42 protein-coding genes (1 of these 42 only partly in view) are annotated in these 52,094 nt (G+C 68.8%); 25 read left to right on the top strand and 17 right to left on the bottom strand.

Features of this window, described 5'->3' with window-relative positions; genetic code table 11:
* Positions 1 to 1,072: 1,072 nt before the first annotated feature.
* Entirely contained in the window at positions 1,073 to 1,261 is a 189-nt protein-coding gene (locus tag E8A74_RS33020) for a hypothetical protein (RefSeq protein WP_136933096.1), read from the bottom strand.
* Between the two features lie 373 nt (positions 1,262 to 1,634).
* Between E8A74_RS33020 and E8A74_RS33015 the strand changes: the two genes are divergently transcribed.
* From E8A74_RS33015 to E8A74_RS32990, 6 genes are all read left to right on the top strand, one after another.
* Positions 1,635 to 2,471: a hypothetical protein gene (locus E8A74_RS33015; protein ID WP_136933095.1), complete on the top strand. Its 837-nt coding sequence runs from the start codon at positions 1,635 to 1,637 to the stop codon at positions 2,469 to 2,471.
* Between the two features lie 66 nt (positions 2,472 to 2,537).
* Positions 2,538 to 3,419 carry a hypothetical protein gene (locus tag E8A74_RS33010; RefSeq protein WP_136933094.1) on the top strand — a complete coding sequence of 294 codons (882 nt, stop codon included), beginning with the start codon at positions 2,538 to 2,540 and terminating at the stop codon, positions 3,417 to 3,419.
* A gap of 249 nt (positions 3,420 to 3,668) precedes the next feature.
* Positions 3,669 to 6,167: a DUF2169 family type VI secretion system accessory protein gene (locus E8A74_RS33005; RefSeq protein WP_170229559.1), complete on the top strand. Its 2,499-nt coding sequence runs from the start codon at positions 3,669 to 3,671 to the stop codon at positions 6,165 to 6,167.
* 223 nt (positions 6,168 to 6,390) lie between these two features.
* Positions 6,391 to 7,323, top strand: coding sequence for a P-loop NTPase family protein (locus E8A74_RS33000; RefSeq protein ID WP_136933092.1), 933 nt, complete (start codon positions 6,391 to 6,393; stop codon positions 7,321 to 7,323).
* Positions 7,320 to 7,751 (top strand): DcrB-related protein, encoded by a 432-nt coding sequence (locus tag E8A74_RS32995; protein WP_136933091.1) that lies wholly within the window; start codon positions 7,320 to 7,322, stop codon positions 7,749 to 7,751. The genes E8A74_RS33000 and E8A74_RS32995 overlap by 4 nt, the downstream gene beginning before the upstream one ends.
* 11 nt (positions 7,752 to 7,762) lie before the next feature.
* Positions 7,763 to 8,422, top strand: a complete 660-nt coding sequence (locus E8A74_RS32990; protein ID WP_136933090.1) for a PAAR domain-containing protein — start codon at positions 7,763 to 7,765, stop codon at positions 8,420 to 8,422.
* Between the two features lie 38 nt (positions 8,423 to 8,460).
* Here the strand turns inward: E8A74_RS32990 and E8A74_RS32985 are convergent, their stop codons facing one another.
* Both E8A74_RS32985 and E8A74_RS32980 read right to left on the bottom strand, forming a co-directional pair.
* Positions 8,461 to 10,830, bottom strand: coding sequence for a type VI secretion system Vgr family protein (locus E8A74_RS32985; RefSeq protein ID WP_136933089.1), 2,370 nt, complete (start codon positions 10,828 to 10,830; stop codon positions 8,461 to 8,463).
* A gap of 13 nt (positions 10,831 to 10,843) precedes the next feature.
* Positions 10,844 to 11,530: a lysozyme family protein gene (locus E8A74_RS32980; protein ID WP_136933088.1), complete on the bottom strand. Its 687-nt coding sequence runs from the start codon at positions 11,528 to 11,530 to the stop codon at positions 10,844 to 10,846.
* Between the two features lie 77 nt (positions 11,531 to 11,607).
* Between E8A74_RS32980 and E8A74_RS32975 the strand changes: the two genes are divergently transcribed.
* The 10 genes from E8A74_RS32975 to E8A74_RS32930 all read left to right on the top strand — a co-directional run bounded on the left by E8A74_RS32975 (position 11,608) and on the right by E8A74_RS32930 (position 23,996).
* Positions 11,608 to 12,165, top strand: coding sequence for a M67 family metallopeptidase (locus tag E8A74_RS32975; RefSeq protein WP_136933087.1), 558 nt, complete (start codon positions 11,608 to 11,610; stop codon positions 12,163 to 12,165).
* Between the two features lie 214 nt (positions 12,166 to 12,379).
* Positions 12,380 to 14,374 carry a potassium transporter Kup gene (locus tag E8A74_RS32970; protein ID WP_136933103.1) on the top strand — a complete coding sequence of 665 codons (1,995 nt, stop codon included), beginning with the start codon at positions 12,380 to 12,382 and terminating at the stop codon, positions 14,372 to 14,374.
* A 34-nt stretch (positions 14,375 to 14,408) separates the two neighbouring features.
* Positions 14,409 to 15,155 carry a DUF5995 family protein gene (locus E8A74_RS32965; protein WP_136933086.1) on the top strand — a complete coding sequence of 249 codons (747 nt, stop codon included), beginning with the start codon at positions 14,409 to 14,411 and terminating at the stop codon, positions 15,153 to 15,155.
* On the top strand, positions 15,152 to 15,844 hold the full coding sequence (locus E8A74_RS32960; protein ID WP_136933085.1) for a hypothetical protein: 693 nt from the start codon (positions 15,152 to 15,154) through the stop codon (positions 15,842 to 15,844). Before E8A74_RS32965 ends, E8A74_RS32960 begins: the two co-directional genes overlap by 4 nt.
* Before the next feature lie 84 nt (positions 15,845 to 15,928).
* A complete protein-coding gene (locus E8A74_RS32955; RefSeq protein ID WP_136933084.1) occupies positions 15,929 to 16,342 on the top strand; it encodes a DUF302 domain-containing protein in 414 nt (137 codons plus the stop codon).
* Positions 16,343 to 16,392: 50 nt separating this feature from the next.
* Complete coding sequence (locus tag E8A74_RS32950) at positions 16,393 to 17,433, top strand: ferritin-like domain-containing protein (RefSeq protein WP_136933083.1); 1,041 nt, start codon at positions 16,393 to 16,395, stop codon at positions 17,431 to 17,433.
* Between the two features lie 119 nt (positions 17,434 to 17,552).
* Entirely contained in the window at positions 17,553 to 20,600 is a 3,048-nt protein-coding gene (locus E8A74_RS32945) for a peroxisomal multifunctional enzyme type 2 (protein ID WP_136933082.1), read from the top strand.
* Between the two features lie 29 nt (positions 20,601 to 20,629).
* Positions 20,630 to 21,808: a lipid-transfer protein gene (locus tag E8A74_RS32940; protein WP_136933081.1), complete on the top strand. Its 1,179-nt coding sequence runs from the start codon at positions 20,630 to 20,632 to the stop codon at positions 21,806 to 21,808.
* Positions 21,809 to 22,113: 305 nt separating this feature from the next.
* Entirely contained in the window at positions 22,114 to 22,836 is a 723-nt protein-coding gene (locus E8A74_RS32935) for a methyltransferase domain-containing protein (protein WP_170229558.1), read from the top strand.
* A 29-nt stretch (positions 22,837 to 22,865) separates the two neighbouring features.
* Positions 22,866 to 23,996, top strand: a complete 1,131-nt coding sequence (locus E8A74_RS32930) for a hypothetical protein (RefSeq protein ID WP_136933079.1) — start codon at positions 22,866 to 22,868, stop codon at positions 23,994 to 23,996.
* An 18-nt stretch (positions 23,997 to 24,014) separates the two neighbouring features.
* Here E8A74_RS32930 and E8A74_RS32925 read toward each other — a convergent pair whose 3' ends face one another.
* Positions 24,015 to 25,313 (bottom strand): glycosyltransferase family protein, encoded by a 1,299-nt coding sequence (locus E8A74_RS32925; RefSeq protein ID WP_136933078.1) that lies wholly within the window; start codon positions 25,311 to 25,313, stop codon positions 24,015 to 24,017.
* A 61-nt stretch (positions 25,314 to 25,374) separates the two neighbouring features.
* On the opposite strand from E8A74_RS32925, the gene E8A74_RS32920 reads away from it, so the two are divergent.
* Complete coding sequence (locus E8A74_RS32920) at positions 25,375 to 25,581, top strand: hypothetical protein (RefSeq protein ID WP_136933077.1); 207 nt, start codon at positions 25,375 to 25,377, stop codon at positions 25,579 to 25,581.
* A gap of 202 nt (positions 25,582 to 25,783) precedes the next feature.
* Positions 25,784 to 26,551 carry an AAA family ATPase gene (locus E8A74_RS32915; protein WP_136933076.1) on the top strand — a complete coding sequence of 256 codons (768 nt, stop codon included), beginning with the start codon at positions 25,784 to 25,786 and terminating at the stop codon, positions 26,549 to 26,551.
* A gap of 25 nt (positions 26,552 to 26,576) precedes the next feature.
* Here the strand turns inward: E8A74_RS32915 and E8A74_RS32910 are convergent, their stop codons facing one another.
* From E8A74_RS32910 to E8A74_RS32885, 6 genes are all read right to left on the bottom strand, one after another.
* Entirely contained in the window at positions 26,577 to 27,392 is an 816-nt protein-coding gene (locus E8A74_RS32910; RefSeq protein WP_136933075.1) for a tetratricopeptide repeat protein, read from the bottom strand.
* On the bottom strand, positions 27,392 to 28,030 hold the full coding sequence (locus tag E8A74_RS32905) for a hypothetical protein (protein ID WP_136933074.1): 639 nt from the start codon (positions 28,028 to 28,030) through the stop codon (positions 27,392 to 27,394). The genes E8A74_RS32910 and E8A74_RS32905 overlap by 1 nt, the downstream gene beginning before the upstream one ends.
* A gap of 182 nt (positions 28,031 to 28,212) precedes the next feature.
* Complete coding sequence (locus E8A74_RS32900; protein ID WP_136933073.1) at positions 28,213 to 29,922, bottom strand: DUF3943 domain-containing protein; 1,710 nt, start codon at positions 29,920 to 29,922, stop codon at positions 28,213 to 28,215.
* 129 nt (positions 29,923 to 30,051) lie between these two features.
* A complete protein-coding gene (locus E8A74_RS32895; protein WP_136933072.1) occupies positions 30,052 to 31,212 on the bottom strand; it encodes a glycosyltransferase family 4 protein in 1,161 nt (386 codons plus the stop codon).
* Positions 31,213 to 31,219: 7 nt separating this feature from the next.
* The gene (locus tag E8A74_RS32890; protein WP_170229557.1) at positions 31,220 to 31,915 is read right to left on the bottom strand and encodes a polysaccharide deacetylase family protein; all 696 of its coding nucleotides are present in this window, start codon (positions 31,913 to 31,915) and stop codon (positions 31,220 to 31,222) included.
* A 1-nt stretch (position 31,916) separates the two neighbouring features.
* Positions 31,917 to 32,864, bottom strand: coding sequence for a class I SAM-dependent methyltransferase (locus tag E8A74_RS32885; RefSeq protein WP_136933071.1), 948 nt, complete (start codon positions 32,862 to 32,864; stop codon positions 31,917 to 31,919).
* Positions 32,865 to 33,453: 589 nt separating this feature from the next.
* Between E8A74_RS32885 and E8A74_RS32880 the strand changes: the two genes are divergently transcribed.
* The 4 genes from E8A74_RS32880 to meaB are packed head-to-tail and all read left to right on the top strand — an operon-like array spanning position 33,454 to position 41,679.
* Positions 33,454 to 36,810 carry a methylmalonyl-CoA mutase family protein gene (locus E8A74_RS32880; RefSeq protein ID WP_232379861.1) on the top strand — a complete coding sequence of 1,119 codons (3,357 nt, stop codon included), beginning with the start codon at positions 33,454 to 33,456 and terminating at the stop codon, positions 36,808 to 36,810.
* 14 nt (positions 36,811 to 36,824) lie between these two features.
* Entirely contained in the window at positions 36,825 to 38,531 is a 1,707-nt protein-coding gene (locus E8A74_RS32875; protein WP_170229556.1) for a methylmalonyl-CoA mutase family protein, read from the top strand.
* Positions 38,528 to 40,675, top strand: coding sequence for a methylmalonyl-CoA mutase (gene scpA / locus E8A74_RS32870; RefSeq protein WP_136933068.1), 2,148 nt, complete (start codon positions 38,528 to 38,530; stop codon positions 40,673 to 40,675). The genes E8A74_RS32875 and scpA overlap by 4 nt, the downstream gene beginning before the upstream one ends.
* Positions 40,672 to 41,679, top strand: a complete 1,008-nt coding sequence (meaB, locus tag E8A74_RS32865; protein WP_136933067.1) for a methylmalonyl Co-A mutase-associated GTPase MeaB — start codon at positions 40,672 to 40,674, stop codon at positions 41,677 to 41,679. Before scpA ends, meaB begins: the two co-directional genes overlap by 4 nt.
* A gap of 396 nt (positions 41,680 to 42,075) precedes the next feature.
* Here the strand turns inward: meaB and E8A74_RS32860 are convergent, their stop codons facing one another.
* Positions 42,076 to 43,119 carry an alpha/beta hydrolase gene (locus E8A74_RS32860; RefSeq protein WP_170229555.1) on the bottom strand — a complete coding sequence of 348 codons (1,044 nt, stop codon included), beginning with the start codon at positions 43,117 to 43,119 and terminating at the stop codon, positions 42,076 to 42,078.
* A 170-nt stretch (positions 43,120 to 43,289) separates the two neighbouring features.
* On the opposite strand from E8A74_RS32860, the gene E8A74_RS32850 reads away from it, so the two are divergent.
* Together E8A74_RS32850 and E8A74_RS32845 are read left to right on the top strand one after the other, a co-directional pair.
* Positions 43,290 to 45,488 (top strand): FG-GAP-like repeat-containing protein, encoded by a 2,199-nt coding sequence (locus E8A74_RS32850; protein WP_170229554.1) that lies wholly within the window; start codon positions 43,290 to 43,292, stop codon positions 45,486 to 45,488.
* A 168-nt stretch (positions 45,489 to 45,656) separates the two neighbouring features.
* On the top strand, positions 45,657 to 46,769 hold the full coding sequence (locus tag E8A74_RS32845; protein WP_170229553.1) for a M20/M25/M40 family metallo-hydrolase: 1,113 nt from the start codon (positions 45,657 to 45,659) through the stop codon (positions 46,767 to 46,769).
* A gap of 32 nt (positions 46,770 to 46,801) precedes the next feature.
* Here the strand turns inward: E8A74_RS32845 and E8A74_RS32840 are convergent, their stop codons facing one another.
* From E8A74_RS32840 to E8A74_RS32830, 3 genes are all read right to left on the bottom strand, one after another.
* The gene (locus tag E8A74_RS32840; RefSeq protein ID WP_136933063.1) at positions 46,802 to 47,065 is read right to left on the bottom strand and encodes a hypothetical protein; all 264 of its coding nucleotides are present in this window, start codon (positions 47,063 to 47,065) and stop codon (positions 46,802 to 46,804) included.
* Between the two features lie 169 nt (positions 47,066 to 47,234).
* Positions 47,235 to 47,798, bottom strand: coding sequence for a DJ-1 family glyoxalase III (locus E8A74_RS32835; protein ID WP_136933062.1), 564 nt, complete (start codon positions 47,796 to 47,798; stop codon positions 47,235 to 47,237).
* A gap of 31 nt (positions 47,799 to 47,829) precedes the next feature.
* On the bottom strand, positions 47,830 to 48,135 hold the full coding sequence (locus E8A74_RS32830) for an EthD family reductase (protein WP_136933061.1): 306 nt from the start codon (positions 48,133 to 48,135) through the stop codon (positions 47,830 to 47,832).
* A 143-nt stretch (positions 48,136 to 48,278) separates the two neighbouring features.
* Between E8A74_RS32830 and E8A74_RS32825 the strand changes: the two genes are divergently transcribed.
* Positions 48,279 to 49,070 carry a hypothetical protein gene (locus E8A74_RS32825; protein WP_170229552.1) on the top strand — a complete coding sequence of 264 codons (792 nt, stop codon included), beginning with the start codon at positions 48,279 to 48,281 and terminating at the stop codon, positions 49,068 to 49,070.
* A 9-nt stretch (positions 49,071 to 49,079) separates the two neighbouring features.
* Here the strand turns inward: E8A74_RS32825 and E8A74_RS32820 are convergent, their stop codons facing one another.
* The 3 genes from E8A74_RS32820 to E8A74_RS32810 all read right to left on the bottom strand — a co-directional run.
* Complete coding sequence (locus tag E8A74_RS32820; RefSeq protein ID WP_211365496.1) at positions 49,080 to 51,287, bottom strand: gluzincin family metallopeptidase; 2,208 nt, start codon at positions 51,285 to 51,287, stop codon at positions 49,080 to 49,082.
* 64 nt (positions 51,288 to 51,351) lie between these two features.
* Complete coding sequence (locus E8A74_RS32815; protein WP_136933059.1) at positions 51,352 to 51,975, bottom strand: hypothetical protein; 624 nt, start codon at positions 51,973 to 51,975, stop codon at positions 51,352 to 51,354.
* A gap of 112 nt (positions 51,976 to 52,087) precedes the next feature.
* Positions 52,088 to 52,094: the final stretch of an alpha/beta fold hydrolase gene (locus E8A74_RS32810; protein WP_136933058.1), read on the bottom strand. It continues 953 nt past the right edge of the window; 7 of the gene's 960 nt are visible here — the last part of the coding sequence; its start codon lies beyond the right edge, outside the window; the stop codon is at positions 52,088 to 52,090.

The following is a 52,094-nucleotide window of genomic DNA, read 5'->3' as shown; positions in this document are numbered from 1 at the left end:
TCGTCGTGGTTTTTCTCCGACGCACACGGCGCCTCCACCGCGGAGGCGGGCGGGACGTCGGCCGCGACCACGTTTGCTCCGTGGGCAAACTTTTCGACACGGTGATCCATCACGCGCCGCGCTTTTTGCCGGGCGCGGTAGGCCCGTTGCCGGTCCCGATGATCGAGCCGCCCCTCGGGGCTCTCGCGGTGCCGCTGGTTTGCCCTGCGAAGACTTGCCCTGCGCGCGGTCGCGCGGCAGACGGGACCGCAGTACAGTCGGCCGCGATCACACGGTCGGCAGAGCCGGAAGGTGCGTCGACAAAAACCGCATCGGACATCGGAGAGTTCGACCACGCGCCCATCGAGCAGGCGCCGTTTTCTTGGCCCTGTCGCCCGAGATGCGTGACGGTCCCCCCGTCACGCGCCCGCGCGACACGGAAGGCCGGGAGGTAGCGCTCCCGGCCTTCGTCTTTCTACAAGGCGCCCGCAAGCCCCCGTCCTACGCGCGGTTTGTCGTCGTGACGAACTTCTCGCCCCAGGGCTCGACACGCGCCGTGACGCCCACCAGGCCGAACTCGTGGTCACGTTTTCCGCGGATTTGGGTGAGCGTCTACATCCGCTTTCGCTTCCGCTTCCGCTTCCGCTTCCGCTTCCCGGTCGGTTTGCTTTGGGGCCTCCCCAAACCCCCTGCGGGCCGCCGACCGTTCCCTTTGGGGCCTCCCCATGACGCATCCCGGCCGCCCGGACCTCGTGATGGGGCCTCCCCATGACGCATCCCGGCGACCGGAACCTCGTGATGGGGCCTCCCCATGACGCATCCCGGCCGCCTGGACCTGGCTTTGGGGCCTCCCCAAAGACCCTCCCGGCCGCCCGGACCTGGCTTTGGGGCCTCCCCAAAGACCTTCCCGGCCGACCGGACCTCGTGATGGGGCCTCCCCAGGACCGATCCCGGCCGACCGGACCTGTCTTTGGGGCCTCCCCAGGACCGATCCCGGCCGACCGGACCTGTCTTTGGGGCGTTCCCGCTCCATTTTGGAGCAGCCAGCGCTCCATTCTGGAGCACCTCGCCGCTCCGTATCAGCGCACCGGGCTCATTTGGGGGCGCGGAGGAGCTGGTTCTTGTCGTTGTCGAACCAGACGACGTCCTTCTCTCCGACGGCGATGGCTGCCGCGTTGGCGCCGGCGACGGCCGTGGCCGGCGTGCCTCCGGAGGTCGCGACCTTGACGATCCCCGCGCCGGTCTTGGCATAGACTTCAAGGCGTCGCGAAAGAAGGCGCATGGCAAAGCTCCGTGGTTGGTGTCGAGCAAAGAAGGGAAGGGATGGGGGGGGCCCGACGAGGGCCGGATGCTCGTCGGGCCGCGTGTTCAGCGTCAATGGACGAGCAAGAGCCAACGGGCCAGGCGCATCGTGAGCCTTCTCGCTCGTTTTCACTTGCCGCTCAGCCGATCAACGTGGGATTCGATACTCCATGCGAGCATCGAGGAGACGCCGCTGGGCCATGCTGGGCCTGCTGGTCTTGGGCTTCGCTGGGGCATGGATGACGGGTGCGTGCGGATCGAATGAGCCGGGGCCTCTCCCATCGTGCCCGACGCAACCCGACACCCCGACGGACACGAAGGCCCAATGCTCGACGTCCATGGGAGATGCGTGCATGCGTTATCGCATCCCGCTCCTCGGCAATCCGAGCATGGACCTCCCGCTGCGCGCCAAGTACATCGCCGCGTTCGGGAGCGCTTGTTACATGTCCGAGGGCCCCACCCCCACGTTCAATTGCTTCTACAAGGAGGAGGAGATGACGCCGAAGGGGAAGGCGTGCACGGATGCCCAGAGGATCGCCGAGGTCTTTGGAGCGGCGCCGTACGACAAGGGCTACGAGTGCGAGGCCGTCGGCAACGGTGACTACACGCTGCAGGTGGGCTCGGATCCCGCGAACAAGATAGAGATCAAGTACGAGCCTGCGCCGAGGCAGACGCCGCTCGTCGAGGTCGACGGTGTGCCGACGGAGGTGAGCGGTCCGTACCGCAACTTGCCCGAGCCGAAAGACCTCTGGCCAGGGAATGACTTCTACTGCAACAACGGCATGGTCGACGAGAACGGCGATGCCCTCAGGCAGAAGGACTGGATCCTCCAGGTCAACCGCGACGCGCACAAGGGCGACGCGGGCGTGGGCGAGATCCACTCCGATCTCGCGGGCTTCAAGTGGCCATGCAAGGCGATGAACGAGAACTGCGAGGAAGTGGCCACAGAGTGCGAGGAGCCGCTCGTCCTCCACGATCCGAAGGATAAGAAGGCGCCCTTCCACCCCGACTTGGTCGCGCAGGTGCACCACGTCGTGCCCATGAAGGACAAGCGCAACTGCCCGTGGGGCACGAACTCGAACAAGAACGCGGCGGTGATTTCGCGGGGGCTCAACAGACACTTCACGAACGACAACCCCCCAGCAGAGGAGGTGAAACGGCTCAACGCGGCTCTGGCGTACACGCCCTGACGCGGCAGGCGGACGCATGCGGCGAGCACGTTGACGCTGAGACCCACGTGGCCTAGGCGAGGCCTCATGGTCGTGCGTAACCATCCCCGCGGACGCCTCGTCTTCGACCGAGATGCCGTCGTGCGCGCCGCGCTGCGCGCCTACGTGGAAGCCGTCCTCGCAAGGCTCCCGAATGGCCCGTCGTACCCGGTCTGTGATCTCTCGAGCTGGACCGGCGACGTCCAGCGGGGCACCTTCTTCGACGACGACGGGTGCGGAGCCTACGCCGTTCTAGCGTGGACCGAGGCGGGCGTCGTTGGTCTCGCGTACGAGCTCGGGTTTGGTCCGATCGCTCACTTCGGCCTGACGCCTGACACGGTGACGGGTGGCCCAGATGATGTGCGCGGGGCTGTGCCAGGGCTTCCCGCTGAGCTGGAGCCAGCATTTCAGATGGCCGCCAGCATGCTCGACACGCGCAGCGATTTGTACAAGGGGAATTTACCCAATAGGAAAATGTATTCGGAAAGGTTGGCCGGGGTTGGCTTCTGGCTGCACGGCGATCGCGTCGCCGGCACGCTCTTCGATAACCCAACCTTCGAGGGCGTCCGCCGGCTGGTCCCATGGGGCATGCTCCAAAATGGTCAACTGCCGCTCTGGTGGAGTCCGGATTTCGCCGCGTACCGGGAGGAGCGCGTCCGAACGAGGGACGCACCCATCCACGCGATCATCGACGCGGTGGTCGATCGGCGGATGCGGGGCCCCACGGAATTCACGACCGACGATCTCGCGACGCTTCTCGCCAAGCCGCCCGACCCGGAGCTCTTGCTTTACGTTCAACGCAGGCTTCAAAGGGCGGGCATCACCTGGCCCGGCTCGCCCGAGCTTCCCCCCGAGCCGTCGCCGCCGGAGCCACGTATCAACCCCTTCACGGGCAAACCCATGCCGAGACCGACCCGTCCCGACAAGTGACGGCGCAAGCGTCCGCGGCTCGACAAGCCTCGACGCGCGGGAGCGGGATGGAGGGCGGGGGGCGCCGTGCCATGCGAAACAGCAGCCCCCCATCGCTCATTGCATCGAGGTACGGCTGCAACGGCCTGGGACTGCCGCGAGCGCGGCTTTCAGCCGCCGCCGGTTCATGATAAAGCCGCCTCTCATGCACGCCGCCCCCGTACCGACCCTCCCTCGGGCAGCCTACGACGCTCGCGCGGAGAGCCCGGCGTGAACACACAAGCCCGGCACCCCACGGTCCGCGTGCTCGCGCGGGGCCCCTTCGACGTGGGCTCGCGTCTTTGGCGCGACGAGCGAGGTTCGCTCGTCGTCACCGTCATCGCGAAGGCCACCTACACGTTCGCGCCGGGAGATGCCGCGCCGCTCGATGTCCCCCTGCCGCTCCAGGCAGAAGACGGGCATTGGGACGATGATCCCGCCCGGAGCGTCCACGCGCCGAGCGACTTCGCCCCGTTCAAGCCGAGGGCCGAGGTCCTCCTCGTCGGCTCCGCCTACGCCCCCGAGGGGCGGCCCGCGCGCTCGATCGCGGCGCGTATCGTGGTCGGCTCGGTCGACAAGACCGTCGAAGCCTGGGGCCCGCGCCGCTTTCGCGCCGACGGCAGCGTGGAGGATGCGCCCCTCCAGACCCGCTTCTCCCTCCGCTACGAATACGCCGCCGGCGGCCCCGGCACGGACAACCCCGCCGGGATCGACCTCTCGCGCAGCGCGCTCCTCGGCCCCGTCCCGGTGCCCCAGCTCTTGCCTCACCTCCACGAGATCACCTCGCTGCACGAATACATCCCGCGCGCCGGCTTCGGCCCCATCGCGGCCGTGTGGCCCGTGCGCGCGGGGCTCCTCGGCGAGCGCGAGCGCACCTGGCTCGGCCGCTCGGACGCCTTCGCGTTGCCCAAGACCTTGCCGAGGCAGTATTTCCTGGTGGCGCCGGAGGATCAGCGGCTCGACCGCCCCCTCGAGCCAAACGAGACGATCCTCGCGGAGAACCTGCACGCGAAGCACCCGCGCCTGCGCATGACCCTGTCCGGCCTCACGCCCTACGCGGTCGTCGCGGGCAGCCGCGGCGAGCCCATCCGGCTCCAGGGAGACCTGCTCTGCATCGACACCGATCGCGGCCTCTGCACGCTCACCTTCCGCGCGCAGATCCCGCTCCCCGCGGGGGGCGACGTCCAGGTGACCGTCGTCGGCGCGCCGATGGGCGCGCGGGTCTCGCCGGACGAGGCGCCCGTCGCCCCGCAGGCGCGGCCGGAGCCGCCCGAGGACAGGCGCATCGACGAGGAGGAGCACACGATGCCGTTCACGGTGCCCGCCCGGCGGCACGACGGGCTGCCCTTCCGGGGCACGACCCCGGCGCAGCCGCCACGCCCGAGCCACCGCGACGGCGTCATGCCCTTTCGCGAGGCCGATGCGCCCTCGGGCGCGCCGAGCTCCCGCGGCTCGTACCCTCCGCAATCGCCGAGCTTGCCCCAGCCGCCGCCTCCGTCCCGACCCGAGGGGATGCCGCAGGCCTTGCCCTTCACCCCCGTCGCCCCGCCCGCGTCCGTTCCGCCCTCGCGTATCGCCGCGGTCCCCGCGCCGCCGCCGCTGCCGGGAATGCCGGCGCCGCCGCTGCCGGGGATGCCGGCGCCGCCCGCGCCGCTGCCGCTCTCGCCCGCGCCGATGCCGCTGTCTCCCGCGCCGTCGCCGTCGCCCGGCCGCTCCCCCCCGAAAGCCCCGACGACCTTCGAGAGCGCCTTCAGCGGGGCGAAGCCTGACGCGCGGAGCCTCGAAGCCCCGGAGGCCCCGAAAGCCGACGCGGCCCAGGCCGAGAGCACGAGCGCCGCTTCCCTCGGGTTCGTGAGCGTGAAGGCCGCCTCCGACGCGGCCGCGCGGGAAGAGCGTCGCGGGGACGCATCGAGATCAGGGGCGCGCGTGATCCGCCCGGCGAGCGCCCAGGTGCAGAGGCTCGCCGTCGTCGACGTCCTCGACTTCGATCCGAAGGTCTTGCCCCGGCTCCGCCTGCAGAAGCGCTTCGCGCCGATCTTCGCGGGCCCGCGCCCCGTGCAGCCCGCCGATGTGTCGCACGGCAAGCTCTCGCAGGAAGAGCAGGAGCGCGCCGACGTGGCCCGGGTCCTCTCGTGCGCACGCTCGGCGGACGCAGCCGAGATCCGGCGCGCGCTCGCCGAGAGCCTCGAGGACCAGAGCAACTGGCACCCGCCGCTCCTCGCCGTCGCGGGCGACCTCAAGCCTGTCTTCGACGAGCTCGAGGCGCTGCGCGCGGCGGTCAGCGTCGCGCAGACGGTCGCGGGGGGAGACAAGCGCCTGCTCGCGGCGATCGCCGTCGCGCAGGAGGCGATCGCCGCGCCCGTCCCGCCGCGGCCCGACACCGTGCTCGCCCTCGGCCGGCAGATCGAGGCCGCGTCCACGTCGCTCTCGCTCCCGTCGCGCTACGTGGCCTCCGAGGTGGAGCGGATCCTGCTCGAAGGACGCAAATACAAGCGCCGCATGCTCCTCGGCGCGACGCGGATCCGCGCCGATCTCACGCTCGCGCGCGGCGGCGACGTGATGCTCGTGTATCTCTCCGACGCGGTCGCGACGTCCTTGCCGCTCCTGCCTTCGTATCCGGTGGTGGTGCTCGCCGAGGCGAGGCTCCGCGAGGACGTCGCGGAGACGCAACCCGAGGCCCTCGTCACCATGGCGCTCGGTCGCGTGCTGCACGGTCGCGTGGAGGGGTAGGGCAGGGGCTTCCTCCCCCGGGGCCCTGGGGCTCGCGGGCGGGCAGCACAGATCCCTCCGCGGGTCAACGGAGTTCGTGTACGACCGCGGCTCGAGCCGCGCCCGCGACGGAATGGGGAGGACACCCGGCGGGGCCGCACGCAAAGGCTTCCTCCATCGACCGCAGTTCTCTACTCTGGCCGCGACGGATGGGGCCAGAGCCGTCTGCGGAGGTAGGAGTGCGATGAGAATCGCCAGCGTGGCGTGGAAGGGTTTCGCGGGGCTTGCCGACGGCTCGCTGGATTTCGCGCGCGACGGCGGCGTTCCGGCCGATCTGATCGTCGTGACGGGGCCGCCGGGCAGCGGCAAGACGCGTCTGCTCGAGATGATCATCGCAGGCAAGGAGCGCGTGGCGGCGTACGGGCCACGGCCGCGGCTCGACGATGTGCTCGGGCCGGCGGGCACGGCCGCGAAGATCTCGATGCAGTGGTGGATGTCGGAGGACGAGCAGAAGTTCGTCGGCGTCACGAAGCCGCTCCTTTCGACCGAGTCCATCTACGCGCGCTCGGGCACGGTCGAGCTCGCGCCCGATCCGGCGATCGGCGTGCTGCTCGAGCGATACGACCACGATCGGCAGCACGGCAAGATGGACTATATCCCCGCGGATCGCGGGCTTCCGTCGTATGCGACGACGGTGGGCGATCCGGTGGGCGACCAGCGCCGCAAGCGGCTCACGCGGGGGCCGGACAAATACGCGGGGCTCATGAAGCTCGCCGAGGGCATGATCCTCAGGCGCGCGGACGCCGCGCGGACCGATACGCTCGGGGCGCTGTTCGCAGCGCTCTGCCCGCACCTCCGGCTTTCAGGGGTGGGAAGCGCGGGAGACCTCGAGGTGGTGAGCGCGGGGGGCGGCTCGCCGAGGCCGCTGTCGCGGCTGTCGATGTCGGAGAAACAGGCGTTCGCGATCGCGGCGTCGATGGCGCTCGTGGGCGTGCACCACTCGGTGGTGCTCTTCGATACGCCGGAGCTCTACCTCAGCGGGGCGGAGGCGCGTCGGCAGCTCGAGATCCTCCAGTCGTTCGCGCCGACGAACCAGTGGATCGTTTCGACGTGCGCCGAGGAGATCGTGGCCATGGCAGCACACCGGAACCTCGTGCGGCTCGGAGCTCCGCAATGAACACGACGACCTATTACATGGATGACGTCGAGGTGGCCGTGCCCGCGGGCTACATCGACAGGACGATCCACACGCTCGAATGGCAGACCGAGGACGGCAGCCGCGTCGGGCTCGTCGTGCAGCGCGATCTCAGCCCAGATCGCCCGACGGTCGACAAGCTCTTCGAGATCGCGATGTCCGAGTATCAGAAGCGCTTGCCCATGCTCCACGTGGACGAGCCGCCCGTGCTCGAGCTGCCCGTGCGCCATCACGTGGCGGCCATCCGCTGGAAGAAGGACCAGGAGGTGATCTTCCAGGTGCAGCTCTTCATCGAGCTCGCCGATCGCACCCTGGTCGCGACGTTCTCGGGGCGACCCTCGTTCCGCGAGCACATCGAGGCGTTCGCCGGCGAGTTCTGCCGATCGCTGATGGTCCGGCGTTCGTCGTAGGAGGGTTTGTCATGTCTGTCGAGCAAGCCGCGCGCGTCACGTCCTCCGTCGACCACAAGAGCTTCAACATCCAGATCGCTTACACGGCCGGAGGGATCGCCCTCGGGGCGCTCATCGTGTTCACGGGAGGCGCGTCGCTCGCCGTCTTCGCGGTGGCCGCGACCGTCGCGGGCACCACGCAGTCTGTCGGCAACTTGATCGACAAGTACGTCAACCCGAGGGACGCGTCCGAGAAGATCGTCAAAGGCGTCGAGCACGTCTTCCTCGAAGAGGCGAAGAACCGCGCCGCCAACGCAAGCCCCCAGACGCGCACCGATGAGCACGACGAGTCGCCGGTGACGGGCAGCAACTGCGTCTTCATCGAGAGCATGCCCGCGAGCCGCAGGACCGACTTCACGAAGTGCAACGGCCTCATCATCGACGGCGCGCCGCACATCTTCTACGGCGGCGAGCCCACCAATCAGAGCAAGCGCCCCGAGGAGAAAGCGCCCATCGCGCTTCAGGTCGTGCAGAAGACGGTCGACGCCGCGGGCCTGGTCGCAGGCGCGCCGACGAACCGGGTCGAGGCCCTCCTCTGGGGGATCGACGCGGCCGACTTCGTGGGCGCGATCCCCGAAGGCCACTTCCAGGACTGGCACTTCGTCAAAGACCTGCCAAGCCTCGCGCCGTAGCGCCGGGGGGGAACCCCCAGCGCCACGCGCCGCTTCTCTCAATCGAGCTTGTAATCGCCCGACTGGATGCCGTTGTAGATCCGGTCGCCGTTGCCATTCCCGAGGTAGCCGCCCTGCGACTGGTAGTGCGTCTGCCAGCGCCGCTTCATGTACTCGGCCGTTCGTTCTTCGCTCATGCGCTCGCGGTGGGACTCAGGCATTTTCTTGTAGTCGTTGTTCATCCTTTCCCACGCGGTGCGCGCCCGCTCTTTTTCGAGGGCGGCGTCCTTCGCTTTCTGCTCGCGCGCCGCTTTCTCCTCGGGTTTCTCCGGGCGCTCGCCGTTCGCGGCCTTCTGCGTCGCTTCCGCGCCGGGGTTGATGAACACGTCGTCCGCCTGGATCACGATGAAATTCGGCTGCATCACGATCGTCGAGCTGCCGACCTGGAGGATGATTTTTTCCTCGCTGATGAGGTGGTGGACTTTGGCGGCGGACGCGAAGGTGTTGGTGGTGTCGTAGACCCGATCCTTCTGCCCGCAGTCGATGATGTCGCCCGTGACGTCGTGGGTCTGGGTCCCCACCACGCTCATATAACGATCGCCGCCGACGCTCGTCGTCTGGTTGTTGCCGATGACATTGAGCTGCTTGTGATTCACCCCGAGCACGTCGTCGGTGCCGACCCGGGTGCTCCGCGCATTGCTGACCACGGCCGTCTGGGTGTTCTTGACGACGACGTTCATGTCGCGCTCGGCCTGGAGGTACATCTGCTGCTTGCCGGGCTGGTCGAAGAGGCTGACCTCGTTCCCGGCGAAGGAGTGCGTCTGCTGGTCGGGTGATTTCGCCTGGAAGAAGGGGTGGTTGAGGGTCTCGGCGATGCCCCCGCTGCCGAGCGTCGAAGCCTGCCCGCCGAGGAGACCTCCCATCGACGACAGGCCGGTGCTGCTGCCGTCGGCCGCGCCGGTGACCAGGCGCGGGCTCGACTCCGAGCGCAGGCCGCTCACCTTTTTGAAGTCGGGCAGCTTGTACGGCGGCGGCTGCGTCTCGGTGAAGACGCGGCCCACGACGACGGGGCGATCCGGATCGCCGCCCAAAAACTCCACGAGCACCTCCTGGCCAATCCGCGGGAGGTTCACGCCGCCGAACCCGGCGCCGGCCCAGGGCTGGCTCGTGGGGACCCAGCACGAGCTCGTCTCGTCGCGCTTGCCCTCGCGATCCCAGTGGAACTGCAGGCGGACGCGGCCGTACTCGTCCGTGTGGATCTCCTCGCCGGAGGGGCCCACGACGGACGCGCTCTCGAGGCCGGTGACCTTCGGCCGCGCGGTCTTGGTGTCCGGCTTGTAGGGGATGTCGGTCGGGACGACCTCGGCGTGCACGCGCCAATCGCCGTCGTGATCGCCCTCGATCAGGGCCTCGGTGACGAGGAGTGAACGGTCCGCGCCGAGCGTGCGGTGGGGGTGGTTGCTGACGCTGGCGATGACGCCGGGGACGAGGTCGAGGGCGTTCGATTCGAAGCTGATGCGCTTGGCCGAGCCCCGCTTGCCGTGCAGGCGATTCTGCGTCTTGACGTTGCCGAGCTGCTCGTCGGTGCGCGAGCTGCCGCGATCATCGGCCGTCGGCGTGCTGCCGCCGCCGCCGCTCTGCTTGAAGAGAAAGGCGCCCGGCTCGTAGTGGAACTGCTCGAGCGCCTGCTCCTGGGGGAGGCCGCCGGTGGCGGCGAGGCTGGGCTGGTTGGTGCTCGGCTTGCGATAGTCGAGGTCGCCGATGGTCACCTTGCCCGGCCGCACGCGCTGGCGGATGGCGACGCGCGTGACGAACGCCTCGTCGAGCGTGGTGTTGGGCTCGTCATGGAAGCGCAGCCCGGGCTTTTGGAGCTCGCGCGCGTGCGGGGCGTCATCGAGGATGAGGACGGTCTTGTCGTCTCTCTGCTCGAAGTAGTAGGAGGCGCCGGCGTCCTCGAGCATGCGGCTGAGGAAGGCGAAGTCGGTCTCGGCGTACTGGCAGCGGTACTTGCGCGGCTTGTAGTTGGCCGGGTCGAGGCGCTCCTCGAACTCGATGCCCCATTCGCCGAGCATCTTCTTCACGATGTCGAGCTCGGTCTCGAACTGGAAGATGCGGTAGTTCTTGCGCTGGGTCATGAGCCAGGCGCGCGGCTGGAGCGTGAGCGTGTAGGTGGCGAGCCCCTGGGCATCCGCGCGCACCTGCTCGATCTGCGAGCAGATGCTCTGCCAGGTGGGCGAGGCCTGGGAGGTGCGCAGGCGGAAGCTCGCGGGCTTGCCGATGACCTCGTCGAAGTCGATGTCGAGGCTCCTCGAGACGGCGCGGACGTCGATGTGGAAGAGCTGGTTGATGCCCTGCTTGATGGCGAAGGTGCGGACGTCGAGGAAGTCGCCGCTCGCGATCTCGATGGTGGCGTGATTGGTCGTGCTCATCGGTGTCTCCAGCTCAAGCTACGGACAGGTTGGGTTTTACAACCTCGCCCGCCTCGAGGATCCACGTCCTCATGACGAGCGCGGCCTCGGCGTCACGGCGCCGGTGGAGCCCGCGGGCGATTTCCGGCGTCGCCGCGGTGTGGAAAGCCTTCATCTCGCGAATGCCATCGGCGACGCCGCGGATGCTCCTTGCGGCGATGGCCGCGCGGATGGAGTCGTAGGCCTTTTTCTTGAGGGGTTTGTCTTTCGTCTTCGTGCCGCAGTTGTAGACGAGGGACGTGAGCGCGCCCCAGGCGTGGGGCCCCAGGGTATCGACGCCCGGGAAGGCGCTCTTGGCGAGGTCGATGTACGAGGGCAGGCGCCGGATGCGGAAAACGATCATGGCATCGTCCCAGGGGATCGAGATGTCGCGCGTGGCCCTCTCCGCGGCCCTGGACCCGCCCACGCCGAGATAGGCGCGGAGGCGATCGTACGCATCGGGCACCGGCAGGGCGGAGAGCCGCATCTTCCAGTCGCCTTCGAAGTTGTTCGTCTGGTGGCGGAGGTCGTAGCCGATGCCGATCGTGAGGCCCGAGGCTTCGTTTCCCGGCCAGTGCGGGTGCGTGTATCTGCGGTCGTACAGGGACCGCGCGAGCTCGCGCTCGCCTCCGGCCACTTCCCAGGCGATAATGAGGTCGATCGCCTCCTGGCTGATGTCCATGGGCGCAGCCTACATCAGCCGGGCGCCGCATTCAGCAGGGTCGGCGAGGTAGGTGACGGAGAGACGAGGTAAGAGCGATGGGGACGAGCTTCGATGCGCCGTGGATGCACGGCGGTCTGCGTTTGACGCGCGCGGTCATGCGGGCCCTCGAAGCGGACGCGCGCGCTCGATATGGCAAGGACGAGGAGGCCTGTGGATATCTGGTGGGGCCGGCGAGTGACGCGCTGCTTTGTGACGAAATCGTGGCCCTGCCGAATTTGGCAGCGAGGCTGCATCAGATCGACCCGGAGACGTTCTTCCGGACGGCGCGCACGTTTTTCGCCTTCGAGGAGAAGAAGCTCAACGATGCGGTGCATCGCGGGCGCGGGGCCGGGCGCCCGGTGAAGGTGATTTACCACTCGCACCTCGATGCCGGTGCGTACTTCAGCGCGACCGACGCCGCGGTCATGTCGGGGGGAGATCCGCCGGCGCGTGAAGGGGGACCGGCGCGGCTCGGTCCGGGGCCGCTGTGGCCGCTCGCGTTCCTGGTGACGAGCGTGCGCGCGGGCGCCGAGGGGCCCGTGGTCGACGAGCACAAGCTGTTCGTCTGGAGGGACCGGAGCTTCGTGGAGGCGCCGTTCGAGATCGTGGACTGACACGGACGTCACGGATCGGTCCGAGCGCCCCCGCCTCCGCCCCCGCTCCCGCTTCCGCCCCCGCCCGCTTGGGTGTAGCGTCGCCCCCGCGATGAACGACGACCCGACTGCGGCCCCGAAAGCAGCCTCGCCCGCCGCTTCCGAGCCGCCCCTTGCCATGGCCGACGAACCCAGCATCGTCGGCGCCTTCCAGGTCCACGCCGAGGCTGCTGCCATGGCCGCCGCCGACGCCGCCGCCGACGCCGCCGCCGCAACCGCGGCCCCCGGCGCAGCCGCCCCCGGCGCCCACCCCGACGGACACGCCCCCGGCGGCCACGGCCACGGCCATGCCCACGCCCCCGGCGCGCTCCCGGGCCTCGTCCTCGCGGCCCTTGGCGTCGTCTTTGGCGACATCGGCACGAGCCCCCTCTACGCCGTCAAGGAGTGCGTCACCGCGCCCCATGGGGTCCAGGCCAGCCCGGAGAACGTCCTCGGCCTCCTCTCCCTCATGTTCTGGTCCCTCTCCATGGTCGTCGCCGTGAAATACCTCACCTTCGTCCTCCGAGCGGACAACGAAGGCGAAGGCGGCACCATGGCGCTCCTCGCGCTCGTGCCCGAGAACCTCCGGCCGAAGAACAAGACGCGCATCGGCTGGATCGCCGCCCTCGTCCTCTTCGGCGCCTCGCTCCTCTACGGCGACGGCGTCATCACCCCGGCCATCAGCGTCCTCAGCGCCGTCGAGGGCCTCGCCGTCGGGGCGAGCTCCCTCAAGCCGGCGGTCTTGCCGATCTCCGTCGTCATCTTGCTCGGCCTCTTCTGGGTCCAGAAGCGCGGGACCGCCGGGATCGGCAGGGTCTTCGGGCCGATCATGATCCTCTGGTTCCTCACGCTCGGGGGCCTCGGGGCGTATTACGTCGTCAAGAACCCCGCCGTCCTCGCGGCCATGAACCCGGCGTACGCGGTCACGTTTTTCCTCACCAACAAGTGGCACGCGTTCGTCATCCTCGGCTCCGTCGTCCTCTGCGTGACCGGCGGCGAGGCGCTCTACGCGGACATGGGGCATTTCGGCCGCAAGCCGATCACGTATGCCTGGTACGGCATGGTCATGCCGTCGCTGGCCTTGAACTACTTCGGCCAGGGCGCGCTCCTCCTCCAGCACCCCGAGGCCGCCGCGAACCCGTTTTTCTCCCTCGTCCCCAAGGGCCCGGCCACGTACGCGCTCGTCGCCCTCGCCACGGCGGCCGCCGTCATCGCCTCGCAGGCCATGATCTCCGGCGCTTACTCCCTCACGCGGCAGGGCGTGCAGCTCGGCTTCCTCCCGCGCGTCCAGGTCAAGCACACCTCCTCGGAGACCGAGGGCCAGATCTACATCCCCGAGGTGAACTGGGCCCTGTTCGCCGCGTGTATGGTGCTCGTCCTCTCCTTCCGGGAGTCGTCGAAGCTCGCCTCCGCCTACGGCCTCGCCGTCACCGGCTCCATGACCATCACGTCGATCATCTTCTTCGTCGTCGTGCGGGAGCGCTGGCACTGGTCGCTCGCGAAGGCGCTCCCCCTGCTCCTGCTCTTCCTCACGTTCGACCTCGCGTTCCTGGGGGCGAACCTGCTCAAGTTCTTCGATGGCGGCTACGTGCCGTTCCTCATCGCCTCGATGATCTTCGTCTGCATGGCGATCTGGCGGAAGGGCCGCACGCTGCTCGGCCAGGAGTTCAAGAAGCGCACCCGGCCGCTCGTCGAGGTGCTGGAGGAGCTGCGCACCGGCAAGACCGCCGCCCGCGTGGACGGCGCCGCGGTCTTCCTCACGTCGAGCGCCGAGGAGGCGCCGCCCGTCCTGCTCCACCACGTCAGCCGCAGCAAGGCGCTCCAGAAGGTCGTCCTGCTCGTGACCGTGATTCCCGAGCGCATCCCGCGCGTGCCGCCGGAGCAGCGGGTCGAGGCCTCGCTCATCGCCGACGACTTCTACCGGATCATCTTCCGCTCCGGCTTCATGGAGGACACGAACGTCCCCGTGCTGCTCGCCGTGGCCAAGGCCAAGCTCGGCCTGCGGATCGAGCCCGACGAGACGACGTACTACCTCGGCCGCGAGACCCTGCTCGCCACGGGCAACGGGAAGATGGACAAGGTGTCGGAGACGGTGTTTGGTTTCCTGTCGCGCAACGCGACCGGGGCGACGAACTTCTTCAACCTGCCGCCCGAGCGCGTCGTCGAGCTCGGCATGCAGCTCGATCTTTGATGCGCGCGCTTCCCCTGGGCTAACCTCGGGGGGCATGACCAGCCGCGAATCCCTCGCCGAACGGATCCTGTCGCGCCCGCTGCGCTCCATCCACGACGTGCTCGCCGTGATGGAGATGATCCACGGCGCCCTGCCGAGCGCCGACGGCGTCCACGCCTTCAACGAGCTCTACGCCTTCGTGACGGACCGCATCCGCCAGGAGCTCGATCGGGGGCGGTTCTCGACGCCCGTGCTGATCGAAGAGCTCGACGTGGTGTTCGCGGCCCTCTACTTCGACGCGTTCGTCGCCGAGCTCGGCGCCCCGGGCTCCTCGCCGCGCGCCTGGCAGCCGCTCTTCGAGGCCCGGCACGATCGCTCGATCGCCCGGCTCCAGCACGCCCTCTGCGGCATGAACGCGCACATCAACCACGACCTCGCGATCGCGGTCGTGGAGACGTGCACCCGCAAGAGCATCGAGCCGCGGCGCGGGACGGGGTTTTTTGATGATTACCTCCTCATCAACGAGATCCTCGAGGACGCGGAGAAGGTCGCCACGAAGAAGCTCGCGACGGGGTTTTTGCGGGACGTCGAGGAGGCCCTCGGCCGCGTGGACAACATGATGGCGGTCTGGAGCGTGCGGAAGGCGCGGGACGCCGCCTGGGCGAACGCCGAGGTGCTCTGGACCCTCCGCGGCAACGATCTGCTCTACGACGCCTTCCTCCAGACGATCGACCGCATGACGGGGTTCGCCGGTCGGGGGCTCTTGCTTCCGCGGGGCCTCGGGGGAGAACCGGGGACGTGAACACCGAAGGCATGGGGACACGCGGGGGCATGGCGCGCGGCGGCCGGCGGGAGACGGCCGAGACCACCTGGTCGCATCCGCTGAACGCCGAGGCCGGGATGATGCCGATGCCGACGGACCCGCGCGAGATCGACGCGGCGCTCCGGGCCGGCAAGATTTCCCTGCGGCTCACGCCCTATTACGGGCTCCGGTACGGCGAGCGGGGCGTCCGGTTCACGCGCAGCGACAGCGCGTTCCTCGCGACCTTGCCCGAGCACGCCGAGGCCACGATCAAGCGGCAGGTCGAGTGGCTCGCCGGGGTGCTCTCGAACCGCGGGATGCCGAGCCTCCTGCTCGAACAGCACCTCCGGGTGCTCGGCCGCGAGCTCACGCGGGCCGTGCCGGAGAAGCGTGATTTTTATCGCGCGCTCTTCGTCGCGGCGGACGGGCTGCGCGCGCGGCGAATATACCGCTTGCCGGAGCACGCGGGCAGGCCCATCGCCGAGGCGTTCCCGGCGGCCGCGGGGCTGCCGAACACGCGGCTCGCGCGGGGGACGGGGCACCTGCTCGTCGCGGCGGTGGCCGACGAGCGGGCGGGCATGCCGAACGCGGTGCCGAGCGTCGAGGCGTTTTTCCTCGACCCGGCGACGTTCCCGCCGCGCTTCGTCGCGGCCGCTCGGGAGACGATCACGCGGGCGCGGGGCGCTTGACGAGCGAGCGCGTCCTCGAATGGGCCGTATGTCCCCTTTCGATCGCCGGCGCGGCGCGCCACGTTTCGGGGCGAGGGGGAGCCCATGCCGAGGACGAATCTCCGCGCTTCACTCGACCTCCCGTACGACGAGGCACTGGCGAAAATCCCCCAGTTCCTGAAGGACGTCGGATTCGGCGTCCTCACGCGGATCGACGTCGACGAGACGCTGCGCGCCCGGCTCGGCGTGCCTTTCCGGCGGTACACGATCTTCGGCGCGTGTAACCCTGTCCTCGCGCACCGGGCGTTGATCGCCGATCCGGACGTGGGCATTCTCCTGCCTTGCAATCTCGCCGTGTACGAGGACGACGACGGCCGGACGATCGTGGTCATCATGGATCCGCTCGAAGCGCTCGCCGACGACGAGGAGGCGGCGCTGCGCGAGGTCGCGGCCGAGGCGCGTACCAAGCTCAACCACTTCCTCTATTGCCTCGCGAAGGTGAGCCGCCGCGCGGCTTGACCGGAGCTCTTTTCGGCCGGTACCTTCGGCGCCGAAAGGAGCTTTCTTTCATGACGAGCAGGACCTGGACCGCGGACGCCCTCCGAGATCACCTCCAGAAGGCCGTGTACCTGGAGCTCTGGACCATCCCGATCTACCTCACGGCCGCGTACTCCTTGCAGGTGCCGGGGACGAGCGCGTCGAACCCGCCGACGCTCACGCCCGTGCGCAGCCCCAAGAACCCGAACCGGAGCCGCGAGCAGCTCGCGTTCAACGACATCTATTCGGTCGTGGTGCAGGAGATGTTGCACCTCGAGATCGCCGCGAACCTCTACAATGCGCTCTTCGCCGGGAAGGGGGATTCGCCGAAGCTCACGGGCGCGTGGGCGCCGCGGTACGACCAGGGGTTCCCGCCCTGGATCGGGGGGAAGGTGCCGGTGCAGCTCGGGCCGGTGAACGAGGCGCAGCTCCGCTTGATGACGGCGATCGAGACCCCGGAGCCAAAAGCGGACGGGCCCGCGAAGGGGCCACAAGACGTCTACGACTCCATCGGCCAGTTCTACAAGGCCATCGAGCAGGGCGTGGATCAGCTCTGGAGCAGCCTCTACGATCCGAACGCCGATCACCGGCAAAAGAGCGAGTTCGCCGATCCGAAATACCCGGGCGACGATTACACGGGCTTCTCCGCGACGATCGGCGGCGACAGCCAGACGGCGCGGGCCCAGGCGGACAAGGCCATCAAGGCGATCGTCGACCAGGGGGAGGGGAGCGTCGGCCCCTTCATCGAGCCGGACCTTCGGCCCGAGGACGGCTCCGACGTCCAGGACCGCTTCAGCCATTTCGGCCGCTTTCGCATGACGCAGGTCATGCTGAACCGCGGCGGCGCGTTCAAGACGTACCCGACCGGCGGCAGCGCGGACCTCGACGCCGCGCAGAAGGCGCTGAACGCGACCTACACGGCCCTCTTGGATGCGCTGGAGAAGGGCTTCGCGGGAAGCGCCGACCTCGACCTCGGCCCGATGTGGGACCTGCCCGGCAAGATCGTCGCCGTCTGGGCCGCCGGGGGCGTGCCCGCGTTCCAGCCCCTCGATAGCTCCGACGCCACGCGCTGACCGATCGCTCCGGCCCTGGCAAACGGGCTCCGCACGTTCTCGTCCACACGAACCATTGACGTCGCTCACAAATTCGGATACTTCGTACGCGAAACTTTCTCGCGCGAGGGATCCAGCTCATGGCGAACGAGCTTCGTTTCGATGGAAAAGTTGCGATCGTCACCGGTGCGGGCAACGGGCTCGGGCGTGCGCATGCGCTCCTGCTCGCGAGCCGCGGGGCCAAGGTCGTGGTCAACGATCTCGGCGGTGGCCGACATGGCGGGGGCACGAGCTCCGAGGCGGCGGACAAGGTCGTCGCCGAGATCAAGGCGGCCGGCGGCGAGGCCGTCGCGAACTACGATTCGGTGGAGAACGGCGGCAAGATCGTGCAGAGCGCGATCGACGCGTTCGGCCGCATCGACATCGTGATCAACAACGCCGGCATCCTGCGGGACGTCACGTTCCACAAGATGACCGAGGAGGACTGGGAGCTCATCTACCGGGTGCACGTGCTCGGCAGCTTCCGCGTCGCGCACGCGGCGTGGCCGCACATGCGCGACCAGGGCTACGGCCGCATCATCTTCACGTCGTCGGCGGCCGGCATCTACGGCAACTTCGGGCAGGCGAACTATTCGATGGCCAAGCTCGGCCTCGTGGGCCTCTCGAACACGCTGGCGCTCGAAGGCAAAAAGAAGAACGTCCTCGTCAACACGATCGCGCCGCTCGCGGGCTCGCGCCTGACGGAGACCGTGCTGCCGAAGGAGCTCATCGACGCGCTCAAGCCCGAGTACGTGAGCCCGCTCGTGGCCTACCTGTGTCATGAGAGCTCGACGGAGACGGGCGGGCTCTTCGAGGTCGGCGGCGGCTTCTTCGCGAAGCTCCGGTGGGAGCGCGCCGAGGGCAAGACGGTGCGGCTCGGGCGCGAGATCAAGATCGAGGACATCCAGAAGGGCTGGGGCGCGATCGCCGGCTTCGACAAGACCACGCACCCGGCCGAGATCAACCAGTCGATGGGCCCGGTCATGGCGAACGTGCAGGCCGGCCCGGCCAAGGGCGGCAATGACCTCATCGACGTCGATCAGGCGCTCGGCTACGAGTATCCGGCGGTTTCTTCGAGCTACGACGAGCGGGATCTCTCGATTTACGCGCTCGGCGTCGGCGCGGCGGAGAACCCGCTCGACGACAAGGAGCTACGTTACGTCTACGAGCTGCACGGGCAGGGCTTCGCCCCGCTGCCGACGTTCGGCGTCGTGCCGGCGCTCTCGGCCCTGATGGATCTCGCCAAGCAGGGCAAGACCGCGCCCGGCATGAACTACGGGCTCGATCGGCTCCTGCACGGCGAGCAATACCTCGAGCTCATGCGGCCGCTGCCGCCGCACGGAAAACTCACGCACAAGGCCAAGGTCAAGGAGATCTGGGACAAGGGCAAGAACGCGCTGGTCGTCACGGAGATCCGCAGCACGGACGAGTCGGGCGAGGAGCTCCTGCGCAACGAGAGCACGGCCGTCATCCGCGGCGCGGGCGGCTGGGGCGGCGAGCGTGGGCCTTCGTCGGACATCAACGTCCCGCCGGAGCGCGCGGCGGACGCCACGATCGAGCAGAAGATCCCCGAGAACCAGGCGCTTTTGTATCGCCTCTCCGGCGACTGGAACCCGCTGCACGCCGACCCGAGCTTCGCCACGGCGTTCGGCTTCTCGAAGCCGATCCTGCACGGGCTCTGCACGTTCGGTTATGCCGCGCGGCACGTGATCCACGCGTTCGCGGGCGGCGACGCGCGCAAGTTCAAGAGCATCAAGGTGCGCTTCGCGGACAGCGTGTTCCCGGGCGAGACCGTGGTGACCGAGATGTGGAAGGAGAACGACGAGCGCATCGTGTTCCGCTGCAAGGTCAAGGAGCGCGACAAGGTCGTCATCTCGAACGCGGCGATCACGTTGTGGAAGGAAATCCCCCAGCCGAAGGCAAAGCCCGCGGCGGCGGCGGCGGCGGCGGCGCCCGCGAAGGCGGCCGAGGATCCGGCCGGCGACGTGTTCATCGGGATCCGCGATTACGTCGAGAAAAACCCGGCCGTCGTCGAGAAGGTGAAGACCATCTTCCAGTTCGAGCTGAAGGGCCCGGACGCGACGTGGACGATCGATCTGAAGAATGGCAAGGGCGCGGTCTTCCCGGGCGCGGGCGCGGACAAGGCCGATACGGTCCTGGAGATCGCGTCGTCCGATTGGCTCGCGATGGCCACGGGCCAGGCCGATCCGCAGAAGCTCTACTTCGAGGGCAAGCTCAAGATCTCGGGCAACGTCATGGCCTCGCAGAAGCTCGGCTTCATGAAGAAGATCGATCCCGAGCAGGCCAAGGCCGCCATCGCCGCGCACAAGGCGAAGTCGGCCGGCGGCGCGGTGGCGGCTCCGGCGGCGGCGGCGCCCGCGAAGGGGGCCGAGGATCCGGCCGGCGACGTGTTCATCGGGATCCGCGATTACGTCGAGAAAAACCCGGCCGTCGTCGAGAAGGTGAAGACCATCTTCCAGTTCGAGCTGAAGGGCCCGGACGCGACGTGGACGATCGATCTGAAGAATGGCAAGGGCGCGGTCTTCCCGGGCGCGGGCGCGGACAAGGCCGATACGGTCCTGGAGATCGCGTCGTCCGATTGGCTCGCGATGGCCACGGGCCAGGCCGATCCGCAGAAGCTCTACTTCGAGGGCAAGCTCAAGATCTCGGGCAACGTCATGGCCTCGCAGAAGCTCGGCTTCATGAAGAAGATCGATCCCGAGCAGGCCAAGGCCGCCATCGCCGCGCACAAGGCGAAGGCCGCGAGCGGCGGGGGTTCAGGGAAGGCCGAGGCGGCTCCGCAGGCCGCGGCCGCGCCGAAGGGGCCGGGCGCAGCGGCGGTCTTTGATGCGCTCAAGGAGCGGCTGGTGAAGTCGCCCGAGCTCGCGAAGGAGGTCGACGCCGTGATCGAATTCCGCCTGACGGAGGGCGACTGGCACGTCGACTTCACGGGCGGCAAGACGACGGTGGCGGTCGGTCGGGCGACGAAGCCGGCCGCGGTGCTCACGCTCTCGACGGAGGACTTCGTCGCGTTCGTGGCAGGCAAGGAGCAGGACGCGCGGCTCTTCCAGACGGGCCGCCTGCGGGTCGACGGCGACGTGCGGATCGCCTCGAACCGGCTGCATTTCTTGAAGGGGCTCTTGGGTTAATCGCGACGCGTTCGCAGAAGGAGGCTCAAATGGGCAGGCGAGTCAACGTCATCGGCGTCGGAATGGTGAAGTTCCAGAAGCCCGGCGCCAGCGAAGAATACAACGTGATGGCCGCGAAGGCGGCGCGCACGGCCCTCGCGGACGCGGGCGTCGATTACAAGGACGTCGAGCAAGCGTACGCGGGGTACGTCTTCGGCGACAGCACGTGCGGGCAGCGGGCGGTCTACGAGGTCGGCCTGACGGGCATCCCCGTCATCAACGTGAACAACAACTGCTCGACGGGCTCGACGGCGCTCTACCTCGGCCGCCAGGCCATCGAGGGTGGCCTCGCCGAGTGTGTGCTCGTCGTCGGCTTCGAGCAGATGGAGAAGGGCGCGCTCGGCTCGAAGTGGGGCGATCGGACGAGCCCGATGGACAAGCACGCGGACGTGATGAACCGCGTGCAGGGCTTCAACCAGTCGCCGCCGACGGCGCAGATGTTCGGCGGCGCGGGGCGCGAATACCGCTGGAAGTACGGCGCGAAGCGCGAGACGTTCGGCAAGGTGGCGGAGAAGGCCCGCAAGCACGCGAGCAAGAACCCGTTTGCCCTGTTCAACGAGGTGCTCTCGCTCGAGCAGATCATGGCCTCGCCCGAGGTCTTCGACCCGCTCACGCGCTTCCAGTGCTGCCCGCCCACGTGCGGCGCGGCCGCGGCGATCCTCTGCTCGGAGGACTTTGCCCGGAAGAAGGGCATCTCCGGCTCCATCTACATCGCCGCGCAGTCGATGACGACGGATTACGCGTCGAGCTTCGGCGACAGCATGATCAAGATGATCGGCTACGACATGGCGAAGGCCGCCGCCGACCAGGTCTACGCGAAATCGGGGCTCGGGCCCGAGGACGTGCAGGTGGTGGAGCTGCACGACTGCTTCACGGCGAACGAGGTCGTGACGTACGAGGCGCTCGGCCTCTGCAAAGAGGGTGAGGCGGAGAAGTTCATCGAGGAAGGGAACAACACGTACGGCGGCAAGTACGTGACGAACCCGTCGGGCGGGCTGCTCTCGAAGGGCCATCCGCTCGGGGCAACCGGCCTTGCGCAATGCACCGAGCTCGTCTGGCAGCTCCGCGGCACGGCCGAGGCGCGCCAGGTCGAGGGGGCGAAGGTCGCGCTCCAGCACAACCTGGGCCTCGGCGGGGCCTGCGTCGTGACGATGTACCGCAAGGACTGACCGCCCCGAAACCATCCGGGACGAAGGAGGCCGCGCTCGAAAGGGCGCGGCCTTCGTCGTTTCGAAAGCCCGGCGCGCCCCCTGTGGCGGGGCGACGACACCGGATACGAGCGCCCCTGTCGAGAAACGGCGACACCACGACAGACGCGCCGTGGCATGCGCGCGACACCCCCATCGGGACCCACCCCCGCGCGCGGACGCCGAGGCGCACGATTCCAGGGGAATTGCGCAGTTTCAGCCCTCCGGCATCCGTCTTGCTCTGCATGAAGGTCGACATGAACGGAACGACAACCCCCATGGTATCGATGATGGAAACGCTCTCCCACTGGCATTTCCGCCGCATCGAGGAGTGCTCGACGCTGCTCCAATGGCTGGACCCGCGGCCCGGGGAGCGGGTCCTCGACATCGGCTGCGGCGACGGGTATTACGACGCCCGCATCGCGGCGCGGGGCGCGCACGTGGTGGGCGTGGACATCCACGAACAACGTCTCGCCAAGGCGCAACGCAAGCACCAGAGCGAGCGGACGGACTACCATTTCATGGACGCCGAGGAGCTCGGCTTCGAGCGCGACTCCTTCGACAAGGTCATCTCGTTCTGCGTCATCGAGCATTTCCGGAACGAGGACCGCGTGCTCGAACACGTGAGCCGCGTGCTCCGGCCTGGCGGCAAGCTCTTTCTCTCGGCCGACAGCCTATCGAACCCCGAGGTCACGGACGCGGAGCGCGAGGCACATCGGCGAAGGTACGCGGTAAACAATTTTTATACCGTGGACCACCTGCGCGAAAAACTCGGGCGGGCCGGGCTCGAGCTCGAGCGGTACCATTACATCCTCACGACGCCGATCACGCTCGCGCTGGCGCGGCTCTCGTGGAAGCTCGACGATCTGCCGCCCTTCCTCATGCCTCTGCACGGGATCGGGTATGCGGCGCTGGGGACCGTGGGCAAGATCATCTCGGATTTCGCCGAGGATCATGCGCGGCGACCGGACAGCGGGTTGACGCTCCTGGCCGAGGCGCGGAGGATCTGACAATGTGAAGACCTCCACGGGGGCATGCCATGCGAAGCGTCGTCTTTCTTTTTGGGTTCCTCGCCGCCGGGGTGATCACCTCGGCGGCGGCCGCCGAACCGCCGCGGGCCGCCGGAAAGACGCACGTTCCCCGCTTTCGGGTCGCCCATTTTGGGACCTACTCGGTCGCCGTCGAGAGCAGCGGCGGCACCCTGGTGCACGGCGTCGAGTTCTCGTACGCGGCGAAGAGATACCTCCGGATCGGCGGCGCCTTGGTGCTCCCGGTCGGGGCGTCCTCGCGTGATTCTTGCGACGTCCCCTCGTACGGGTTCGGCGAATGCAGCTACAACTCGTACGGGCTCCGCGGCTTCGCGGAGCTGCACGCCATTCCCGGGTTCAACATCGATCCGTGGATCCGCGCCGGCATCGGGCATCTCCTCCACACCTCGCGGTACGACGCGCTGGAGATTCAATTCACCCGACCCGACATCGCGGCCTTCGCCTCCGCCGGCCTCGACATCAACTTGGGCCCGGTGTTCCTGAGCGGCTACGTCGAGGCGTCCGCGTTCGCCGGCGAGCAGGCCCAGCTCGTGGGCGGCGGCGCGCGCATCGGCGCTCCGTTCGACGGCCCCAAACGCTCGCCCGCGAAGACCCCGGAGACCGAGGACGAACGTTACCCGCTCGCGCGCCGCCCCCGCCCCGAGCGGTGGAAGGTGGGCCCCTTCGTTGAATACCGAAGGACGCTCGCGGGTGACGGGGCCACGTTCACCTACGGCGTCGATGTTTCGTACGAAGTGGTCCCGCATGTCCGACTGGGCGGGTCTGTGGTGTTGCCGTTCGTCGCCCGGCCGGGCCACACGTGTTACACGACGGGCGACGACAGCTCGGACGATTGCACGTACAACTCCTTCGGCCTGATCCAGTTCGCCGAGGTCCACGGGTCGACGGACGCCCTCCTCGATCCCTGGCTCCGCGCGGGCATGGGGACGATGCTTCACACCTCGTACAACGGCTTCGTCAAGCTCCACGCGGCCGAGCCGGATTTGCAATTCTTCGCCTCGTCGGGCCTCGACCTGAACCTCGGAACGGCCTACGTCGGGGCCCATGCGACGATCGCGGCCTTCGTGGGGCACCACGGGCACGTCGCGGGCGGCGGCGCGCACCTCGGCGGCCGATTCTGAGGAAACGGGCCGCGCGGCCTACCGCAGGAGGCCATCGAGCACCGCGGCGAACCTGTCGGCCGCCGTCTCCGAGGAAAACTCGCTCGGCGCCGGGACAGGCGAGGGCAGGGCGCGCGTCGCGCGAAATCGCTCCAAGTGCGCCCCAAGCGACGCCACGAGCGTGTCGACGTCGCCGGGGCGGATGCGCGCGTTGTCTGGCCGGTGCGCGAGCAACTCGTCGACCTCGGGGTTTTCCGTGATGGAGACGATCGGCATGCCCGAGGCGATGTAATCGTACGTCTTCGCCGCGATCCGCAACACGACGCGCGGATCCACCATGGAAAGCAGCACGTGCGCGCGGCGGAGCTCGCCGAGCAGGGCGCGCTGCGGGATGGGCGGGGTGAAGTCGACGAAGTCCGAGAGCCCCATGCGCTCCACCTCGGCGCGCTCGAATGCTGTGGCGCGGCCGATCTGCCGGAGCACGAGATCCGCGGGCGTGAGCTTGTCTCGGTCGATGATGCGGCGGAGCGCCTGGCCGATGTCGTCGACGCGCGTCTCGGCGCGCAGGGTGCCGGTGTGCAGGATCGTGAATCGCGCGGGCGGCTCGGGCGACGCGGGGGCGGGGTCGTAGAGGGACGCGTCGAAATGGTTGCGGACGAAGGACGATTTCCCCGCGAGGAAGGGGTAACGCTCCTGGTACGCGGCGAGGGCGCGGCGCGTGTTCAGGACGACGTGGTCGGCGCGTGTGAGGATGTGGTGTTCGAGGGCGGCGACGACGTGATGGCGGCCCCGCTCGGCGGCGCCTTGGGGCGGCGCGGCGCCGGACTCGTGCAGGCCCCAGGGGTCGCGAAAATCCAGGACGAGCGGCAGGCCGAGGCGGCGGGCGGCGTGTACGGCCACGGGCAGGCAGGAGAAGGGGCCGGCGCTGACCACGACGGCGCGCGCGCCCTCGCGGCGGCCGAGCGCGACGGCCTCGCGGGCGGCGTGCGGGCCGTGGAGCAAGCAGCGGTCGCCGAGGTCGCGGAAGGGGTTCAGGCCCTCGATGGGGCGCGCCGGGCCCTTCTTGTCGGGCGCGGGGCCTCGCAGGCGTTTTTCGAGGGCGGTGAGGCCGTCACGTGCGGCGAGGATCCGGCGATCGAGGTAGGCGTCGTGCGTCACGACCTCGGACGGCAGGGCGTGGAGCAGCTCTGGATCTTGCGTGTCTTCGGGGAACGTCGCGCAGAGGACGGCGGGCCGGTAGCCCCGCGGGACGAGCTTGCGCGCGAGCTTGACCCAGCGGTAGGCGCCGACGGCGGCCTGGGGCGCGAAGTAGGGGGCGAGGAGGAGGAAGGTGCGCACGGAGCGAGGAAGGAGGCAGGGGCGACGTCAAGGAGGGGGAGGTGGTGGCCTTGATGCCGACTTGCGCGACGTATTTCAAGCGTTTTTCGAGGTCCGTGAAGCGTCCCCGGACGTCTGCGACGTCTTCCCGGCGTTCGAGCACGGCTTCCCGGTGGTGAGGGGCTCCTCGTCGGAGGTCGCGCGCTTCTTCCCAGAGGTGAGGAACCTCTCGTCGGAGGTCGTGGACTTCTTCCCGGAGGTGAAGGACCTCTCGTCGGAGGTCGGGTGATGTCTGCCCGGAGGTGAGAGACCTCCCCAAGGCCTACGAGGGCCTCTGGAAGGAGAGGAAACACCTCCTGTCGGAGGTTGATCGACCTCCGACAGGAGGTGGGGTCACCTCCTGGGGGACGTTCGTGTCCACGTCCCAGGGGACAGACGCTTCCGATGGACGCTTGTTTTTCCCCCGGGCGCGCTGCTACGCCAGGGTTCGTATGAAGCGCTCGAAGCCCGCCAAGCTCCCTCCTTCGGAAGGCTTCGTTCGAGCGATCACGTTGCTCCGTGACCGCGTCGAGGACCCGAACGTTTATCCGTACACCATCCCGGCCGTTCGTTCGCTCGAGACCCTCGACTTTCATCCCCGGGTGACGTTCCTCGTCGGGGAGAATGGCTCGGGCAAGTCCACGATCCTCGAAGCTGTCGCGCTCCTGCTCGGGTTCAATGCGGAGGGGGGCTCGAAGAACTTTCGATTTGCCACGCAGAGCTCGGAGTCCGAGCTTCACCGGGCGTTGCGTCCGGTCCGGAGCGCGCGCCGCGAGCGGCATGGGTTCTTTCTCCGGGCCGAGAGCACGTTTAATGTGGCCACCCACATCGAGCACCTGGGCATCGAGGCGTGGTATGGCGGCCGCTCGCTGCACGAGCGCTCGCATGGCGAGGCGTTCTTGACGCTCGTCGAAGAGAAGTTTCGCCCCGACGGCTTGTACCTGCTCGACGAACCGGAGGCCGCGCTCTCGCCGGGGAGGCAGCTCCGTTTCCTCGGGCATCTCCATGTCCTGGCCAAGGCAGGGGCGCAGTTCATCATCGCGACGCATTCGCCGATCCTGCTCGCGTATCCTCAGGCGCTGCTCTACGAGCTTTCGGAGAACGGCATCACGACGGTCGCGTACGAGGAGACGGAGCATTATCGGCTCACGAAGGAGTTTTTGCTCCATCGGGAGCGGTTCTTCCGGGCGTTGTTCGAGGAAGACAAGGAAGAGGGGTGAGGCGGGCGGCGGGGTCAAGGGCTTCTTAGGGCAGGCACACCTCGCTGCGCCGCGGGTTGAGGAGGTTTCCGCGCGCTTCGATGGTCCCGGCTTCCGCGAGGGCGATGAGCCGGCGGGCAAAGAGACGGACGTGGGTGTCGTCGAGCGGATAACGACCGAAGTCGAGCGCGTCGACGATTACGCGTGCCGCCTTCTGGTACCGATGGATGACCTGTTTGAGCAGCGCCGCGTCGACGGCCGCGAGGCCGGCCTCCCCGAGTTCCTTCGCGAGCGCGATCTCCTCTTCGTCGGGAGACTCGGGCATGGGCGACGATAGAGGCGCCTGCTCCTCCTCCTGCTCCTTGGGCGGCGGAACGCTCGCCCCGCACAGGACCAAGAGGTCCGCTTTCGACCGGGGCTCGGCCCTCCAGGAGACGTAGTCATCCCGCACGTGCGAGAGGTCGGCCAGCGCTTCGGCCTTTTTGCCCAACTGGACGAAGGTCTCGGCGCGCAGGAAGTGGAGCTCCTCGCGGCAGGCGTTCCAATTGAGCTCGTCCGAGAGAACGAGACTTTGGCTCAAGTCCGCCACCGCCCGCTCGTGGTCGCCTGTGTGGAGCGCATATTCGCCTCGTTTGAGGAACAGCACAGGCCGCTTGGGGTTGAGCTCTATCGCCCGCGAGAGGGCCGCGATGGCGGCCGGATAATCGTTCTTCGCCTGATGGGCGCACGCGAGCGTGTCCCAAGCGCGCGAGTTCTCGGGATACTGCTCGACAAGCTTGACTGCATCTTCGAATCCGGTCAGATCCTCCTCTCGGATACGATATTTGATATTCCTGATTTCAATTTCCAAATCTTCACTCATCAGAACCTCCTGCCAGGCCGAGATTGGTCATACTGTGGGCTCTTGTCCCGATCGACTTTCTTGCCACCGCAAGCCTCGTGAAGATTGCTCGCAATGCAATCATCCATCGTCATGGAGGGGCCGATCACTTCGCGCGGGGGGTCCTGCTTCTCCAGCTGCTCGTAGCAGAAATCTCTTGCCTCCCTCCGTAGTTTCTTGCACTCCTCCGCGGTCGGCCAGTGATCCGTCAAGGACACCGCCGCAGCCACGACAAGCACCGCGACGCCCACGACGATCGTCACGCCGGACGCCGAGACGACCACCGGGACGAGCCGGATCAACTCGGAGATGACCGAGACGTTCGCCAAGAGGCCACGTGCAGGCAAGAGGCCGCCGCGTGAGATGAGGTCGTCCGGGTTTGGCGAGTACCCCGCGTCCGCCATCGTCCGCAGCGCAGCCATCATGCACCCTTCGAGGCCGGCGTCGTCGAGGCGCGGCCCCTTGGGCGTCACCTTGGAGACCTGGTTGTTGGTCAGCTCGACCTGGAACTCGATCTCGTACGCATGGCGTGGGAGCCGCCCCGCTCGCTCCTCCGCGCACGCTTGAAGCGCGCGGACCGTGGCCGCAGGGAGCGACCCCTCCGTCAGGGGCTCGGGCACGGCAACAAACTCGTCGCTCGCTCCGCATCCCATCGGCACCAAACTCACCGCCAAACACGTAGCGAACAACGCCGCCCCCGCAAGCCGCCGCCTCCGCATGCTCATGAGCTCCCCCTCTCGCTTGCGGAGCGATGGTACCTGGCCGTCGGGGTGGAGCGGAAGAGGGGCCGGGCCCCGCTCCATCAAAACCGGAACGCAATCCCCGCGCGGAGCTTCGTGCTCGCATGCGACGCGCGAAACGGGCCCATACGGCCCCACCGATCGAGGTGCTCGACCTCGACCCACGCGAGCGGCGACTTGTCGCCCGACAGCGTGTACGAGAGCCAAACGCGCTCCCCGGCGCGCCGATCCCTCAGGCGGACGTCATTCGTGACCCGCTCCTGGTACCGATCGAGCCCCTCGATCGATTCAAAAAAATCGTACGTGAGCTGCGCGCCGAGTTCAAAGCGCCGATACGCAAGCGAGAGCGTGGGGCGCACGGTGCCGCCAAGCGCGAAGTAGTAACGTTTGTCCGCGACCACGGTCTTCAAGCCCGCGTCGCCGCGCCCTTTGATGTACGCGGACGCGGCCATCGAATGCACGGCGCCGAAGTCGCCATACACGTCCACGCTGGCGCGGGCGCGGGCGTCTCCGTGGCGGAGCGTGAGATCAACCGTCGCTCCGAGGGCATTCGCGACGCCGATTTTGTCCTCCTCCAGGCCCTCTTGCCGGTGTTTTGCGTAATTGAAGCCGGTGGAGGGGCCCGCGAAGATCGTGTATCCACGGCGTCCGCCACGCCCGTCGGGCACGATCTTCTGATCGTAAACACCCCCGAGCAGGACACGCGTGACGAAATCGAGTTGCTCCACCCCCCGATCGTCGACGGAACCAACGAGCCGAAAGCTCGTGACGTCGCCGGCATCGAGGCGCTTCGTGAGCACGCCGGGGTGGTCGTACCCGGGGACGTCGAGGATCTCCGTGCTCACGCCCATACGGCGCTGCGCGCGGCGCAGGCCGTCCCGCTCGGCCTCCGCGCTCACGCCGAGGAGCACGTCGAAGCGATGCCAGACGTCGGCGGGCAAGCCAAAGTCATCGAGCGCCTGGGCGCGCGCGACGTGCCCCGGTTCGAGGCGCCGGCGGAGGTATCGGAACGGCGAAAAGACGAACGCGAGGACGTTGTTCACGAGGTTGTCCTCGCCGCGCTCGAAAAAGAGGCCGAGCTGGTGGACCGGCTCGCCGACGGCAAAGCCGCCCTGGGGCGTGAGGACGAGGTCGTTCAAGCTGACCTTCTCGCGGTATTCGCCGAGGTACTCCCACAAGACCGAGCCCGCGCACGAGAACAAGAACGACTCGCCCGCGCCGAGCCCGGCCCCACGCGCGGCGAGGTACGTCATCGTGCCGGCCGCGGGGTGCGAATAGGTGTTCGTCTCGAACTTGTTCGTGTCGAACCGGACGGCTTCGAGGGTCCAGGCTTTTTTGTAAAAACTCGGCGCCGACCACGAGAGCTCCCAGTCGACGCTGTTGGCGCTCATGTGAACCCAGTAATCGGCGAGCCCATAACTCATCAGCGCGAGGATCGTGGCGCCGGCCGCCAGGCGATAGCGGACGCGCGGCGCGCGGATCACGCGCCACGGGTGGGGATCGATCTCCCAGGAAAAACCCGCGCCCGCGAGCACGAGCGGCGGCGTATTCCCCGGGCCCGGGAAGACACGCGCGCCGAACGCGACGTCCGGCGAGAGCCAAAGGCGGTACGGCGGAAGGCCGAGCCGAGGCGCGTGGTCGACCGGCACGGCATTCGCGAAGGGATCGAGCACGGGGTCCGGGATCGGATCGAGCAGGATGGGCGGCGGAGGCTCGGGGTCGGCCGCCTGCGTGCTCGGCGCGAAAAGCGTCGCGAACGCGGACACGAGCACGGGCGCGCAAGCGCGGCGAAACCGGCACGCGGCCGCCTGCCTGCTCCCGCGCCTCGCTCGTGCGTCGGTCTCCAAGACGCCTCGCACGGGAGGAGTGCAAGACGCGGGCCGGTCAGCGGAGCTCGCTCGTCAGGGGATCCAGGGAGCGATCTCGCGGTACGCGTCGAGCGTCTGCTTGGCCGTGTCCTCCCAGCGGAACCGCGCGGCGCGCGCGAGGCCGCGGGCCTTCAAATCCAGCCGGAGGGCCTCGTCCTTGGCGACAGCGCGGAGCGCGCCGGCGAGCGCGTCGAGATCCCGCGGATCCCGGACGAGCGCAGCATCCCCCGCGACCTCGGGCACCGACGTGAGGCTCGAACAAACGACCGGGCAGCCGCACGCCATGGCTTCGAGCACGGGCAAACCAAAGCCCTCGTAGAGCGAGGGGAAGATCAGCGCCTCGGCGCGGGCGTAGAGGCCGACGAGCGCCGAGAGGCCCACGCGGCTCTGGACGTGGACCCGCGAGAGCAGCCCCGTCGCGCGCAACGCCGCTTCGAGCTCCGCCGGGAAGGTGCGCTCGCGCTGGATGATGACGAGGTGCAGGTCGTCCGCGGTCGTGAACGCGCGGGCGAACGCGAGGACCGCGGCCGCGTGGTTCTTGTTGGGGTAGCCGCCGCCGAGGACCAGGAAAAACCGGCGCCCCGCGGGGACGAGGTGTTCCGTACGCGCGAGGGCCTCGGAGGCGTCGAGCGGCGCGAAGACGGGATCGACGCCGAGGGGCGTGACGCGGACGCGCGGCGCGGAGGCGGGATCGACGCGGATCGTGTCGCCTTTGCTGTGCTCGCTGACGGCGAGGATGCGGCCGGCGCGGCGGATCGAGGAGCGAATCGCGGCGGACCAGTACGGCGCGAGGAGCACGCGGAGCAGGGGGTTCGGGAAGACGAGCTCGGGACACGCGATTTGCATGACGTCGTGCATCGTGAGCACGCTCTTCGCGGGCGCCCCGAGCGGCAGGACGCGGTACGGCGCGTGGAAGAGATCGTCCGGGCCGAGGCGCTTGTGCAGCCACGCGCCGAGGCGGAGCAGGGAGTCCGGGTGGTTCGGGTCGCCGGAGACGAGCCACTCCGTGACGTTGGGGGCGCGCGAGAGCGGGCCGCGCGCGCCCGGGTGGCGGAGCAGGACGAAGGGGACGTCGGGCGCGAGCGCGGGGAGATGATCCACGAGCGCAGCGACGACGGTGGCGACGCCGCCGGGTGCGCCGCGGAGGACACGGGCGTCGAGGACGATGCGGGGAGGCGCCGTTCTTCGGGTCATGGGGGTCTCAGGCGGAGAGCAGCTCGCCGACGGTGACGGCGCGCAGGCCGCGGGCGTCGAGGGCGTCGAGGATACGCGGCAACGCGCGGACGGTGGGCTCGCGGGAGCCCGCGTACACGGAGCCGGGCGCGCAGCCGTCGTGGAGGAGGAGGATGGCGCCGGGCTCGAGCGCGTCCTCGATGTGGCGGACGATGGCCGGCGTATCGGATCGCTCGTCGAAGCCGCCGCCGGACCAGTGGACGCAGACCATACCGAAGCGGCGCTCGACGTCGCGGGGGGCGATGCGGCCCGGGTTCCCCCAGGGAAACCGGTAGTGGCGGGGGCGCGCGTGGACCACGCGATCGAAGAGGTCGAGGGCTTTCTCCGTGTCGACCCGGAACGCCTCGGGGTCGTTCACGGCCGCACGATCGTGGGCGTAGGAGTGGCAGCCGATCTCCTGCTCGGCGTGGACACGCCGCGTGAGGTCGGGGGCGTTCTCGATGGCAGAGCCGAGGAGGAAAAACGTGGCGCGGGCGCGGCGCGCGGCGAGGATGTCGAGGATCGCCGGGGTGTGCGCGGGGCTCGGGCCGTCGTCGAAGGTGAGGGCGACCTCGGGGCGCGCCGGGCCGTGCAGGATGAGGCCGCCGCGGAGGAAGCCTCGGGCGGCGCGGACGGCGCGCCGGAGGGCGAAGAAGGGGCCGGGCGAGGGCGAGGCGGGGCGCACGTCAGCGGGCCCGGGCGACGACGACGAGCGTGGCGCGGCGGCCCTCCTTGGAGGCCACGGCGCCGAGGTCGTAGGTGATGTACCCGTCCACGAGGACCTCCAGGGTCTGGAGCAGCCGCGCCGGCGGGACCTCGGTCGGCACGACGAAGGGCGCGGCCTTGTCCTTCTGGGGCTTGGGCGCCGCGGGCTTGCCCTTCGTCCGGAAGAGCGACTGGAGGCGGAGCAGGGCCGCGCGCGGGGCGGGCTCGTGCAGGAGGAGGGCGTAACGCTGCACGTCGAGGATCTCGAAGCCGGTGCGCTCGGCGAGCAAGCGGAGCTGCTTCTCGCCGAAGTGGTAGAGGTGATCGGGCAGATCGAGCTCGTTCGTGCCGGCCCAGCGCTCGCCTGGCAGCTCGGCGACGTTGCCGGTCTGGAAGACGAGCAAGCCGCCGGGGCGGAGGAGCGCGTGCATCTGCCGGAACGCGTCGAGCGGGTAGGCGAGGTGCGAGAGGACGTTCCGGTGGTAGACGACGTCGAAGCTGCCCGGCGGGAGCTCGACCGACGCGAGCGTGCCCTCGTGGACATCCACGCCGAGGACCTCGGTCGCGTAGCGGACGAAGGGCCCGGTGATGTCGATCCCGGTGGGCGAGAAGCCGCGGGCGCGGGCCTCGCGGAGGAAATACCCGGCGGCGCTGCCGATCTCGAGGAGGCGGCCGGAAGCGGCGTGGCGGCCGATGAGGTCGAGGGCGCGGCGCGCCTCGTAGACGGCGCGCTCGACGTTGCGGATCTGGAGGCCGAGGTCGACCTTGGTCTCCTGGCCCTCGTAGAGGCGCTTCATCTCGCCCTCGGTGGGCCGCGGCGTGACGAAGACGAGGCCACAGCCCTCACAGGCGACAGCCTCGTAGCCGTTCTCGGCGTGGTACGGGCGCGTCCCTCGGTCACCGCAGAAGATGCAGGAAACGGCCTCCATGCGGGCGGCGACGTATCAGCAACGGACAAGCGCGTCAAACGTACGCATGGGTCACGCCCTGGACCCCGGGGCGCTGCCCCGGACCCCGCGGGGGGCTGTCCGCCCCCTCGACCCCGGACCAGCGAGGCGCTGGACCCAGGGTTGAAAAACTGCGCTCCGCGCAGTTTTTCAAACAGGCCGACGAACAAGCCGGGGTGCCAGCCGAACCAGTAGCGCGGCTGTCTTGGTGGGCAGGGTCGCGGCTGGTCTTCACCGGGCCTGTTCGATGAACTGCGCATCGCGCAGTTCATCGAGCTTGGGTCCAGCCCCTGGCTGGTCCGGGTCCAGGGGCGGACAGCCCCTGGTGGGGCCTGGGGCAACGCCCCAGCTCTGCGCTTCCCCGTGCTCAGGGCCGTGGGAGGCCAAACGAACGCATCCCAGGCGAGCCCTACGATCGATCCAGTGATATATCGTGCGCCGAAAGAGCAACTGAGGAAGGTCCCATCTCGTGCAAGCTCGCGCCGCCGTCGTCCCTTACAAGCCCCGCCACCACGTCCGCCTCGTGACCGCAGCTTCGCTCTTCGACGGCCATGACGCTGCCATCAACGTCATGCGCCGCCTGATGCAGGCCTCCGGCGCCGAGGTCGTGCACCTCGGGCACAACCGCTCGGTCGCCGAGATCGTCACCTGCGCCATTCAGGAGGACGTCCAGGGGATCGCGATCACGTCGTACCAGGGCGGCCACGTCGAATACTTCAAGTACATGATCGAGCTCCTGCGGCGCGCGGGGGCTCCCATCAAGGTCTTCGGCGGCGGGGGAGGGACAATCCTCCCCTCGGAGATCGAGGAGCTGCACGCCTACGGCGTCGCCCGCATCTACTCGCCCGACGACGGACGCGCGATGGGCCTGCAGGGGATGATCAACGATCTGCTCGAGCGATGTGACTTCGAGAAGCGCCCCCCGGAGTTCGAGCCCCACCTCGCGCGCATCGCCGAGCGAGCGCCGGAGACGATCGCCGCGCTCATCACCATCGCGGAGAACTTCCCGGAAGCCGGCGACAGGCTGCGCGAAGCGCTCGCCGCGCTCCCGGCGAGGCCGAGGCGGACGCCCGTGCTCGGCATCACTGGCACGGGCGGCGCGGGCAAGTCGAGCCTCGTCGACGAGCTCGTGCGCCGCTTCCTCGCCGACAGCAAGGACAAGACGATCGCCGTGCTCTCGGTCGATCCCTCGAAGCGCAAGTCGGGCGGCGCGCTGCTCGGCGACCGCATCCGCATGAACGCGATCGACGATCCACGCGTGTACATGCGCTCGCTCGCGACGCGCCAATCGAACCTCGCGCTCTCGAAACACGTGGGCGAGTCGATCGACGTGTGCCGCGCGGCCGGCTTTGATCTCATCGTCGTCGAGACGTCGGGCATCGGGCAGTCCGACACCGAGATCACCGAGTATGCCGACGTCTCGTTGTACCTCATGACGGCCGAGTATGGCGCGGCGACGCAGCTCGAGAAAATCGACATGCTCGATTTCGCCGACATCATCGCCATCAACAAGTTCGACAAACGCGGCTCGCTCGACGCGCTCCGCGACGTCAAGAAGCAGTGGAGGCGCAACCACAACGCCTTCGACGTCGCCGACGACGACGTCCCCGTGTATGGGACGATCGCCTCGCAGTTCAACGATCCGGGGATGAACAGGCTCTACCGGACGATCATGCAGACCCTCGCGACGAAGGCGCGCGCCCCCTTCCAATCTCGCATCGAGCTCACCCCTGGAATGAGCGAAAAGCGCTGGATCATCCCTCCGGAGCGCACGCGGTACCTCGCCGAGATCGTCGAGACCTGCGAGTCCTACGACGCCTTCGTGCGCGCCCAGGCGGCGATCGCCCGGAGGATGTACCAGCTTCACGGCAGCATCGAGGCCCTGCGCGCCAACGTCGGCAAGAAGCACCTCGAAATCGTGGAGCCGACCGGCCCGGCCGATACCGTGCTGGTCACGCAGCGCATCGAGGGGGAGCCGCCCTTCCTCGGCGAGCTCGTGGAGCTTTATCGGGACCTCGAATCACGCCTCGCCCCCGAATGCAAGAAGCTCCTCGACGAGTGGCCCGCCACCAAGCGGCGGTATGCCGCGGCCAAGTACCAATTCCAGGTCCGAGACAAGGTCATCGAGCTCGACCTCGTGTCCGAGTCGCTCTCGCACCTCCGGATCCCGAAGGTCTCCCTGCCGAAATACGAGGACTGGGGCGATCTCTTGACGTGGCTCCTCCGCGAGGCGCCGCCGGGGCAGTTCCCGTTCACGGCAGGGGTCTTCCCGCTCAAGCGGGAGAACGAGGACCCGGCGCGCATGTTCGCGGGCGAGGGCGGCCCGGAGCGCACGAACAGGCGTTTCCACTATGTCTCGCGCGGCCTGCCCGCCAAGCGGCTCTCGACGGCGTTCGACTCCGTCACGCTCTACGGCGAGGATCCGGATCCTCGGCCCGACATCTACGGGAAGGTCGGCAACTCCGGCGTCTCGATCGCCAACGTCGACGACGCGAAGAAGCTCTACTCGGGCTTTGATCTTTCGGATCCGACGACCTCGGTGTCGATGACCATCAATGGGCCGGCGCCCATGCTGCTCGGCTTCTTCCTCAATGCCGCGATCGACCAGGGCTGCGAGAAATGGATCCGGAGCCAGGGGAAGGTGGCGGAGGTCGAGCAGAAGATCACCGACATGTTCGCGAAGCGCGGCGTGCCACGCCCGAGCTACCAGGGGACCTTGCCGGCCGGCAATGATGGCCTCGGGCTGATGCTCCTCGGCGTCTCCGGCGACGAGGTCTTGCCCCGCGAGGTCTACGAGAAGATCCGCGCGGCGACGCTCTCGACGGTCCGCGGCACGGTGCAGGCCGACATCCTCAAGGAAGATCAGGCGCAAAACACGTGCATCTTCTCGACCGAGTTCGCGCTGCGGCTGATGGGGGACATCCAGCAGTACTTCATCGACCGGAAGGTCCGGAACTTCTATTCGGTCTCGATCTCCGGCTACCACATCGCGGAGGCCGGGGCGAACCCGATATCGCAGCTCGCGTTCACGCTGGCGAACGGCTTCACGTTCGTCGAATACTACCTCTCGCGCGGGATGCACATCGACGACTTCGCCCCGAACCTGTCGTTTTTCTTCTCGAACGGCATGGATCCCGAATACACCGTCATCGGGCGCGTGGCGCGGCGCATCTGGGCGAAGACGATGCGCGACAAGTACGGCGGCAACGATCGCTCGCAGAAGCTCAAGTATCACATCCAGACCTCGGGCCGCTCGCTCCACGCCCAGGAGATCGCGTTCAACGACATCCGGACGACCCTGCAAGCCCTCCTCGCGCTCCAGGACAACTGCAACTCGCTCCACACGAACGCGTATGACGAGGCGATCACGACGCCGACCGAGGAGAGCGTCCGGCGCGCGCTCGCGATCCAGCTCATCATTGCCCGCGAGTTCGGCCTGTCCAAGAACGAGAACCCGACCCAAGGCTCGTTCATCGTCGAGGAGCTGACCGATCTCGTCGAGGCGGCCGTGCTGAACGAGTTCCGCTCGATCTCGGAGCGCGGCGGCGTGCTCGGCGCGATGGAGCGCATGTACCAGCGCTCGAAGATCCAGGAAGAGTCGCTCTACTACGAGACGCTCAAGCACAATGGGACGCTGCCCATCATCGGGGTCAATACGTTCCTCGATCCGAAGGGCTCGCCGACGGTCTCGCCGCCCGAGGTCATCCGCGCGACCCAGGAGGAGAAGGACGGCGCGATCGACGTGCGCGACGCATTCTGGAAGCGAAACGCGGGCGCGGCGCCGGCCGCCCTGGAAGCCGTGAAGCATGCGGCGGTCGAGGGCGGCAACATCTTCGACGCGCTCATGGAGGCATGCAAGGTCTGCACGCTCGGGCAGCTCTCGCATGCGCTGTATCAGGTCGGCGGCCAGTACCGGCGCAACATGTGAAAGAGGAGCCTGCCATGGAGTTCCCGCCCGTCACGGTCGCCGCGTGGCGCGCCCAGGTCGAAAAAGAGCTGGGAGGTCGCTCGTTCGAATCCGCCCTCGTCCACGAGGCGATGGAGCGGATCCTGATCGCGCCTCTCTACACCGAGGCTCCGGCCGCCGCGCGCGCCTCGGGGGATCCCTCCGCGCCGCCGTTCCGGATCTGCATGCGGCAGGCGCGCGGCGCGACCGCCGCCGATCTCGTGGCCGACGTCGAAGGGTGCGCCGACGCGCTCTGGCTCGGGCTCGGCGATGCGTGCGGCGCGGCGCTCGCGCCCGCGGATTTCGCGCAGACGTTTTTCGTCTTCGATACGGAGGACGTCGCCTCGATGGAGGCCGTGGAGCGCCACGTCTCTGCCCTCACGCCCGTGGCCGCGTCGCGCTTCGCTCTTTGCATGGACCCGCTCGCCTCCCGCGCGCGGGGCGCCGCGCCGTTCGCGACCCTCGCCGAGGAGCTTGCGGCGCTCGGTCGCGTCGCCCATTTCGTCGAAGCACGCGCGCCGGGGGCGTCGGCCGTGCTCGTCTCGACGCTGCCGTACCACGACGCCGGGGCGGACGCCGCGGACGAGATCGCCTTCGCGCTCTCGACGGGCGCGCGTTACCTCGATGTGCTGCTCGAATCGGGGCTCTCGCCGGAGCAGGCGGCGCGCCAGATCGCCGTGCAAATCGCGGTCGGTCGGGACACGTTCGTCGAATTGTGCAAGCTCCGCGCGCTCCGGACGTGCTTTCGGAAGCTCCTCGCGGCCGTCGGCGCGCCCAGCGGTCCGCGCACGAAGGTCCACGCCGTGTGCTCCTCCCGGACGCTCACGACGCGGGATCCCTGGGTGAACATGCTCCGCGTCACGACCCAGATGTTTTCCGCGATCCTCGGCGGCGCCGATCTCGTCACGCCCAACGCATTTGATCAGGCCTTCGGCGTCCCGTCCGCGCTCGCCCGTCGTGTCGCGCGCAATACGGGGCTCGTCCTGCGCGAGGAGAGCTTCCTCGGCAAGGTCGCCGATCCTGCCGGCGGCTCGTACTACTTCGAGACCCTCACGGACGCGCTCGCCCGCGAGGCGTGGCAGCGCTTCCGGGCCCTCGAACGGGAAGGGGGCATGACCGACGCGCTGGAGAGCGGCCGCCTCGCCGCGAGGATCGAGGCCGTCGCGCGCAATTGGCGCGAGCGGATCGCGAAACGCAAGGTCCCCATCCTCGGCGTGTCCGAGTTCGCCCACCTCGACGAGACGCAGACGCGCCCCGTGCCGAGCGAGGAGGCGCCTCCCCGGGCCGCGCACGCCCTCGCGGCCGAACGCGACGCCGCGGCGTTCGAGGCGCTCCGCGCGCGCGCGGAGGCCGCGGAGACCCCACCGGAAGCGGTGCTGGTGACGCTCGGCTCCTTCGCCGAGTCACGCCCACGCGCAGGCTTCGCCGCGGGCTTCTTCGCCGCGGGCGGCATTCGCACGCGGGAGAGCACGACGGACGAGCCCGCCCCCCTCGTGTGCCTCTGCGGCACCGACGAGCGGTACACGACCGAGGCCGCCGAGCGCGCGCGCGCGCTCAAGGCCGCCGGCTGCAAGCGTGTCCTCGTCGCGGGCCGGCCTTCCCGGCTCGATACGTCGCTGCGCGAGGCCGGCGTCGACGGCTTCATCTTCCTCGGTTGCGACGCAGTGACCGTTCTCTCCGAGCTGCTCGGGGTCCTCTCATGAGCCGTTTGCCCGATTTCGCTGGACTCGACTTCGACGCGGTGCAGGCGGACGTCGCCCCGCCGATCACGCCGCCCGCGGAGCCGTGGGACACCCCCGAGGGGATTCCCCACCGGCGGCTCTACACGGCCGACGACCTCGTTGGCCTCGGGCACCTCGGCACGCTCCCCGGCTTTCCGCCCTTCGTGCGCGGCCCGTATCCGACGATGTACGTCCAGAAGCCCTGGACCGTGCGGCAATACGCGGGGTTCTCGACGGCCGAGGAGTCCAACGCGTTTTACCGCAAAAACCTCGCCGCGGGGCAGATAGGCCTCTCGATCGCCTTCGACCTCGCCACCCATCGCGGATACGACAGCGACCATCCGCGGGTCACGGGGGACGTGGGCATGGCGGGCGTGGCCATCGACTCCATCCTCGACATGCGCCTGCTCTTCGACGGCATCCCGCTCGACAAGATGAGCGTCTCGATGACGATGAACGGCGCGGTCTTGCCGATCCTCGCGCTTTACATCGTCGCCGCCGAGGAGCAGGGCGTCCCGCCTTCGAGCCTCACCGGCACGATTCAGAACGACATCCTCAAAGAGTTCATGGTGCGGAACACGTACATCTATCCGCCCGCGCCCTCGATGCGGATCATCGCCGACATCTTCGCGTACACCTCGCAGAAGATGCCGAAGTTCAATTCGATCTCCATCTCCGGTTATCACATGCAGGAGGCCGGCGCGACCGCGGATCTCGAGCTCGGATACACGCTCGCCGACGGCCTCGAATACGTGCGCACCGGCATCGCCGCGGGGATGAGCGTGGACGCGTTCGCGCCGCGCCTCTCGTTTTTCTTCGCGATCGGGATGAACTTCTTCATGGAGGTCGCGAAGCTCCGCGCCGCCCGGCTCCTCTGGGCCGAGCTCATGGCGCGTTTCTCGCCGAAGAGCGACAAGTGCCTCGCGCTCCGCACGCATTGCCAGACCTCGGGTTGGTCGCTCACGGCGCAGGACGTCTACAACAACGTGATCCGCACGTGTATCGAGGCGATGGCGGCGACCCAGGGCCACACGCAGAGCCTGCACACGAATTCGCTCGACGAGGCGCTCGCGCTGCCGACGAACTTCTCGGCGCGCATCGCGCGCAACACCCAGCTCCAGCTCCAGCTCGAATCGGGCACGTGCAGGCCCGTGGATCCCTGGGGCGGCAGCTACTACGTCGAGCGGCTCACGCACGAGCTCGCCGCGCGCGCGCGGCAGCACATCGACGAGGTCGAAGCGCTGGGCGGCATGGTCAAGGCCATCGAGGCCGGCGTGCCGAAGCTCCGCATCGAAGAAGCCGCCGCGCGTACCCAGGCGCGCATCGACGCGGGCAGGCAGGCCATCATCGGCGTGAACCGTGTCCGTCCGACGAGCGACGAGGCCGTCCCCGTGCTGAAGGTCGACAACGCGGCCGTCCGGCGCACGCAGATCGAGCGGCTCGAGCGCCTGCGCCGCGAGCGCGACCCCGCGGCGTGCGAGCGCGCGCTCGAAGCGCTGACGGCTTGCGCCGCCGGCCGGGGAGGGAACCTGCTCGATCTGGCGACGGCCGCCGCGCGGGCGCGCGCCACGGTCGGAGAGATGTCGATGGCGCTCGAAAAGGTGTTCGGGCGTCATCAGGCCGAGATCCGCGCCATCTCCGGCGTGTATGCTGGCGAGGTGGGAGAGAGCTCCGCCGCCGTGGCGACGACACGGATGCGCACGAAGGCCTTCCTCGAACGGGAGGGACGGCGGCCGCGCATCCTCGTCGCCAAGATGGGGCAAGACGGGCACGACCGCGGCCAGAAGGTGATCGCCACGGCGTTCGCCGATCTCGGGTTCGACGTCGACATCGGTCCGCTCTTCCAGACGCCCGAGGAGACGGCGCGCGCCGCCGTCGAGAACGACGTGCACGTCATCGGCGCGAGCTCGCTCGCCGCGGGCCACCTGACGCTCGTCCCGGCGCTGCGCGCGGCGCTTTCGGCGCTCGGCCGTCCCGACATCCTGGTCGTCGTCGGGGGCGTGATTCCCCCGGACGACTATCCGGCGTTGCGGGCGGCGGGCGCCGCGGAGATCTTCGGGCCGGGCACCGTGATCGCGGAAGCAGCCGGCGCTCTGCTCGATCGCCTGGAAACGGACGAGCCATGACGCGCAGGCGTCCGCGCCTCTCGCTGGATGCCTACGAGCGTGGCGTTCGGGAGCGCGATCGGGCCGTGCTCGCCCAGGCGATCACGCTCGTCGAGAGCCGCGACGAGACCGACGCCGCGCTCGCGCAAGCGCTCCTCACCCGCCTCTTGCCCGCGACGGGCGGCGCGCGGCGGGTCGGCGTGACGGGCGTGCCCGGCGTCGGAAAGAGCACGTTCCTCGACGAGTTCGGGATGCGCCTCCTGTCGCGCGGCAAGAGGGTCGCGGTGCTCGCCATCGATCCGTCGAGCTCGATCTCGGGGGGGTCGATCCTCGGCGACAAGACACGCATGGCGAGGCTCTCGCTCGAAAAAGAGGCGTTCATCCGGCCGTCGCCGAGCGGGCTCACGCCCGGAGGCATCGCGCGACGCACGCGCGAGACGATGCTGCTCTGCGAGGCCGCCGGCTTCGACGTGATCCTCGTCGAGACCGTGGGCGTGGGGCAGGGCGAGACCGCGGTCAGCGACATGGTCGATTTCCTCCTGGTGCTGGCCTTGCCGGGGGCGGGGGATGAGCTCCAGGGCATCAAGAAGGGCGTCCTCGAGCTCGCGGACGCCATCGGCGTCAACAAGTGCGACGGCGAAGGCGCTCTGCGCGCTCGGACGGCGCTTCACGATCTGCGGGCCGCGCTGCGTTACCTGCCGCGCAGGCGCCCGAGCTGGAAGGCCCGCGCGCTCGCGGTGTCGGGCCTGACGGGCGAGGGGCTCGATGCGCTCTGGGATGTGGTCGAGGAGCATCGCCAGGCGCTCGAGGCCTCGGGGGAGCTCGCGGCGATGCGCGCGGAGCAGCAACGCTCCTGGATGTGGTCGCTGATCACCGAGCGGCTCGAACGGTGGTTCCGTGCCCACCCCGAGGTCGAACGGCGGCTCGCGGGCATCGAGGCCGATGTCGTCGCAGGGCGCATGACGCCGCCGGTCGCGGCGGATGAGCTCTTCGCGGCTTTCACCGCCGCGACCCGGCCTCCCTGACGCAGGCCTTCTCCGCGCGGCGGCTGAGCATGGGTCTCATCGCAAGCCGCCGCGCCGGGGCGCTGCCCCGGGCCCCGCGGGGGCTGTTCGCCCCTCGACCCGAACCAGGGCCAGCCCTGGACCATTTAGGGAAGAACTGCGCGATGCGCAGTTCTTCCCACAGGCCGTTGGGACCGCGTTACCGGCGGAACCGTCAGCGCTGCCGTCTTGGCTGGCGGGGTCGCTCGTGGTCTTGACTCGGCCCGTTCGATGAACTGCGCATCGCGCAGTTCATCGACCCTGGGTCCAGCGCCTCGCTGGTCCGGGTCCCGGGGCGGATAGCCCCGGGTGGGGCCTGGGGCAACGCCCCAGCGAAGCGCTTCCCAGAGGAGAGCGTTGGGGTGGGTAAACACCGTCTCAGAACAACTGCGGGAGGCCGGACGCCTGGCAAGCTGGGACGCGCTCGGAGAGCCAGTCGACGATGGCCGCGTTCGTCTCCGGCGCGTTTGTGTGGAGCATGAAGGAATGCCCGGCGTCGGGGACGACGTGGAGCGCCTTGTCCGCGGACAACGCGAAGAGGGCCAATTCCAGCTCGCCCACGGGCACCCCCAAGAGCGCCGGGGGGAAAAGAAGGTCATGCTCCGCGAGCACCAGCAGTACGGGCGCGGTGATGAGGCCCATGACCAGGCGCGAGGGCTGGGAGCTGATGGTGAGGATCTCGCCCGAAGGCGTGAGCTCGGCCATCGCCGTGTCGACGGCGACCACGGACGGATCTGCGTGGGAGAGATTGTACATGTACTCGGTCCGCTGTTCGACCGTCCCGCCGAAGTACACATGGTCGGACAGCGCGGCGCGCACGCTGTCGCCGGTGGTGAAGTCCGTCAAGATGCGCGGCGTGGGGACGTGCGTGTACCCGGTGGCGATGAGCACGTCGACACCCCCGAAGAGGGCTGCTGTCAGCTCGGCGATCTCGGTGCCTGCCGAATGGCCCATGAGCCCCACCCGCGAGAACGCCATGGGCAAGGACGGCAAGGGCGTCTGGTACAGGCCGGTCCGGAGCTGCGTCACGATCTGCGACGTCATCGCCGCGTAGGATTCCACCGTGAGGGTGTAGCCGTTCGGGTGATCCGAAGCACCATAACCCAGCTTATCGATGGCGATCGCCGGGAAGCCTTGGGACGCCAGGGCACGCGCGACCGAATAGGTGTCGGGTTCGAACGGGAAGTCCCACGCCCAGGCGCCGTACGAGAGCCCCGGGATGAGGAGCATCACCGACTTCCGACACTGGGTGTTCTTGGCGGGGAGATACAACGAGCCCCGCACCGTCCGGAGTGCACCGAGCTCCAGTGGATTCGTGACGGTGAAGGAGACGGGCCGTACGGCCACCGAGGGGGCGGCGAGCGCTGAGGCAGGCGTGGCAATCAGCAGGACCAGGGAGAAGAGGAGGACGAGAATGCGCATGACGAGCTCCTGAGGGTCAGAAAGACGGCTCCCCGCTACGGACGAGCACCGTGAACGGATCAAACGGCGACGCGGCGGGCTGGATCGGGGCCTCCGCGCGCGTGCGCGTGCGATCCGGGCTCGCACCATGAGACCAAGAGAATAGTCGATTTGTCGAAGGTCGAGTAGGCATGAAGCAAATTGTGGTCGACGCGGACGTCACGGCCCCGCCGAATCGTGTAGAGTCGGCGCGCCACGTGAGGAGGATACGGGTGACGAGCATTCATCTTGCACGAAGGGTCGGAGCGTCGTTCGTCGCGGCGAAGTCTATGGCGTTGTTCACGCTGACGGCCGCGGTCGCATGCGGCGGCACCGACGACACGACGCACACGACGGGAAGCGCGGCCGGCGGCATGGGCGGGGCCGGCGGTATGGGCGGGGCCGGCGGTATGGGTGGGGCCGGCGGTATGGGAGGCACGGGCGGCGCCGGCGGTATGGGAGGCACGGGCGGCGCCGGAGGTATGGGCGGCGCTGGAGGTATGGGCGGCGCTGGAGGTATGGGCGGCGCCGGTGGCATGGGCGGCATGGGTGGTGCCGGCGGCGCGATGGCCGATTTCTGCAGCGACCCTCCGCCCGCGGAGAGCGTCACGTCGGACGCGGCGTGTCAGTTCACGGCTCCGCCAGGCGAGCTCAATCCCGTCGTGAAATGGCGCAAGGATACATTCGCCATCGCCCCCGCGTACAACCAGGTCATCGTGACGCCGGTCGTCGGAAACCTCGACGACGACAACGGCGATGGCCAGATCGACGCGAAGGACATCCCCGACATCGTGTTCACCACGTATACGGGCTCCACGGGATGGTTCGGCGATGGATACCTTCGCGCAATCTCGGGCAAGGACGGCGCGGAGCTCTGGAGCGCGCCCGGCCCGCGGGGCGCCGCGGGTGTGGCCATCGGCGACGCGGATCGAAACGGCTCGCCCGAGGTGTACACGATCGACAAGGGGGGCCATCTGCTCGCATTCGACCACCAAGGGACGCCCCTCTGGAGTTGCCCCGCGGGCGTCGGCGCGTATGCGTATCCCGCCATCGCCGACGCCGACGGGACGGGGAACGCCGAGATCCTGGCGGGGAGCACCGTCTGCACCAGCGACGGGCAGGTGAGGGTGACGACGGCCCTCGCGCACGACTGGTATTTCGGGGCCCTCGACTTCCACAGCCCCACGTCGTTTTTCGTCGATCTGGATCAGGACGGGACGATGGAAATCGTGAGCGGCGCGGGTGTGAGCCGGCTCGACGGGTCGACGTTGTGGACAGGGCCGGGCGGACATGCCGCCGTGGCCAACTTCGACATCCCGGGCGCGGATCCAACCATGCCCGAGATCGTCGTCATTCATGCCGGCACGGTGTCCATCCTGCATCCGGGCGACGGTTCCACGTTATGGAGCCGCGCCGGGGTGCTCGGCGCCTACGGCGGCCCGCCGACCGTCGCCGATTTCGACGGAGATGGGAAGCCCGAGATCGGCGTCGCCGCGAGCGCGGTCTACGCGGTGCTGGATCCGGAGGAGGCGGACGGGGTCCTCTGGACGGCGCCGATCCAGGACAATACCTCGTTCGTCACGGGCTCGTCCGTCTTCGATTTCAATGGCGACAAGAAGGCGGAGGTGGTGTACGCGGACGAGCAGACCTTGTGGATCTTCGATGGATCCACGGGCGCCGTCGTCGCGCAGATGCCCGAGCACGTGAGCGCGACGTATCACGAATATCCCGTGATGGCCGACGTCGACGCCGACGGGCACGCGGACATCGTCCTCGCGTCCAACAACGGGTATTTCGCCGGGCCGTGGACGGGCATCACCGTGCTGTCGGGCGCCGGCAACGACTGGGCCACGGGCCGGCCCGTCTGGAACCAGCACGCCTACCACATCACGAACGTGGAGGACGATCTGCGTATCCCCGCGAAGGAGATGCCTCACTGGCTCGGGCGCAACTCGTTCCGCGAGGGCGGCTTCAGCGCGCTCGGCGCGCTCGTCGCGCCGGACCTCGTGCCCGTCGTCTTCGCGAGCTGCAGCGAGGGGTGCCCCGCGTCGGGGCGGCTCGTGTTCCGCGTGGAAAACCGAGGCGCCGGCGCCGCGCCGGTGGGGCTCTCCTGGGCCCTTCAAGGCGTGGCGCAAGACGGGACGAGGACCTTGCTCGCATCCGGCAAGCTCGACGAGCCGCTCGCGCCGGGTTGGTCCTCAAAACCCTTGGAATCGACCCTCGACGCCGCCGCGGCCGCCGGGTTCGTGAGCCTCGTGCTCTCGGTCGACGAGGACGGCGCCGGCAACGCCCTCGCGAGTGAATGCGTGGAGAACAACAACACGCTGACGCTCCCGGCGCTCTGCCCATGAACCGGCGCGGCGGCGCTCGCGTCGCGCTTTCGCCTGCGTCATGAAGTGACCGTCCGTACGCCGTTCCGAACGCCCAGGCCCCCGCGGGCGAGGCCGAGCTTGCCGTGGCTCCGCTCGTTCGAGCGCTTCGACTTGGAAGGGAGTGCGGGGATGGTAGGATGCTCGGCCATGGATCCCGCCGCCCTGCTCGCCGAGCTCATCCGACACCGCACCGACAACCCCGGGGGCGACGAGCCGTCGATCTGCCGCATGCTCTCCCGCGCGCTCGCCGAGCTCGGCGCGGACGAGGTCAGCGTCGTCGAGGTGCCGCGCGCCGAAGGCACGGGCGCGTACGTGGCCGCACGCTGGGGCGAGCCGCACACGATCATCAACGCGCACGTCGACACGGTGCCCGCGAACAGCGGATGGACCGTGGATCCGTGGGAAGGCGTGGTCACGGCCGATCGCGTGATCGGGCTCGGCGCGGCGGACACGAAGGGCGCGATCGCCGCGACGCTCGTCGCGCTCGAAGGCAAGAAGCCGCGCAACGTGGGCGTGGTCTTCTCCGGCGACGAGGAGCGGACGGGCACGTGCATCCGGCATTTCCTGGCGAGCCCGTGGGCCCAGGTCGTGAAGCGCGCCGTGGTCTGCGAGCCGACGGGACGCACGGTGGGCGTGCGGCACCGCGGCTGCGTGGCGCTCGCGGCCGAGGTGCTCGGGCGCGGGGGCCACTCGTCGGGCGCCGATCACATGCCGAAGCCGGTCGTCACGATGGCCCGGCTCGCGGTCGGGCTCGACGAGCTCGGGCGGCGCTGGCTCGATCGCGGGCCCGCCGACATGAAGGGGCTCTGCATGAACGTGGCCTCCATCGAGGGGGGCGTCGCGTTCAACGTGGTGCCGCACCGGGCCTCGCTCACGTTCTCGGTGCGGCCGCCGCCCGGGTTCGACGTGGCGGCCTTCGAGGCCGAGCTCGCGGCGCGCGCGCGCGCGGCGGGCGAGGGAATCGAGACGCGGACGGTGATCTCGATGTCGCCCTTCGAGACCCGCGACGTGGCGCCGTTCCGCGCGCTCCTCGGCTCGCTCCCCCGCGCCGAGTCGACGCTCCCGTTCTGGACCGAGGCCGCGCTCTTCTCCAGCGCGGGCATCGATTCCGTGGTGATCGGCCCCGGCGACATCGCGCAGGCGCATGCCCCGGACGAATTCGTGATGAAGAGTGATCTCGAATGGGCCGTGGAAGTCTTCAGCCAGGTGATCGCGCGCGCGTCCGGGGGTGTGGGGGGCGGCGCCCCCCGCGTTGATTGACGTGACGCTTGACGTGGCGCGGCATTCTCGGCTCAGCCGCCTTTCCGAAAATCGACGCGACGCACACGGGCGCCCTGCTTGAGGCGGATCCCGCTCTCGGGGACGGGCTCCTCGACAAATTCGTCCTGCCCGCGCGCCTCCGCCGCGGGAGAACCCCCCGGCCGGGCCGAGCGCCGCAGGCTCGTCGCTTCCTCGGGCGTCTCCGCGCCCATGCGGCCCGAGAGCCACAACTTCCCCGCGATTCCTGCGAGGACCACGGTGCCGAGGACAACGAGTTCGCCGTGCGGAAAGCCCATGGAAACACTCCTCCCGTCGCGCGGGGAGAGCACACGCGCGCCACGAATAGGACGCCGCCCAACCCCGATCAGGCGTGATCGGGGGCATTGTGCGGGGAACGTCCACTCTACGTCGTTCCACCGGCCTTTGCTACACATTTCTTGACAAGTTGGGTCGTGGCTCAATGCGTCACGAAAGGAGCATCATCGGCGCGCGGATCGCGTCGCGGGTGGTCACGCCGCAGAGCATCTCGACGAGGGTGAGGGCAAACCCAAAGGTCGTCCCCGGGCCTTGGCTCGTCACGAGAGACCCGTCGACGACGACGGCGTCCCCCTCGTGTTTGCCGTGCCGCGCGACGATCTCGCGCACGGAGGGATGGCACGTCATGCGGCGCCCCGCGAACACGCCATGCGCTGCGAGCGCGATCGGCGCCGCGCAAATGGCCGCGACGAGGCGGTCCGTTTCCGCCTGCGCGCGGAGGAGCGCGCCCACCTCGGGCGAGGCGGCGAGCCGATCGGCGCCGCCCTTGCCGCCGGGCAAAACGACGACGTCGAACGAGCCCGTCACGTCGGCGAGGGCCACGTCGGGCACGATACGGACGCCACGGCTGCAACGGACCGGCGATACGCCGTCGATCCCGGCCAGGACGACCTCGACCGAGGCGCGGCGGAGGACGTCGACGCTGATGGTGGCTTCCATTTCTTCGGCTCCTTCGGCGAGGAGGACGAGGGCGCGGGGCTCTTTCGGGTGCATGGTTCGAGAATGGGTCGCGGGGGGCCGCGTGTCAGCGGATCCGGCTGATTTGCACGGTGGGCTTCAAATCCGTGTAATGGGGCAAGTCCGCGTTGATCTCGCGGCCGTGCTGGGCCATGCCGCGCTGAAAATCCTCGATCGCGTCGAACGTCATGGACGCCATGACGACGAAGGGAGGGGGCGCGCCATTGCGGGGGAGGCCCTCGGCGACTTCGGCGCTCTTCAAGCCGAACGGCCCGAGCAACGACGTCACCATCGGCATGTGCTTGTGCACGTAGTAGTCGAGGTCGAAGCGCTTGCCCTCTTCGTGCGGGTACAGGATGGTGACGCGGTACATACGACGGCCTCCTCGGGTGGTCAGAATTCATACCACGGACGAGGGCGGCGCACGGCTGTTACGATGCGTTGACATGAGTCCGTCCGCCCGGATACGTTCGGGACTTCCCTGTGAGGGCACTCTCAGTGGAAGGAGAAAATAGAATGAATTTTCATCTGCGACGAATCTCGATCGTGGCCCCGATGCTCGTGATGCTTGCTTGCTTCGCCGGATGCGGAGAGGACAAGCCCGACGACACCAGCGGCAGCGGCGGCACCGCGGGCAGCGGCGCGTCCGGCGGCATGGGCGGCATGGGCGGCATGGGCGGCACGACCAGCAGCAGCGGCACCGGCGGCATGACCAGCAGCAGCAGCAGCGGCACCGGCGGCAGCGGCGGCGACGCTGGCCCCATGCAGCTCTGCAACGACGGCGAGGTCGTCGACGAGGTCGACGACACGAAGCGTTGCATCAACGTCACCAATCTGGTGAACGTCATCGAGGCGCCGGCCGGCGTGGTGTGGGCCGACCAGGAGGTCGACGTTTCGTCCGAATACTCGCCCGCGGGGGGGTATTCCGCGTCCCAGGCCCTCGGCGCGCCGAATGTCTATCCTGATGCCGGCGACGAGTCCAAGGCTTGGGCCACGCAGACCGAAGACAAAGACGGCGAGTTCTTGACCGTTGGGTTCTCGACTGCGGTGACGGGCGAAGCCGTCTGGATCTACGAGACGTTCAACCCGGGCGCCGTGAAGAAAGTCACGATCACCACCAGCGAAGGCGCCAAGGTGATTTACGACAATCCGGCGCCCAAGTCGATCGGGGCCTGCGCGCACATCCTCTCGGTGCCGACCCTGACCTGCGCAAAGATCTCCGCCGTGCGCATCGACCTCGACTCCAAGGCCGTGCTCGGCTTCAACGAGATCGACGCAGTCGGCATCCTACCGCCTCCCACGCCCTGACCGAGGCCGTTACGGCTTCCCCCCGAGCGCCTTCTCCGCCGCGCGGAGCAAGGGCCCTGCGCTGATCGCCTCCCCCGCCGCGTGTTTCATCCACAGGTCCGGCAGGACCGATCCATATTTCGCCATCCGCTCGAACTCCGGACCGAGCTTGCCTTGTTTCCGCACGTGCTCCTCGATCTGGAACGCAATGAGGTGCCCGAGCGGATAATCCGGCAAGTAGAGCGGCGTCGAGATCGCGTGTGAATAAATCGCCAACAACGCCGAATCCGGCGACCCGAGGTGCGGCGCGTAATACTGGTTCCAGTATTTCTTCGCGATCGTGACCGTGGCCTTGCCGAGCTCCTCGGCCGTCGCGTCCGGGTGCTCGTAGAGCCAGTGCCAGACGTCCGTCTCGACGAGCGCGACGCCCGCGATCTCCCACGCCGCCCACAGCTCGCCGAGCACCCGATCCCGCTCGGACTCGGCCGTCGTCTTCTGGAGGCCCAAGAGCTCCAGATCCCGCGCCTGGAACGTGAAGGCGAGCGCCTCGGTGAAGGCGTTGTTCGGCACGCCCGCGAGCAGCGTGTGGTCGACGTCGTAGAGCGACAAGACCTGCTCGACGTTGTGCCCGAGCTCGTGGACGGCGATGTTGTATCCCTTGTAGTTCATCCCGTCCTTCTCGATACGCGTCCGGAGGCGCGCCTTGTCCCCGCGGCGCCGCGGCTCCATCGCGTGTCCGGCGCCGCGCGAGGGATCCACCACGATCCGCTCGGCGATCGTCTTCGCTTGATCCTTCGGAAAACCAAGCGCCACGAGGATCCGCGGGATGTCGGCGGCAAACGCCTTCGCGTCGGGATATTTTTTGCGCGTGATCGCGTCGAGCTCGGCCTCCGTCTTGCCGCCACGCGCCTTGAAGCCCGCATACCAGAGATCCTGCGGCCCGAGCTTGCGGCCGAGCCGGCGCTCGATCTCGGCGGCGACCTTCGGGATCGTGCCCGAGCCGAGGATTTCGAGGAAGAGCGCGCGCACGCGGTCCTCGCCGATCTCGCGGCCGAGCTCGAAGCGACGCTTGATCGCGGTGTTCGCGATCGGCGAATACGGATCGGCCCGCCGGGAGGCGCGGAACGAGGTGAGGAGCTTTTGATACCGCACGAAGGGCTCGGGGCTCGCCGACACCGTCGTGATCGGCGCCCGTTTCGGCGCGGAGGGCTCGACGTCCGCGGCGGGCGCGAGGCGGACCTCGTTCGTGAACGGGTTCCAGTCGACCCGCGGGTCGTCGATGACCGCGGCCGGGATCGTCTGCGTGACGATCCGCTCCATCACCTGCACGATCGTCCGCTGCTTTTCGAGGCCCCGCGGATCGCCGTAATCCGCCTTGAGCTCGTCGCGCAGGTTCCAGTGGCTGATGAGCCGGAGCCCCGCCGGGAAGAGCCGCTCGCTCGGTTCGCCGCTTGGGGCTCCGGGTCGCCGTTCGGCGCCCTGCGCCCCAAACCCCTTCTCGTTCACAAGGTGGTGCATCCAGATGTTGTAATCGGAGATGTAAAGATCCCCCTCCGTGTTCGCGCGCGCGATGTCCTGGGCAATCTCGCCGGGAATGCGGACCGCGAAGCGCCCCGTGAGCCGCTCCTCGGCCCAGCGGCGCCGGCTCCAGCCTTCGCCCTCGGCGTTTTTCGTGGCGAGGTCCGAGAGCGGGAAATTGAGCAATGCGACGAACGCGATCCGGGACTTGAACAGATCCTCGTAGAGGTGCGCCGCGGGCTCGTAGCCCGCGAGCAGCGGATCGACCGGAAAGAGCGGCCCGGTATCCGTGTCCGTGGGGAAACGCAGCGCGCGCCCCATCTCGTGCAGGTGCCCTTCGAGCTGCTCCATCAAGCCTTCGAGTCGGGCGAACGTGGCGTCGACCGCGGCCGGATCCGAGAGGAACTGCTCGCGCACGAACGTGGCGAACTCCCCGTCCTCCGCGCGCCAGAGGGACGCGACCTGCGCGAGGCCCCGCTTGATCCGGGGCCTCTGCGCCTCGCCATGCTTGCCGACGAGCTCCGTTTCGAGGGCGGTGAGGCCCGCGACGACCGTCGGCGCCGCGGCCGAGGCGGCGACGGCCGCGGGCTCGGACGAAGGTTTTGCGACGGCGGCCGGCGGCTCGGGGGCGCACGGCGGGGGCGCCGCGGGCCTCGGGGGTTCACCTCCGCAACCGGCGAGGAGGACGAGCGGGGCGAGGTGAGCGAGGGCGGAGCGCATGCGTACGCTCCAGACCAGAGGTCGACGGCGGCGTCAACCGGCGTTCGTCGCCGGTCGGGTCAGGTCAGGGAATACAAGCCGAGCTGCCGCCCGGCTCGAAGACAGGGCAGTAGGTGTCCGCCGTTTCGCAGAGGCCCGTACAGGTCTTGCAATGGATGCATTGATCGAGCGCCCGGAAGCGCGTGATCCCCTCCATGTCGAGGCCCGCCTCCTGGCAAAACCATGTGCAGCAGGCCCCGGCCTGGGTGGTGTCGCAAGGGCCCGGGCCGTTCGGGGTGCTGGAATGCTGGCAGTGGTAGATGCTGACGCAGGTCTTCCAGGCCATGCAGGCGTCGAACTCGGCCTGGCACTCGTTCGCGGGCGCGCCCGTCTCGGCCGTGCATTCCTCGCAGCTCGCATAAGTGCCGCCGCCCGCGCCGCCCGTGCCTCCGCCCGCGCCGCCCGAGCCGGCCATCACGCCGCCGCCAGAGCCGGCCATCATGCCGCCGCCCGCACCCCCGGCGCCGCCCGTGCCCATGCCTCCGCCCGTGCCCCCCGTGCCCCCGGAGCCGCCGCTCGACGTGGTGCTGCCCGCGCCGGAGCCCCCGGAGCCGCCCGCGCCGCCGCCGTTCACCTCACTGCCGCAGCCGACGACGCCGAGCGACACGCTCGCCAGCACGAACCCCCAAAAAGACCACGATGATTTCATCCGCATGCCTCCCTTCACCTTCCGATGGTTGGTGCGCAAACGAAGCGCAGGGCGGAGCGTACACGGTTTTGCGCGCGGAGAGCCCGCGCAGGCCCGGCGGGAAGGGCGGCCGTCAGCCG

The organism is Polyangium fumosum, assembly GCF_005144585.1.
GTDB classification, from domain to species: domain Bacteria; phylum Myxococcota_A; class Polyangia; order Polyangiales; family Polyangiaceae; genus Polyangium; species Polyangium fumosum.
The sequence above is the reverse complement of the archived record's forward strand: the minus strand, read 5'-3'. Positions and strand labels throughout refer to the sequence as shown.

Coding starts and splice junctions, on each gene's coding strand:
- E8A74_RS32965 (WP_136933086.1), top strand. CDS start 14,409: ATGACCAGCCGCGAATCCCTCGCCGAACGGATCCTGTCGCGCCCGCTG.
- E8A74_RS32990 (WP_136933090.1), top strand. CDS start 7,763: ATGTCTGTCGAGCAAGCCGCGCGCGTCACGTCCTCCGTCGACCACAAG.
- E8A74_RS32895 (WP_136933072.1), bottom strand. CDS start 31,212: ATGACCCGAAGAACGGCGCCTCCCCGCATCGTCCTCGACGCCCGTGTC.
- E8A74_RS32955 (WP_136933084.1), top strand. CDS start 15,929: ATGCCGAGGACGAATCTCCGCGCTTCACTCGACCTCCCGTACGACGAG.
- E8A74_RS33000 (WP_136933092.1), top strand. CDS start 6,391: ATGAGAATCGCCAGCGTGGCGTGGAAGGGTTTCGCGGGGCTTGCCGAC.
- E8A74_RS33020 (WP_136933096.1), bottom strand. CDS start 1,261: ATGCGCCTTCTTTCGCGACGCCTTGAAGTCTATGCCAAGACCGGCGCG.
- meaB (WP_136933067.1), top strand. CDS start 40,672: ATGACGCGCAGGCGTCCGCGCCTCTCGCTGGATGCCTACGAGCGTGGC.
- E8A74_RS32860 (WP_170229555.1), bottom strand. CDS start 43,119: ATGCGCATTCTCGTCCTCCTCTTCTCCCTGGTCCTGCTGATTGCCACG.
- E8A74_RS32980 (WP_136933088.1), bottom strand. CDS start 11,530: ATGGACATCAGCCAGGAGGCGATCGACCTCATTATCGCCTGGGAAGTG.
- E8A74_RS32940 (WP_136933081.1), top strand. CDS start 20,630: ATGGGCAGGCGAGTCAACGTCATCGGCGTCGGAATGGTGAAGTTCCAG.
- E8A74_RS33015 (WP_136933095.1), top strand. CDS start 1,635: ATGCGTTATCGCATCCCGCTCCTCGGCAATCCGAGCATGGACCTCCCG.
- E8A74_RS32970 (WP_136933103.1), top strand. CDS start 12,380: ATGGCCGCCGCCGACGCCGCCGCCGACGCCGCCGCCGCAACCGCGGCC.
- E8A74_RS32840 (WP_136933063.1), bottom strand. CDS start 47,065: ATGGGCTTTCCGCACGGCGAACTCGTTGTCCTCGGCACCGTGGTCCTC.
- E8A74_RS32825 (WP_170229552.1), top strand. CDS start 48,279: ATGAATTTTCATCTGCGACGAATCTCGATCGTGGCCCCGATGCTCGTG.
- scpA (WP_136933068.1), top strand. CDS start 38,528: ATGAGCCGTTTGCCCGATTTCGCTGGACTCGACTTCGACGCGGTGCAG.
- E8A74_RS32835 (WP_136933062.1), bottom strand. CDS start 47,798: ATGCACCCGAAAGAGCCCCGCGCCCTCGTCCTCCTCGCCGAAGGAGCC.
- E8A74_RS32915 (WP_136933076.1), top strand. CDS start 25,784: ATGAAGCGCTCGAAGCCCGCCAAGCTCCCTCCTTCGGAAGGCTTCGTT.
- E8A74_RS32880 (WP_232379861.1), top strand. CDS start 33,454: ATGCGCCGCCTGATGCAGGCCTCCGGCGCCGAGGTCGTGCACCTCGGG.
- E8A74_RS32875 (WP_170229556.1), top strand. CDS start 36,825: ATGGAGTTCCCGCCCGTCACGGTCGCCGCGTGGCGCGCCCAGGTCGAA.
- E8A74_RS32945 (WP_136933082.1), top strand. CDS start 17,553: ATGGCGAACGAGCTTCGTTTCGATGGAAAAGTTGCGATCGTCACCGGT.
- E8A74_RS32820 (WP_211365496.1), bottom strand. CDS start 51,287: ATGCGCTCCGCCCTCGCTCACCTCGCCCCGCTCGTCCTCCTCGCCGGT.
- E8A74_RS32950 (WP_136933083.1), top strand. CDS start 16,393: ATGACGAGCAGGACCTGGACCGCGGACGCCCTCCGAGATCACCTCCAG.
- E8A74_RS32885 (WP_136933071.1), bottom strand. CDS start 32,864: ATGGAGGCCGTTTCCTGCATCTTCTGCGGTGACCGAGGGACGCGCCCG.
- E8A74_RS32995 (WP_136933091.1), top strand. CDS start 7,320: ATGAACACGACGACCTATTACATGGATGACGTCGAGGTGGCCGTGCCC.
- E8A74_RS32830 (WP_136933061.1), bottom strand. CDS start 48,135: ATGTACCGCGTCACCATCCTGTACCCGCACGAAGAGGGCAAGCGCTTC.
- E8A74_RS32930 (WP_136933079.1), top strand. CDS start 22,866: ATGCGAAGCGTCGTCTTTCTTTTTGGGTTCCTCGCCGCCGGGGTGATC.
- E8A74_RS32935 (WP_170229558.1), top strand. CDS start 22,114: ATGATGGAAACGCTCTCCCACTGGCATTTCCGCCGCATCGAGGAGTGC.
- E8A74_RS32815 (WP_136933059.1), bottom strand. CDS start 51,975: ATGAAATCATCGTGGTCTTTTTGGGGGTTCGTGCTGGCGAGCGTGTCG.
- E8A74_RS32910 (WP_136933075.1), bottom strand. CDS start 27,392: ATGAGTGAAGATTTGGAAATTGAAATCAGGAATATCAAATATCGTATC.
- E8A74_RS32985 (WP_136933089.1), bottom strand. CDS start 10,830: ATGAGCACGACCAATCACGCCACCATCGAGATCGCGAGCGGCGACTTC.
- E8A74_RS32850 (WP_170229554.1), top strand. CDS start 43,290: ATGAAGCAAATTGTGGTCGACGCGGACGTCACGGCCCCGCCGAATCGT.
- E8A74_RS33010 (WP_136933094.1), top strand. CDS start 2,538: ATGGTCGTGCGTAACCATCCCCGCGGACGCCTCGTCTTCGACCGAGAT.
- E8A74_RS32975 (WP_136933087.1), top strand. CDS start 11,608: ATGGGGACGAGCTTCGATGCGCCGTGGATGCACGGCGGTCTGCGTTTG.
- E8A74_RS32845 (WP_170229553.1), top strand. CDS start 45,657: ATGGATCCCGCCGCCCTGCTCGCCGAGCTCATCCGACACCGCACCGAC.